51 protein-coding genes (1 of these 51 only partly in view) are annotated in these 56,520 nt (G+C 64.8%); 34 read left to right on the top strand and 17 right to left on the bottom strand.

All coding sequences use genetic code 11. The features are described 5' to 3' along the window. Window positions 1–482, top strand: partial view of a uroporphyrinogen-III C-methyltransferase gene (gene cobA, locus KLP42_RS11645; protein ID WP_215566867.1) — the 3' portion only. Its footprint begins 310 nt before the window's first position; only the last 482 of its 792 coding nucleotides appear in the window; the start codon falls outside the window, past its left edge; it ends in the stop codon at window positions 480–482. Continuing rightward, a complete protein-coding gene (locus KLP42_RS11640) occupies window positions 479–1,795 on the top strand; it encodes a cobyrinic acid a,c-diamide synthase CobB (protein WP_215566865.1) in 1,317 nt (438 codons plus the stop codon). Before cobA ends, KLP42_RS11640 begins: the two co-directional genes overlap by 4 nt. 3 nt (window positions 1,796–1,798) lie before the next feature. Here the strand turns inward: KLP42_RS11640 and pbpC are convergent, their stop codons facing one another. Both pbpC and KLP42_RS11630 read right to left on the bottom strand, forming a co-directional pair. After that, the gene (pbpC, locus tag KLP42_RS11635; RefSeq protein ID WP_215566863.1) at window positions 1,799–3,883 is read right to left on the bottom strand and encodes a penicillin-binding protein 1C; all 2,085 of its coding nucleotides are present in this window, start codon (window positions 3,881–3,883) and stop codon (window positions 1,799–1,801) included. A gap of 6 nt (window positions 3,884–3,889) precedes the next feature. Then, window positions 3,890–9,346 carry an alpha-2-macroglobulin family protein gene (locus KLP42_RS11630; protein WP_215567161.1) on the bottom strand — a complete coding sequence of 1,819 codons (5,457 nt, stop codon included), beginning with the start codon at window positions 9,344–9,346 and terminating at the stop codon, window positions 3,890–3,892. Between the two features lie 154 nt (window positions 9,347–9,500). Here KLP42_RS11630 and KLP42_RS11625 point away from each other — a divergent pair, with 154 nt between their 5' ends. Next, a complete protein-coding gene (locus KLP42_RS11625; protein WP_215566861.1) occupies window positions 9,501–9,881 on the top strand; it encodes a winged helix-turn-helix domain-containing protein in 381 nt (126 codons plus the stop codon). 23 nt (window positions 9,882–9,904) lie between these two features. Here the strand turns inward: KLP42_RS11625 and KLP42_RS11620 are convergent, their stop codons facing one another. From KLP42_RS11620 to modA, 4 genes are all read right to left on the bottom strand, one after another. Beyond that, window positions 9,905–10,387 carry a DUF1003 domain-containing protein gene (locus KLP42_RS11620; protein ID WP_215566859.1) on the bottom strand — a complete coding sequence of 161 codons (483 nt, stop codon included), beginning with the start codon at window positions 10,385–10,387 and terminating at the stop codon, window positions 9,905–9,907. Between the two features lie 259 nt (window positions 10,388–10,646). After that, complete coding sequence (gene modC / locus KLP42_RS11615) at window positions 10,647–11,711, bottom strand: molybdenum ABC transporter ATP-binding protein (protein ID WP_215566857.1); 1,065 nt, start codon at window positions 11,709–11,711, stop codon at window positions 10,647–10,649. Beyond that, window positions 11,708–12,406 (bottom strand): molybdate ABC transporter permease subunit, encoded by a 699-nt coding sequence (modB, locus tag KLP42_RS11610; protein WP_215566855.1) that lies wholly within the window; start codon window positions 12,404–12,406, stop codon window positions 11,708–11,710. The genes modC and modB overlap by 4 nt, the downstream gene beginning before the upstream one ends. Window positions 12,407–12,465: 59 nt before the next feature. Further along, window positions 12,466–13,254 (bottom strand): molybdate ABC transporter substrate-binding protein, encoded by a 789-nt coding sequence (gene modA / locus KLP42_RS11605; protein WP_215566853.1) that lies wholly within the window; start codon window positions 13,252–13,254, stop codon window positions 12,466–12,468. A 197-nt stretch (window positions 13,255–13,451) separates the two neighbouring features. Between modA and KLP42_RS11600 the strand changes: the two genes are divergently transcribed. Further along, complete coding sequence (locus KLP42_RS11600; protein WP_215566851.1) at window positions 13,452–14,117, top strand: sulfite oxidase-like oxidoreductase; 666 nt, start codon at window positions 13,452–13,454, stop codon at window positions 14,115–14,117. Here the strand turns inward: KLP42_RS11600 and KLP42_RS11595 are convergent. Together KLP42_RS11595 and KLP42_RS11590 are read right to left on the bottom strand one after the other, a co-directional pair. Further along, window positions 14,102–15,415, bottom strand: a complete 1,314-nt coding sequence (locus KLP42_RS11595; protein WP_215566849.1) for a cytochrome P450 — start codon at window positions 15,413–15,415, stop codon at window positions 14,102–14,104. The two genes, KLP42_RS11600 and KLP42_RS11595, sit on opposite strands and share 16 nt — an antisense overlap. A 131-nt stretch (window positions 15,416–15,546) precedes the next feature. Further along, entirely contained in the window at window positions 15,547–16,344 is a 798-nt protein-coding gene (locus tag KLP42_RS11590) for an NAD-dependent epimerase/dehydratase family protein (protein WP_215566847.1), read from the bottom strand. 166 nt (window positions 16,345–16,510) lie between these two features. Here KLP42_RS11590 and KLP42_RS11585 point away from each other — a divergent pair, with 166 nt between their 5' ends. The 7 genes from KLP42_RS11585 (at window position 16,511) to KLP42_RS11555 (ending at window position 23,192) form a co-directional block, all read left to right on the top strand. Next, window positions 16,511–17,263 carry a FadR/GntR family transcriptional regulator gene (locus KLP42_RS11585; RefSeq protein ID WP_215566844.1) on the top strand — a complete coding sequence of 251 codons (753 nt, stop codon included), beginning with the start codon at window positions 16,511–16,513 and terminating at the stop codon, window positions 17,261–17,263. Between the two features lie 70 nt (window positions 17,264–17,333). Further along, window positions 17,334–18,242 (top strand): 5-dehydro-4-deoxyglucarate dehydratase, encoded by a 909-nt coding sequence (kdgD, locus tag KLP42_RS11580; RefSeq protein ID WP_215566842.1) that lies wholly within the window; start codon window positions 17,334–17,336, stop codon window positions 18,240–18,242. 13 nt (window positions 18,243–18,255) lie between these two features. Then, a complete protein-coding gene (locus KLP42_RS11575; protein ID WP_215566840.1) occupies window positions 18,256–19,392 on the top strand; it encodes a mandelate racemase/muconate lactonizing enzyme family protein in 1,137 nt (378 codons plus the stop codon). Beyond that, window positions 19,392–20,273, top strand: coding sequence for an amidohydrolase family protein (locus tag KLP42_RS11570; RefSeq protein ID WP_215566838.1), 882 nt, complete (start codon window positions 19,392–19,394; stop codon window positions 20,271–20,273). Before KLP42_RS11575 ends, KLP42_RS11570 begins: the two co-directional genes overlap by 1 nt. 51 nt (window positions 20,274–20,324) lie before the next feature. Beyond that, complete coding sequence (locus KLP42_RS11565; RefSeq protein ID WP_215566836.1) at window positions 20,325–21,302, top strand: TRAP transporter substrate-binding protein; 978 nt, start codon at window positions 20,325–20,327, stop codon at window positions 21,300–21,302. An 85-nt stretch (window positions 21,303–21,387) separates the two neighbouring features. Then, window positions 21,388–21,912 (top strand): TRAP transporter small permease, encoded by a 525-nt coding sequence (locus KLP42_RS11560; RefSeq protein ID WP_215566834.1) that lies wholly within the window; start codon window positions 21,388–21,390, stop codon window positions 21,910–21,912. Further along, window positions 21,912–23,192: a TRAP transporter large permease gene (locus KLP42_RS11555; RefSeq protein WP_215566832.1), complete on the top strand. Its 1,281-nt coding sequence runs from the start codon at window positions 21,912–21,914 to the stop codon at window positions 23,190–23,192. The genes KLP42_RS11560 and KLP42_RS11555 overlap by 1 nt, the downstream gene beginning before the upstream one ends. Window positions 23,193–23,265: 73 nt before the next feature. On the opposite strand, the gene KLP42_RS11550 is transcribed toward KLP42_RS11555, so the two are convergent. From KLP42_RS11550 to KLP42_RS11535, 4 genes are all read right to left on the bottom strand, one after another. After that, complete coding sequence (locus KLP42_RS11550) at window positions 23,266–25,440, bottom strand: TonB-dependent siderophore receptor (RefSeq protein ID WP_215566830.1); 2,175 nt, start codon at window positions 25,438–25,440, stop codon at window positions 23,266–23,268. Between the two features lie 151 nt (window positions 25,441–25,591). Beyond that, window positions 25,592–26,473, bottom strand: coding sequence for an AraC family transcriptional regulator (locus tag KLP42_RS11545; RefSeq protein WP_215566828.1), 882 nt, complete (start codon window positions 26,471–26,473; stop codon window positions 25,592–25,594). A gap of 150 nt (window positions 26,474–26,623) precedes the next feature. After that, the gene (locus KLP42_RS11540) at window positions 26,624–27,052 is read right to left on the bottom strand and encodes an RbsD/FucU family protein (protein WP_215566826.1); all 429 of its coding nucleotides are present in this window, start codon (window positions 27,050–27,052) and stop codon (window positions 26,624–26,626) included. After that, a complete protein-coding gene (locus KLP42_RS11535; protein ID WP_215566824.1) occupies window positions 27,052–28,281 on the bottom strand; it encodes an ROK family transcriptional regulator in 1,230 nt (409 codons plus the stop codon). The genes KLP42_RS11540 and KLP42_RS11535 overlap by 1 nt, the downstream gene beginning before the upstream one ends. Window positions 28,282–28,485: 204 nt before the next feature. Here KLP42_RS11535 and KLP42_RS11530 point away from each other — a divergent pair, with 204 nt between their 5' ends. The 9 genes from KLP42_RS11530 (at window position 28,486) to KLP42_RS11490 (ending at window position 37,817) form a co-directional block, all read left to right on the top strand. After that, complete coding sequence (locus tag KLP42_RS11530; RefSeq protein ID WP_215566823.1) at window positions 28,486–29,511, top strand: sugar ABC transporter substrate-binding protein; 1,026 nt, start codon at window positions 28,486–28,488, stop codon at window positions 29,509–29,511. A gap of 185 nt (window positions 29,512–29,696) precedes the next feature. Continuing rightward, a complete protein-coding gene (locus tag KLP42_RS11525; protein ID WP_215566822.1) occupies window positions 29,697–30,779 on the top strand; it encodes an ABC transporter permease in 1,083 nt (360 codons plus the stop codon). After that, window positions 30,779–31,555, top strand: a complete 777-nt coding sequence (locus KLP42_RS11520; RefSeq protein WP_215566821.1) for an ATP-binding cassette domain-containing protein — start codon at window positions 30,779–30,781, stop codon at window positions 31,553–31,555. Before KLP42_RS11525 ends, KLP42_RS11520 begins: the two co-directional genes overlap by 1 nt. 277 nt (window positions 31,556–31,832) lie before the next feature. Further along, complete coding sequence (locus KLP42_RS11515) at window positions 31,833–33,686, top strand: ABC transporter ATP-binding protein (RefSeq protein ID WP_502941296.1); 1,854 nt, start codon at window positions 31,833–31,835, stop codon at window positions 33,684–33,686. An 11-nt stretch (window positions 33,687–33,697) separates the two neighbouring features. Further along, window positions 33,698–35,593 carry an ABC transporter ATP-binding protein gene (locus tag KLP42_RS11510; RefSeq protein ID WP_215566819.1) on the top strand — a complete coding sequence of 632 codons (1,896 nt, stop codon included), beginning with the start codon at window positions 33,698–33,700 and terminating at the stop codon, window positions 35,591–35,593. Window positions 35,594–35,656: 63 nt separating this feature from the next. After that, window positions 35,657–35,836: a hypothetical protein gene (locus KLP42_RS11505; protein ID WP_215566818.1), complete on the top strand. Its 180-nt coding sequence runs from the start codon at window positions 35,657–35,659 to the stop codon at window positions 35,834–35,836. An 89-nt stretch (window positions 35,837–35,925) separates the two neighbouring features. Continuing rightward, the gene (locus KLP42_RS11500) at window positions 35,926–36,318 is read left to right on the top strand and encodes a group II truncated hemoglobin (RefSeq protein WP_215566817.1); all 393 of its coding nucleotides are present in this window, start codon (window positions 35,926–35,928) and stop codon (window positions 36,316–36,318) included. A gap of 2 nt (window positions 36,319–36,320) precedes the next feature. After that, on the top strand, window positions 36,321–36,692 hold the full coding sequence (locus tag KLP42_RS11495; protein WP_502941295.1) for a DUF423 domain-containing protein: 372 nt from the start codon (window positions 36,321–36,323) through the stop codon (window positions 36,690–36,692). A 144-nt stretch (window positions 36,693–36,836) separates the two neighbouring features. Continuing rightward, the gene (locus KLP42_RS11490; RefSeq protein WP_215566815.1) at window positions 36,837–37,817 is read left to right on the top strand and encodes a sensor histidine kinase; all 981 of its coding nucleotides are present in this window, start codon (window positions 36,837–36,839) and stop codon (window positions 37,815–37,817) included. Window positions 37,818–37,864: 47 nt separating this feature from the next. On the opposite strand, the gene KLP42_RS11485 is transcribed toward KLP42_RS11490, so the two are convergent. Continuing rightward, window positions 37,865–38,509, bottom strand: coding sequence for a TetR/AcrR family transcriptional regulator (locus KLP42_RS11485; protein WP_215566814.1), 645 nt, complete (start codon window positions 38,507–38,509; stop codon window positions 37,865–37,867). Between the two features lie 204 nt (window positions 38,510–38,713). Between KLP42_RS11485 and KLP42_RS11480 the strand changes: the two genes are divergently transcribed. Both KLP42_RS11480 and KLP42_RS11475 read left to right on the top strand, forming a co-directional pair. Beyond that, the gene (locus KLP42_RS11480; protein ID WP_215566813.1) at window positions 38,714–39,997 is read left to right on the top strand and encodes an MFS transporter; all 1,284 of its coding nucleotides are present in this window, start codon (window positions 38,714–38,716) and stop codon (window positions 39,995–39,997) included. Window positions 39,998–40,075: 78 nt separating this feature from the next. Next, complete coding sequence (locus tag KLP42_RS11475) at window positions 40,076–42,547, top strand: glycoside hydrolase family 3 C-terminal domain-containing protein (RefSeq protein ID WP_215566812.1); 2,472 nt, start codon at window positions 40,076–40,078, stop codon at window positions 42,545–42,547. A gap of 85 nt (window positions 42,548–42,632) precedes the next feature. Here the strand turns inward: KLP42_RS11475 and KLP42_RS11470 are convergent, their stop codons facing one another. Further along, entirely contained in the window at window positions 42,633–43,046 is a 414-nt protein-coding gene (locus tag KLP42_RS11470; RefSeq protein WP_252192941.1) for an HP1242/YdcH family protein, read from the bottom strand. Here KLP42_RS11470 and KLP42_RS11465 point away from each other — a divergent pair. After that, complete coding sequence (locus tag KLP42_RS11465; protein WP_353844870.1) at window positions 42,996–43,886, top strand: hydrogen peroxide-inducible genes activator; 891 nt, start codon at window positions 42,996–42,998, stop codon at window positions 43,884–43,886. The two genes, KLP42_RS11470 and KLP42_RS11465, sit on opposite strands and share 51 nt — an antisense overlap. A 90-nt stretch (window positions 43,887–43,976) precedes the next feature. On the opposite strand, the gene KLP42_RS11460 is transcribed toward KLP42_RS11465, so the two are convergent. Continuing rightward, window positions 43,977–45,428: an aldehyde dehydrogenase gene (locus KLP42_RS11460; RefSeq protein ID WP_215566809.1), complete on the bottom strand. Its 1,452-nt coding sequence runs from the start codon at window positions 45,426–45,428 to the stop codon at window positions 43,977–43,979. A gap of 326 nt (window positions 45,429–45,754) precedes the next feature. On the opposite strand from KLP42_RS11460, the gene KLP42_RS11455 reads away from it, so the two are divergent. From KLP42_RS11455 to kduD, 5 genes are all read left to right on the top strand, one after another. Further along, window positions 45,755–46,669, top strand: coding sequence for a helix-turn-helix domain-containing protein (locus KLP42_RS11455; protein ID WP_215566808.1), 915 nt, complete (start codon window positions 45,755–45,757; stop codon window positions 46,667–46,669). Between the two features lie 85 nt (window positions 46,670–46,754). Next, complete coding sequence (locus KLP42_RS11450; RefSeq protein WP_215566807.1) at window positions 46,755–47,738, top strand: alpha/beta hydrolase family protein; 984 nt, start codon at window positions 46,755–46,757, stop codon at window positions 47,736–47,738. A 94-nt stretch (window positions 47,739–47,832) separates the two neighbouring features. Continuing rightward, window positions 47,833–48,492 (top strand): GntR family transcriptional regulator, encoded by a 660-nt coding sequence (locus KLP42_RS11445; protein WP_353844869.1) that lies wholly within the window; start codon window positions 47,833–47,835, stop codon window positions 48,490–48,492. 27 nt (window positions 48,493–48,519) lie between these two features. After that, entirely contained in the window at window positions 48,520–49,368 is an 849-nt protein-coding gene (gene kduI, locus KLP42_RS11440; RefSeq protein WP_215566805.1) for a 5-dehydro-4-deoxy-D-glucuronate isomerase, read from the top strand. Window positions 49,369–49,380: 12 nt separating this feature from the next. Beyond that, window positions 49,381–50,133 carry a 2-dehydro-3-deoxy-D-gluconate 5-dehydrogenase KduD gene (gene kduD, locus KLP42_RS11435; protein ID WP_215566804.1) on the top strand — a complete coding sequence of 251 codons (753 nt, stop codon included), beginning with the start codon at window positions 49,381–49,383 and terminating at the stop codon, window positions 50,131–50,133. Window positions 50,134–50,210: 77 nt separating this feature from the next. Here kduD and KLP42_RS11430 read toward each other — a convergent pair whose 3' ends face one another. Beyond that, window positions 50,211–50,753: an invasion associated locus B family protein gene (locus KLP42_RS11430; RefSeq protein ID WP_215566803.1), complete on the bottom strand. Its 543-nt coding sequence runs from the start codon at window positions 50,751–50,753 to the stop codon at window positions 50,211–50,213. A gap of 165 nt (window positions 50,754–50,918) precedes the next feature. Then, a complete protein-coding gene (locus KLP42_RS11425; protein WP_215566802.1) occupies window positions 50,919–51,143 on the bottom strand; it encodes a hypothetical protein in 225 nt (74 codons plus the stop codon). Window positions 51,144–51,602: 459 nt separating this feature from the next. On the opposite strand from KLP42_RS11425, the gene KLP42_RS11420 reads away from it, so the two are divergent. The 6 genes from KLP42_RS11420 to KLP42_RS11395 form a co-directional block, all read left to right on the top strand. Continuing rightward, window positions 51,603–52,202 carry an SCO family protein gene (locus KLP42_RS11420; protein ID WP_215566801.1) on the top strand — a complete coding sequence of 200 codons (600 nt, stop codon included), beginning with the start codon at window positions 51,603–51,605 and terminating at the stop codon, window positions 52,200–52,202. 346 nt (window positions 52,203–52,548) lie between these two features. Beyond that, window positions 52,549–53,598 (top strand): phosphate ABC transporter substrate-binding protein PstS, encoded by a 1,050-nt coding sequence (gene pstS / locus KLP42_RS11415; protein ID WP_252192954.1) that lies wholly within the window; start codon window positions 52,549–52,551, stop codon window positions 53,596–53,598. Between the two features lie 91 nt (window positions 53,599–53,689). Continuing rightward, a complete protein-coding gene (gene pstC, locus KLP42_RS11410; RefSeq protein ID WP_215566799.1) occupies window positions 53,690–54,667 on the top strand; it encodes a phosphate ABC transporter permease subunit PstC in 978 nt (325 codons plus the stop codon). Between the two features lie 5 nt (window positions 54,668–54,672). Beyond that, window positions 54,673–55,518 (top strand): phosphate ABC transporter permease PstA, encoded by an 846-nt coding sequence (gene pstA, locus KLP42_RS11405; RefSeq protein ID WP_215566798.1) that lies wholly within the window; start codon window positions 54,673–54,675, stop codon window positions 55,516–55,518. A 3-nt stretch (window positions 55,519–55,521) separates the two neighbouring features. Beyond that, on the top strand, window positions 55,522–56,316 hold the full coding sequence (pstB, locus tag KLP42_RS11400; RefSeq protein ID WP_215566797.1) for a phosphate ABC transporter ATP-binding protein PstB: 795 nt from the start codon (window positions 55,522–55,524) through the stop codon (window positions 56,314–56,316). 32 nt (window positions 56,317–56,348) lie between these two features. Next, the coding region (locus KLP42_RS11395; RefSeq protein WP_286675467.1) for a PhoU domain-containing protein at window positions 56,349–56,520 on the top strand (172 nt) is incomplete at its 3' end.

The raw sequence follows: 56,520 nt of genomic DNA, 5'->3' as shown, positions 1-56,520 counted from the left end.
GTGATCCCTTCATCTTCGGCCGAGGCGGCGAGGAAGCGGAAGCGCTTGCAAACGCCGGCATCCCGTTCCGTATCCTGCCCGGCATGACTTCTTCACTGGCAGCCCTTGCCTCCACTCGCATTCCGGCCACCATGCGCGGTTTGAGCAAGGCGATCACGCTGGCAACCGGCCATGCCGCCGGCGAAGCGGACGATCTCGATTGGGCCGCGCTGGCGAGCACCGGGGAACCGATCGTCGTTTATATGGGCCTGAAGAACCTCGCCACCATCACAAGGCTGCTGATCGAGGGTGGTCGTGCGGCGGAAACGCCGGCGGCGATCATCATGGCGGCAACCACGAAAGAGGAACGGCTGATGACGGCGACGCTCGGCACGCTTGCCACGGAAGCCGAACGGCAGGGTTTTGCCGCTCCTGCCCTCATCATCATCGGCGAGATCGTGCGCATGCGCGGGCTGCTCGTCCCACAGGAGGCGGCCGGATGACAAAAGCTCTGATCATCGGCGCGCCGCGCTCCGGCTCTGGCAAGACCAGCGTCACCATCGGCCTCTTACGCGCGTTCGCCCGACGAGGAATGAAGGTGCGCGGCATCAAGTCCGGCCCGGATTACATCGATCCCGGCTTTCATCACGCCGCCACCGGCATCGAGGGCCTGAACCTCGACAGCTGGGCCATGCAGCCGGACCTGGTCCAGCATCTTCTGGCCGAAGCGGCGGATGGCACAGATCTGCTCATCATCGAAAGCGCCATGGGCCTGTTCGATGGGATTTCGGGCGGCGAGGGCCGCACCGGATCGGCGGCCGATCTGTCCCGGCTGCTTGGCATTCCGGTGCTGCTGGTGCTCGACGTCTCCGGCCAGAGCCAGACGGCAGCCGCGGTCGCGGTCGGTTTCCGGCATTATGATCCGGCCGTCCGCATGGCGGGCGTCGTGCTGAACCGCGCCGGCAGCGAACGGCATGTGCGGCTGTCGAAGGCGGCGATCGAAGCGGCAGGCCTGGACGTTGTCGGCGCCGTCCTGCGCAATGGCGAACTGTCATTGCCAGAACGGCATCTGGGCCTGGTGCAGGCGAGCGAACATCCGGCGATCCAAAACCATATCGACCGTCTGGCCGATGTAATGGAGACCTCGCTGGATCTCGATGCCATCCTCTCGCTGGCAACGGAGATTGCGCCGCAGGCGGGCTCGACGGCAGCCCATCTGCCGCCACCCGGCCAGCGCATCGCCATTGCCTCCGATGCCGCCTTCACCTTCCTTTATCCGCATCTCGGCCGCCACTGGCGCTCGATGGGGGCCGAACTCGTGCCCTTTTCGCCGCTCGCCAACGAGGCACCGCCAAACGCCTGCGATGCCTGCTGGCTTCCCGGCGGTTACCCGGAACTGTTTGCCGCAACACTTGCCGCCGCAGACCGTTTCCGCAACGGCTTGGCCCGGTTTGCCGAAGCGCGGCCGGTGCATGGCGAGTGCGGCGGTTACATGGTGCTGGGCGAAAGCCTGGAGGATGCCGAGGGGAACCGCCATGCGATGACCGGTCTTCTCTCGCATTCCACCAGTTTCGCCACCCGCAAGATGAATCTCGGTTATCGCCAGGCCCGGCTCCTCTCCGACGGGTCGATGGGCAGAACAGGCGACGTGATCCGCGGCCACGAATTCCATTACGCGCGGGTGACGGATGCGGGCCATGACGAGGCCTTTGCCGAAATTGCCGATGGCACCGGCACGCCGATCGGCCGATCCGGCGGCAGGCGCGGCCTCGTCACCGGGACGTTCTTCCATGCCATTGCCCGCGTCACCGGCTGAACCTCACTCGACGAAGACCCGGACGGTCGCCGCCCGCCCCACGGCATCGATCACCGTCAGCGTCGAATAACCGGCGCCATCCGGCACCCATTCGGAAATGCGTTTGCGGGAGAGATCCGGCAGAGGTTTGCCATTGGCAAGCCAGCGGAAGGGCGCGCGCCCGCCCTGCAGTTTCAGCACCAGCGGCGAGATCTCCGCGCCGGCGCGCGCGCCGAGATCCACCCGCGCCCCTTCCGGCGGATAGACGATCTGTGGCGCCGGTTCACGCGTCGATGAACGCACCAGACCAGTCGAGGTGACGGCATAACGCCGCTGGCCGATCGGCAGGTCGGAAAGTGCCAGCCGCTGCGCACCGGGCGGTGCAGAGGGGTGCGGGCTGACAGCCACGCCGGAGCGGGAAAAGGCCTCGAACAGGATGGGTGCCGCCGTGCCATAACCGGTGATGCCCGGCACCGCGCCATTGTCCGGCCGGCCGACCCAGACACCGAGGACATAGCGTCCGTCATAGCCAACCGACCAGGCATCGCGATAGCCATAGCTCGTGCCGGTCTTGTAGGCGATGCCGAGCTTGCGCGCGCCCTGCGGCGGCAGCACATCGGAGAGCACATCCGTGACGTTCCAGACGGCGACGGGATCGAGCAGCGGCTGTGCCGGCTCGCGGCTCGGCATCTCGTGCACGCCATCCCCCAGCAGCACCGGCCAGCCCTGATTGGCAAGGCCCGCGTAAAGCTGCACAAGATCCTTCAGCGTCAGCCCCACCCCGCCAAGCCCGATCGCCAGACCCGGCGCCTCGCCGGCCGGGAGAAGGGGTTTCACCTCCGCGCGGCGGAAACGCACCAGCAGCTTCGCGGGACCGACGCCCTCCAGCAACCGGACCGCCGGCACATTCAGCGACAATTGCAGCGCCTGCCGGACGCTCACATCGCCCTGATAACTCATGTCGAAATTGCGCGGGCGGTAACCGGAGAAATCGGATGGCCGATCCTCGATAATGGTCTCCTGCGCCACCAGCCCATCCTCGAAGGCAAGGCCGTAGATGAAGGGTTTCAGCGTCGAACCGGGCGAGCGTGGCACCCGCGTCATGTCGATCCAGCCGGAGCGGGTGGCATCGAAATAGTCAGCCGACCCGACTGCGCCGACGATTTCACCGGTGGCGGAATCCGCCATGATCATCGCCAGCGATGTTTTCGGCGGCAGGCTGGACACGACCGATGTGGCGACCGATTCCAGCCCTTCCTGGATCGGCTTTCGGAGCGTTGTTACATGCCGGATGTCAGTGGGCGCCTTGCGCAACGCGGCTTCTGCCAGATGGGCGGCGAGTGCGGGCAATTGCCGCCGCTCCCGCGGCACGGAAACGAGCGCCGCCCGCTCCACCTCGCCTTCGCCCACCGCCGCAGACACCTGTTCGCGGCTCAGCACCCGCTGCCGGGCCGCGCGTGCCACCTCGGGAAAACGATCCGGCCGCCGGGCTTCCGGCGATTGTGGCAGGGCGACCAGCAGTGCCGCCTCCGCCACCGAGAGCCGTTTCGGTTCCTTGCCGAAATAAGCAAGACTTGCCGCCCTGACTCCTTCCAGATTGCCGCCATAGGGCGCCAGCGTCAGGTAGAGATCGAGGATTTCCGCCTTTGATAGCCGCCGCTCGATCTGCAGGGCACGCGCCATCTGTTTCAGTTTGGCCAGAACCGAGCGGCTGTCGCGCGGTTCGATCAGCCGCGCCACCTGCATGGAGAGCGTCGAGGCGCCGGAGACGATCCGGCCATGGGTTACGAACTGATAGGCCGCCCGCAACACCGCCTGCGGATCAACCCCGTTATGCACATAAAAGCGTCGGTCTTCGTAGGCGATCAGCATCCGCAGGAATTGCGGATCGACATCGGCGGCACCGGTCTTCAGCCGCCAGAACCCATCCTTCGTGGCAAAGGCGCGCAGCAATCGCCCCTCCGCATCGAAGACCTCTGCAGAGACCTGAGAGGCCAGTGCCAGAGGCGGCGGAAAGGCCCGGTCGGCGGCATCAAGGGCAAACAAACCGGCGGTTGCAAGGATCGCCACGCCGCCAAGCCCGATCAGCCCTTTCAGCCAGATCCGCATCGCCCCTTACTGCGCCTCGCGCACCTGCATGCGCCCGGTCGCCGTGCGGGCCGACAATTGCGGGCGATACATGTCCTCCACGTAAGCCGCCGGATGGTCATAGGTACCAGGGGTCACCGCCCGCACGACATAAGCGAAGGAGAATTCGCGATTGTCGCCGGCATTACGGTCGAAGGCCGCCACGAACCGGTCGTTGCGGAATTCCGTATGCGCCGCCTGCACCTCGCCAATCCATTCGAAGTTGGAGAGTTCGGCACTGTTGACGAGGTTCGGGTTGTCGATCTCGAAACCGGCCGGCAGAAGATCCTGAACCAGAATGCGCGAGGCCCAGTCATTGCTTTCGTTGATCGTCAGCACCACCACGTAGCGCTCGTTCTGCTGAACCTCGCTGACGCTGACTTCCTCGCCGTCCATCGTGTAATAGGCACGCGTGATGGCAAAACCGTCGCCGCCAGCGGCAAGCGGTGTCGTGGGCGCCGCAACCGTGGTCACCACCGCGGAAACGGGATCATTCGAACGGTTCGTCAGCGTCACCGGTTTCTGCAACAGGGCATCGCCCGTCATGCGGCTCGCATAACGGCCGGCCTGCGGCGCACCGTTCACCTCCACCTTCAGGCTCTCATCCCCCTGCTGCAGCGCGCGCGCCGCGAGCAGCATCCAGGCCTGTTCCTGCGTGCTCGTATATTTCTTGTTGCGCCACGCCTTCGCCACCACCGGCGAGAGCTGCGGCACGATCGCCGGCACCGGCCGGCTTTCGGCGGCAAGCGCCAGCACCGCCGCCCCATCGCGCAGCAGCGAACCATAATCAGACCGCGACAGGCTGACCGGCTGCACCACCGATTGCTCGGTCATCTGCAGCGCCGCGTTGAACACCGTCTTGGAACGCTGGGCATCACCATACAGCGCCAGCGCTGCGCCGAGATGGGCCTTGGACAGCGGCGTCGGGAAGTCTGAGAGCATCGTATCGGCATAATAGCGCAGATCGCTGATCGAGGCCTTGCGGTTGCGCGCCAGAACGTAGAGCGCATAGGCGATCTGGCTGCCCTGATCCTGCACGTTGACATCATAGGCAAGCGCGTTCTGCAGATTGTTCAGCGCCTGCACCAGCGCCTGTTCCGGCACGTCATACCCTTGCTCGCGGGCGCGCGTCAGGAAGTCGGAGACATAGGCATCGAGCCACTTGTCGCCATAACCCGGACTCCAAAGGCCGAAACTGCCGGAGGAGGACTGGTAAGACAGCACACGATAGATCGCATCCTGGACACGCTTCTTGATCTCAGCGTCATCGGCGAGCCCATTCTCCTTCGAAAGCTGCGACAGATAAAGCAGCGGCAGAGCGCGGCTCGTCGTCTGCTCGGCGCAGCCATACGGGTACCGGTCGAGTGCCATCAAAAGCGCCGGCACATCGAAATCGGCAGCACGGGTCACGCTGAGGGCAACGGAAGCACCCGCAAGCTGCGCATCCGCGAGAAGATTGCCATCCACCGTCAGGCTCTGGCCCGGTGCCAGCGCGATCACGCGCCGTTCGGTCACCGGCAGAACGGCGGGACGAACCGGAACGTAGAGCACCTGCTCCATCGCGGAGAGCCCGTTGCCGGCAAGCGTCAGGGTCACCTCGCCATCACCGGTCCGCATGCCCTTCAGCGGCAGGCGCAGGCTCTGTTTACCGCCCGCCTCCAGCCGGATGGTGCGGCTTGCGCGCGCCGCATCGGTGGCGATCATCGCATTGGTGGCAATGTTCAGCTGGTAATCGCCCGCCGGCGCATCGGTATTGGCAATGTCAAGGCGAAGGCTCGCTTCATCGCCGGGCGCCAGGAAACGCGGCAGGCTGGCGGTCAGCACCACCGGATCGCGGATCACCACATCCTTCGTGCCATGGCCGACACCGCTTTTGCTCCAGGCAACCGCCATCACACGCGCCGTGCCGTTGAACTGCGGAATATCGAAGGAGACCTGCGCCTTGCCGGTAGCATCCAGCTTGACGATGCCGGAGAAGAAGGCGACGAGCTTTTCCTTGGGCGGGCTGCCCTGCAGCGCAGCACTGCCGCCATCGCCGCCGGTGCGAAGCCGCCCGGTGGCTCCCAACGAGCCGTCGATCAGGCGGCCATAGATATCGCGGATTTCCAGGCCTAAGCGCCGCTGGCCAAAATACCAGTTGTCCGGCGCCGGCGGTTCGTAGCGGGTGAGGTTCAGGATGCCGACATCCACGGCGGCAACCGTCACATAGGCCTCTTCACCAATCCCGGCGCCGGCCACCTGCACCTCGATGGGAAGCGGCTTTCGCGGCAAGGTCTTGTCCGGCGCCGTCAGCGATACCGTCAGATCACGGGTCTCAGGATCGACCTTCAGCCAGCTAATGCCGATCGCCCGCATCGGCATGCGGCTTTCCTGCGCATTGCCGGGTCGATAGAGCGTCGCCGTGACATAGGCCCCGGCACCGAAGGCTTCCGTCACCGGGATCGACACTTCGCCGCCTTTTTCGCCGATTGCAACGTTCTGCACGGAGATCAGCGTCTCGGCACCACTCGTCACCATCAGCTGGCCGGCATAACGCGACGAGACTTTGAGCTTCGCCGTCTCGCCCACCGTGTAGCTCGGTTTGTCGAGCGCGACTTCCAGCGCATCCGGCGTCTCGGTGGAACTTGCGGTGACGAACCAGCCGGCATCGAACTCCACGCTGCTAGCCGGGCCATCGGCGGAGGCCGTCTCCACCTCCAGCCGGTAGCGGCCCCATTGGACCGGCACGGAAACGCGCCCGCCATTGGCGGCATCGGCAGACACCTTGCCATCCGCCACCTGGCGGGTGCGGTTGACGGCCTCGTAGCGCCAGGAACTGCCCTCGCGATACCACTGGTAATCCCGTTCGATCTTCACGAGTTTCCAGCGCAGATCGCCGGCTGCCTTGCGGGCACCGTCATCGCCGATCATGATCACGTTGAAATTGGCGACCGCATTTTCGGCCAGATCGCCGGAAAATTCGGGCTTGATGCCGATCCGGTCGCCATCGGCGCGCACCGGCAGTGTCAGTTTGCGCTCCACGGCACGCCCGCCGCCTTCCTTCAGGCGCACCACGATATCGGCATCCGTCAGCTGCGTCGTATAGGCAAGTTCGGTCAGGCCGGCATCGAAGCTTGTCTTGCCCTCCTCGTCCAGCACCCCGAGATCCTCGAGCGGCAGGCGCTCCGCTTCGCTCGCCTCCTCATCCGCAAGGCCGAAGAAGTAACCCTTGTAGGCCTCGCGCTCGCGGGTGTGGCGCAGAACGATCTCGCCCTCCAGCGAAAGACCGGCCGCCGGGGCGCCGTAGAGATAACGTCCATTGACGCTGACCGGCACCTCTTCGCCCAGCACGATCTCGCTGACGCTGCCGATGAGATCGAATTCGATGCGGTCCGGCACGAAATCGTCGATCAGGAACCGCTTTTCCGCAATCGGCGTGCCCTTGGGATCGGTAAACACCTGCAGCGTCCAGGTGCCGCGCATCGCGGTTGCCAGCGTCGGCAAGTCGACGGCATAACCGCCGAGCGTGCCACTGCCGGTCATGCGCCGATCCTCCACGCCGTCCGGGCGCAGGAAAACGAAGGTCAGCGGCAGCGTGTCGATCGCCTGAGCTTCGGTATCACGCGCCAACAGCGCCGCATGAACCGTCTCACCCGGACGATAGATCCCGCGTTCCGTCCAGGCGTAGACATCGATCGCGCCCGGCGCCGGCCGACCTGTCACGCCGCGGTCGGAGAGGTCGAAGCCGGCGCGCGTCATGTCGAGGAAGACGAAATCCGCACCGTCCTTCGATGCCATCAGCACCGCCGGCACCGTGGCGGCCGTTCCGCGGATGAGCCCGGCGCTGAAGGTGGCACGGCCATCCGCATCGGTCCTGGCGGTGCCCAGCACCTCGTTGTTTCTGGCGAGCAGTTGCAGATCGACACCGGCAGCCGGCTGCGCAGTTGCCAGCGAGCGGACAAAGACATGCAGGCCGTCCGTGCCGGCATAGGTGGAGAGGCCGAGATCGGACACGACGAACCACTGCGTCGCCTGATCGTCCCATTCGTTGGGTGCAACGGTACCGGCGGTTGCCGTCAGCACGTAAACGCCGGGCTTGCGCTCCGGCAGCGCCTCGTCGACGGGAAAGCTCGTCACCACGTCCTTGTTGACATCCTGGGCAATGTCGATCGAGCCCTGCCAGACCAGTTCGCCATTTTCCTCGCGGATGCGATCGGCGCCATAGCCGCTCATCTGCGTCAGGAACTGCGAGTTTGCGAGCAGCGGCGCAATGTTGCGGTCGCCGATCCGGTAGAGTTTCAGGTTGGCGCTGGTGGTGTTGACGGAAACGAGCGGAATGCCGCGGCGCGCCGTGGATGGCAGAACGAAACTGTCACCGGTAAAGCGCACCGAGGGGGCGCGATCCTTGACATAGAGGTCGAGATCGACGGCTGCCTGCAGCTCCTCGCCGATGGAGGAGGGCAGGCCGCGCCGCAGCGACAGCCTGTAGCGGGCGCCATGAGCGAGGCCCTCCACGCAGATCTGCTGGCCCTTGGCCTCCACCGCCTTCGGTGCCGCACCGTTCAGCGTCACGAACTGCGCATAATCCGTGCCGAAGGTCTGCAGCTTCTCGGAAAACTGCACGCAGGCGCGCGGGCTTGCCGCATCCGCATCGATGGAATGGTCCACCACGCGAAAGCCCCAGCGGGCCTTCAGATCATTGTAGCGGGCCTGCACGCTGCGCGCGGCGACGAGATCGAGACTTTCCTTCAGCGCGTCTATCGCGGCACGGTGGTTTTCCTGTGCTTCGAAGGCAAGCCCCATCAGCGCCAGCGCCTCGGCCCGGACCGCGGCAGTGCGCGACAGATCATAGGCATTGATGGCGGCAAGCAGGGTCTTGCCTGTCATGTCAGCATCGCCGCGCACCGTTGCCGCGCCGCGCGCCATTTCCAGCCACAGGCCGGCATCGTCCGGCGCGATCGACAGGGCGGCAGCAAGAGCCGCCAGCGCGGCCGGCGCGTCGCCATTCACCAGTTCCAGCTGGGCGAGAGCCTTCAGGCTTTCCAGCCCCTGACCTGCAAGGTCCGCCGGCATCTCGATCCCGTTGGAGAGATCATCCGCCTGTTTGCCGAGCGCGGCGGAGACGAAGGGCAGGCGCGGCGGCGCTCCGAGATCCGGCTCCGCCGAAGCGGTAACCAGCCGGCCGGCCACGGCGCCGGCAAAGCTGTTGATCTGGCCGTAATCGGATTTGAGGAAGCACCATTTCGCCTTCACGTTATAGGTGAAGGCGCGGCAGGTCCGGTCATCAAGGCAAGCCTTCTCGCACTGATCGATCCCGACATTCTTCACCGTGCGCAGATCGAAGCCCGGATAGTCGCTGTCCTCGCTCCGCTCGATGCTCCGTTCGACCGGTGCGGCCGTCGCCGCTTGCCCAAGCGGCAGAACCGAGAGCAAAAGGGATAGCCCAAGCCATACGCGTCTCGACATCATGTCCCCCCGGAAGCTGGCGATCGGATGGGCGGAGTCTTGTTGAGTTAGAACTTGCTTGTCAATGCGGGCGACCGCGCTCTGCCCGATTCCGATGGATTCGGCAGAGCCCGCTTGCTAATTCCGGTGCGGGGCGAAAATGGGAGCGCACGACATGCCGGAGAACGAAACGACCGCCATCCGGCCGGTGATTCGGCTGGATTTTCCGCCCGGGGACCGGCTCGGGCGCGGCAAGATCGAGCTGCTGGAACATATTCGCGAGACCGGTTCAATTTCGGCCGCCGGACGCGCCATGGACATGTCCTATCGTCGCGCCTGGCTTCTGGTCGATGCGCTGAACGGCATGTTCGAGGCGCCCGCCGTCGAGCGGCAGCGCGGCGGAAAACAGGGCGGGGGTGCGCAACTGACGCCATTCGGCGAGGATCTTGTCGCTCGCTTCCGCCAGATGGAGCGCCGGGCCGCGCAAGCCATGCAGGATGACCTGGCATGGCTTGCCGCCAGACGCCGGACGCCGGAAGACGGCATGCCGGAGTAAGCCGGCATGCCGTCTTCCGCAGGTCAGTTGACGGCCTCGGCCCCGTCGACCAGATCCTCGTTGCCGGCCAGCTGCAGGCGCAGCAGCATGGCGATGTCGCTGGTCAGCGCATCCACCTTGGCATGCAGGGTGGCGATCTCGGCTTCGGAGCGCAGGTTGGTTTCGTAATCCAGCCGGGCAGCCAGCCGATCCTTGGCAGCCTGCCGGTTCTGGCTCATCATGATGATCGGAGCCTGAAGGGCTGCAAGCATCGACAGCATCAGGTTCAGGAAGATGAACGGGAACGGGTCGAAGGCATTGGCAGCCAGCACCACCGTGTTCAGGATCGCCCAGGCAACCAGGAAGACGGTGAAGCCGATGATGAAGCTCCAGGAGCCCCCAACAACGGCAATGCGGTCGGCAAGCCGGTCGCCGAAGGTCAGGCGTTCGGCGAAGATTTCATTCGGATCCTTGCGCACGGCGGTGCGGCGCAGCTGATCGGCAAAAAAGCGGATGGTTGCGTTCATGGCTCACCTCCTTCGAGCGACCGGCCGTCTGCGGCCTGTCGCGAGGGAGCCGAAGAGAAGATCAGCTCAGCGCGGCAGCCACAAACGGCACGGTCAATCGACTATGGTCGTTGCTTGGCATGATCCCCTCGGGGGTCGGTTTCAGGAAAGTGCACACGAACGTGCGCCCGCTTGAGGTAATCCTGCGGCGCGGCTCCGTCAAATGGAAAATTCGGGCCATGTTGCGCCGCACCATGCCGGCCGGGTCACATTTCTGCGATCAGCGATCCAGTGCCACCGTCTTGACGATGGCATGCACCGCAAGGCCCGGTAGCAGGCCCAACCGGCGGACGGAAAGTTCGGTGATGCGGGCATGGACGATGTCTGCGCCGCAGCGGATCGCCACGTCCACCGCCCCCGCCTCCCGCGGCGAAAGCGCCGCCACCTGCCCTTGCAGAATGTTGAGCGCGCTGATGCCGTTCGGCCTCTCGGTGGCCACCAGAACATCCCGCGCCGGAATGTGGACCCGCACGCGCTGCCCCTCGACAAGGTGCCCGCGCGGCACCACCAGGGAGACGGCAGAGAGCGCGATGGTTGCCAGTTCGCTGTCCCGGTCGATCCGGCAAACGGTTCCGGCAAGCACGCTGCCCGCATCCCGCGTCACCGTCTCCGGCAGGGCGCCCAGCATCTCGCCGGGGCTGCCGATCCCGTCCACCCGCCCGTTGCCCATCACCACCACCCGGTCCGCCAGCCGGGCCACCTCGGCAACCGAATGGCTGACATAGAGGATGGGCAGGTCCAGCTCGTCGCGAAGCCGTTCCAGATGGGGCAGGATCTCCGCCTTGCGCGCTTCGTCCAGCGCCGAAAGCGGCTCGTCCATCAGAAGCATGCGCGGGCTCGACATCAGGGCGCGGCCGATCGAGACGCGCTGCTTTTCGCCGCCGGACAGGTTGCCGGGCCGCCGGTCCAGCAGGTGGCCTATGCCGAGCATGTCGAGAATGCGTGCGGCATCGCCGCGGCGTTCGGCGCGGCGGCAAAGCCAGCGACCGTAATCGAGGTTCTGGCGAACGCTGAGATGCGGAAACAGCCGCGGCTCCTGGAAGACATAGCCGAAGCGCCGGCGATGCGCCGCAACATCGATGCCGCCTGCGGTATCGATCAGCACGGCGCCATCGAAGACGATGCGGCCCCGCTCCGGTCGCACCAGGCCGCCGACGATGCGCAGCACCGAGGTCTTTCCCGATCCAGACGGACCGAACAATGCCGTCACCCCGCCTTCGGAGGCGAAGGCGAGGTCGAGAGCAAAATCGCCCTGCCGATGGCGGATCTCGACCGAAAGCGTCATGCCCGCACCTTTCCCGCCACCAGTCGCGCCAGCCATTCGGAGGCAAGCAGCGCCGCCATGGAAAGGGCCACGGCAATCAGCGCCAGCCGCAGCGCCCCTGCATCGCCACCCGGCACCTGGGTGAAGGTGTAGATCGCGGCCGACAGCGTCTGGGTCTCGCCCGGAATGTTGGAAACGAAGGTGATGGTCGCGCCGAATTCGCCCATGGCCTTGGCGAAGGCGAGGATCATGCCGGCAATCACGCCGGGCAGCATCAGCGGCAGGGTTACCGTCAGGAAGATAATGGGCGGCGAGGCGCCGAGCGTGGCGGCCGCCTCTTCCAGCCTGGCATCCACCGCCTCGATGGAAAGGCGGATCGAGCGCACCATCAGCGGAAAGCCCATCACGGCGCAGGCCAGCGCCGCTCCCGTCCAGCGGAAGGAGAGCACGATGCCGAATGCCTGGTCGAGAAAGGCACCGATCGGCCCGCGCCGCCCGAACAGGATCAGCAGCACGTAGCCGGTCACCACCGGCGGCAGGATCAGCGGCAGGTGCACGAGGCCGTTCAGCAGCGTCTTGCCCCAGAAGCGGCCGCGCGCCAGCAGATAGGCAACGAACAGGCCAAAGGGCAGGCTGGCCAGCGTGGCAACGCTCGCCACCCGCAGGCTGAGTTCGATTGCCGTCCACTCCTCGGCAGTCAGGGACCATTCACTCAAGATCGACACCACACTCCGCCTTGTGGGGCGCCCGCAACAGCCCCCTTACCTTCACAAGCCTACTTCAGAACCGTAAACCCCTGCGACTGGAAATAGGACGCGGCGGCGGGCGATTTCAAATAGGCCAGATAGGCGGCAGCGGCTGCGCTGGTTCTGCCCGCGAGAAGGGCGACGGGATAGATGATCGGCGGATGGCTGTCCTGCGGGAAGGTGCCGACGACGGACACGCCCGGATCGGCGGCGGCATCGGTGGCATAGACGATGCCATAGGGCGCCTCGCCGCGCGACACCAGCGCAAGCGCCGCCCGCACGTTCTCCGCGCCCGCGACCTGCGAGGCGACGCTGTCCCATACGCCGAGCTTCTGCAGCGCCGCCTTGCCATACTTGCCGGCCGGCACGCTGTCGACGGCGCCCATCGCAAGCCGTCCCTCGCCCAGGAGCCCCTTGAGATCGAAGCCGGGACGAATATCGACCGGCCTTGCCTCTCCCCTTGTCGCCACCAGAACGATGCGGTTGCCGAGCAGGTCGCTGCGGCTGTCGGCGCGGATCAGGTTCTTGCCGGCCAGATAGTTCATCCAGTCCTCGTCGGCCGAGATGAACAGATCGGCCGGCGCGCCAGCCTCCACCTGCCGGGCAAGGGCGGAACTGGCCGCATAGGAGACGGCGATATCCACCCCCTTGTCCCTGGCATAGGCGGCATTGGCCGCATCGAGCGCCGTCTTCATGCTGGCGGCGGCAAAGACGGTAACCCTGTCGGCTGCCATGGCAACGCCCGACCCCAGCGCCGGGGAAAACGCAAGAGCGGCGAGAGCGGCGGCGAGCCCCAGGCAATGGCGGCGGATGAACATGAAACCTCCCGGACAATCGACATATCTCGACAAACATATCGCCTTGGGCGCAAATGGCCAGCGTTATATCTGCAGAAATACATTGCGGATGTTTGACCACGGCTTGCTTGACGAAAGCCAGGTCACACCCACCTAATGGTCAGCCGGCGCAAGACGCCTTCCGCGACGCCAGCCCCTGACCGAGGACAGGACCGACCATGACGGACACGCCTTCCGAACCCGAAGACAGCAAGCTGACCAGCACCAAGCGGAAATGGGCGGCCGAGGGCCGTTTCCTCACCGGCCGCATCAGCCGGCCGGAGACCGACCGCCTGCCGCCCGGCCAGCATCTGGTCCGGAACTGGCCGGTGCTCGACCTCGGGCAGCAGCCGCAGATTTCCGAACAGCAATGGCGGCTTGATGTGCGCGGCGCCGTCGAGAATGCGCTGACGCTCGACTGGAAGGGCTTTCTTGCCCTGCCGCAGAGCCAGAACATCTCCGACATCCACTGCGTGACCACCTGGTCGCGTTATGACAACCGCTGGCAGGGCGTGCTGGTGCGCGACCTTCTCGACCTCGTGCATCCGATGCCGGAGGCCGATGCGGTGATGCTGACCAGCTTCGACGGCTATACCACCAACCTGCTGCTTGAGGATTTCGCCGCCGAGGATGCGATCCTTGCCACCCACTGGGAGGGCCAGCCGATCAGCCGCGAGCATGGCGGCCCCATGCGTCTCGTCCTGCCGCATCTCTATTTCTGGAAGAGCGCCAAGTGGCTGACGCGCATCGAGTTCACCCGACAGGACCGGCCCGGCTTCTGGGAGAAGAACGGCTATCACATGCGCGGCGACCCCTGGCGCGAACAGCGCTATTCGGATGACTGAGCAGCCGCCCGGGCGGTGATCGACAGCGACAGCCGATAGTGATCGAGCGTGCCCTGGAGGCGGTGCGGATCAAGGCGCACGGAAAGATCCGCAGGCTGCCCCTCGGCCAGCAGCGCGGCCGCCACCATGGCGGCAAGCTGCGGCACGAGGCTGTGGGCGGGGCACAGCCCGGCGCCGGCGCTGAAGGGGATGAGACCCCTGGCCGGCACGGCATCGCCGGCCAGCCACAGGTCCGGCTGCAGCACATGCGGCTGTGGAATGCGCAGTTCGTCGCGCAGGAAAAAGGGCGCATAGATCATGATGCCGATGCCGGCCGGCACGATCTCGTCGCCCCAGAGCACGTCCTCGCCCGTCTCGCGCAGGATGGCCGGCACCGTCGGCCACAGACGGAGCGATTCGAGAAGGCAGCGGCGGGCGAAATCGCCGGCGCGATCCGGGTTGGCGGCTTCGTCGCTGAGGCGCTGCCGATGCTGCGGATAGGCAGCAAGCAGCGCCAGCATGCGAAAGGTTGCCATGCCGGCGGAATCGAAGGCGAACAGCCACTGGGCGATCTGGCTTGCCCTCTCCTCTCCCTCCGGCATCCGTGCCGCCAGCGCCTGCGCATCGGCGCTGTCCGCCAGATGCGCGATGCGGGCGAGCAGACGCGCCCGCCCCACCCTGTCCTTCGGCATCAGATAGGACCAGTTCGCCCGGCCGCGCAGGCGGTTGAGCAGCGGCTGCAGCCCCTCGTCGCCGGCCGCCGCATCGCCGAACACCACGCGCCGCACCAGGCGAAACCAGGCGGTTGCGAAGCGCGGCCAGTCCCAGCGCCCGCGGCCCCTCTCGGCCTGCCGGGTAACGAACTCATCGTCAACGATGGCGCGGAAGCGGTCGGCGCAAGGATGGACCGTATCACGCGGACAGAGCGCCACCTCATGCAGCGGGCGCAGCCTGCGGCGCTCTTCCGGCGTCGAGATCAGCACGTTGCCCGGCTCGAAATGCTGAAGGGCAGCGGCCTTTTCCACGCTGCGCGTGGCAAAGGGAACCGGCGTATCCAGCAGCACGCGCTCGACATCGGCGGCATCGAGCAGCAGAAGCTGGGGCCGCAGCGGAAAGCCGAGACGCAGCGCCGCGCCGCCATAGCGACGACGAAGCGCATGCATGGTTTCGATCGCCTTTTCATCCAGCGCGAAGCGTGCGGCCGCCCGTTCGGCAAGCGGCCTGCGGATGACGGCTCCCTTGGCAACGGTCGGCACGATGATTCTCGCGGCAGCACGCAAGGCGTCCGCACCGCTGGCGGTTCTGATGGCATGGGCCATGCGATCCCTTTCTCGCCGCCCCGGCGGGTGATGCCCGGGCGATGCCCCGGCGGCTGAGGCTCAACCACCGGCAGGGGATCTGGTTCCAATCGGACGACATGCGCAGGCAGGCAATGCCTTGCCCCGCCGGCTCAGTCCTCGCCGAAGATCGGATCGTTGACGAAATTGCCGCCCTGGTAGACATGAAGCGCGGCCTTCGGATCCGGCTTGCCGAGGGCGGCATCGATCTCGGCGCGGTAGATTTCCGCATTGTCCTGCGGCTTCCAGCCGAGATAGGCGGCGTGGGAATTGTCCCACCACTTCGAATCATTGTCGGAAATGCCCCAGATCACCGGGCAGCCGAGCATCGGGGCGCGGAAGGCGCAGGCAATCAGCTGTGCGAAATCGCGATAGGACATCCAGCTGGACAGCATGCGGTGGTTCGTCGGCTTTTCCATGCAGCTGCCGATACGCACCAGCGCCGTTTCCTGGCCGAATTTTTCGAAGTACATGCGGGCCAGCGCTTCGCCGAAGCATTTGGAGACGCCATAGAGCCCGTCCGGCCGCAGGGGGGCGGTCACATCGATATGCTGGTCCTGCCGGTAGAAGCCGACGGTGTGGTTGGAACTGGCAAAGATGATGCGGGGCTGGCCATGGGCACGCGCCGCCTCGTAGAGATTGTAGAGGCCGAGCAGATTGGCGTTCATGATCTTGGAAAACTTGTCTTCCACCGACACGCCGCCCAGATGCACGATGCCGTCGCAGCCTTCGACCAGGCGATGGACAGCCGCCGCATCGCCGAGATCGCAGCGAACCAGTTCCTCGTTCGGCTGCGCCGTGCCGAGATCGCTGATGTCGGAGAGGCGAAGAATTTCGGCATGCGATGCCAGGCGCGAGCGCATGGCGCGGCCCAGCGCGCCGGCTGCGCCGGTAATCAACAGTCTTTTCAAGGGATCCTCCATGCAGGCCGGCGAAAAGCGGGACTCGTCTCGCCACCAGGTAAATTCATCATACATGTTGGCAGGCGGGCGTCAACACGGTACAGCTAGCTGTAACGGCGGGACGACACCGGCATCGACGGGACCGGTGCGGCACAGAGACAGGAAGGGGACAGACATGACGATCGCCACCAAAGACAGACCGGGGGGCGGCTCGATGACCTTGGCAGCGCGGCTGAGCGACACCTTGCGGCAGGCCATCGGCGCGGGCCAGTTCCCGCCGGGCAGCAAGCTGCCGAGCGAGGCGCAGCTCGGCGAAACGCACGGGGTGAGCCGCACCGTGGTGCGCGAGGCGATCGCGGCGCTGAGGGCCGACCGGCTGGTGGAGGCGCGTCAGGGCGCCGGCGTCTTCGTGCTCGATCCGCCGGCACCGCTTGCCCCGGCCCCGTTTTCCGTCGACAACATCGACCATGCGCGCGTCTCTTCGGTCATCGAGTTCCTCGAATTGCGTACCGCCGTCGAGGTGGAGGCAGCCGGCCTTGCCGCCATACGCCGCTCGCCCGCCCAGGAAGAGGTGATCTTCGACTGTCACTATGCCGTGCGTGCCTGCCTGGAAGCGGGAAAGCCCACCAGCGAGGCGGATTTTGCCCTGCATCTGGCCATCGCCGAGGCAACGAACAATTCCCGCTTCCGCGATTTTCTCGCGATGATCGGCAAGAGCGTCATTCCCCGCGCGGCCCTGCGCAACGAGGAAAGCGAAGAGGATCAGGCCGCCTATATCAAGCTGATCATGGAAGAGCACAACGCCATCATCGCGGCGATTTCCGCCGGAAACGAGGAGGCCGCACGCGAGGCCATGCGCCGGCATCTGCGCGGCAGCCAGTCGCGCTACCGGGCGCTGCTGCGCGAGCAGCGGCAATTTGTAAGATAAGTTGTTGACACTTGTATGGCGAATATATACCACAAGCAGCGGAGGAAGCCTCTAAAAAGGAAGTGAGACTATGACGCCAGAAGAGATCAAGGCGGCGCTCGGCGCTGGCCTTCTGTCCTTTCCCGTGACCCATTTCGATGGTGAAGGCCAGTTTCAGCCGGAAAGCTATCGTCGCCATGTCGAATGGCTGTCGGGTTTCGAAGCGCCCGTTCTGTTTGCGGCCGGCGGCACCGGCGAGTTCTTCGCGCTGTCGCCTGATGAAATTCCAGGCATCGTCAGGGCTGCCAAGGAAGCGGCCGGCAAGACCGCCATCGTGTCCGGCTGCGGTTTCGGCAGCCATGTCGGTGTCGAACTGGCAAAGTCGGTCGAAAAGGCCGGCGCCGACGGCATCCTGCTTCTGCCGCATTATCTGATCGATGCACCGCAGGAAGGCCTCTACCAGCACGTCAAGAAGATCTGCCAGTCGGTCGGCATCGGCGTCATGGTCTACAATCGCGACAATTCCGTTCTCTCCGTCGATACGCTGAAGCGCCTGTGCGACGAGTGCCCGAACCTGATCGGCTTCAAGGACGGCACCGGCGATATCGGCGGCGTGCGCCAGATCACCGCCACCATGGGCGACCGCCTGATGTATCTCGGCGGCATGCCGACGGCGGAACTGTTTGCCGAAGCCTATCTGGGTGCCGGCTTCACCACCTATTCCTCGGCCGTGTTCAACTTCGTACCGGGCCTTGCGGTGGAATTCTACAAGGCACTGCGTGCCGGCGAGCGGGCGCACTGCGAAAAGATCCTCAAGGATTTCTTCTATCCGTTCATGGCCATCCGCAACCGCCGCAAGGGCTATGCGGTCGCCGCCATCAAGGCGGGCGTGCGCCTGCAGGGCTTCGATGCCGGCAAGGTTCGCCCGCCGCTCGACGACCTGACGCGCGAGGAGGAGGGCATGCTGCTCGACCTCATCGGCCCCTGGAAGCGCGGCTGAGGGTGATGGCACGATGAAGATCACCGCAGTCCGCACGCATCTTCTGGAACACCGGCTCGACGTCGCCTTCGAAAGCGCCTCGATGCGCTTCGATCGCCGCGCCCATGTTCTGGTGGAGATCGAGTGTGACGACGGCACGGTCGGCTGGGGCGAATGCCTCGGCCCGGCCCGGCCCAATGCCGCCGTCGTCGCCGCCTATGCCAACTGGCTGATCGGCGAGAACCCGCTCGAAAACGAGAAGATCTGGGCAAGGCTCTACAATGCGCTGCGCGACCAGGGACAGCGCGGGCTGGCGGTGACGGCGCTTTCGGGCATCGACATCGCGCTGTGGGACATCAAGGGCAAGCATTTCGGCGTGCCCGTCTCGATCCTGCTCGGCGGCCGCTTCCGCGAAAGCGTGAAGGCCTATGCCACCGGCAGCTTCAAGCGCGACGGCGTCGACCGGGTGGAAGACAATGCCACCGACGTTGCCCGTTACTGGAAGGAAGGCTTCCACGCCACCAAGATCAAGATCGGCTTCGGCGTGGAGGAAGACCTGCGCGTGGTGCGCGCCGCCCGCGAGGCGGTGGGGCCCGAGATGCGCATCATGGTCGATGCCAATCACGGTTACGATGCCGTCGAAGCGATCCGCTTCGGCCAGGCGGCCGCCGAACTGGATCTCGACTGGTTCGAGGAACCGGTGGTGCCGGAACAGCTTGCGGCCTATCGCGAGGTGCGAGCCCGCCAGCCGATCCCGGTGGCCGGCGGCGAAACCTGGCATTCCCGCTGGGGCATGCGCGAGCCGATCGAGAGCCGCTGCGTCGACATCCTGCAGCCGGATCTCGCCGGCGTCGGCGGCTTCACCGAAGCCAAGCGCGTTGCCGATCTCGCAGCACTCCACGGCGTGCGTGTCGTGCCGCACGTCTGGGGAACGGCGGTGCACATTGCAGCCGCGCTGCAGTTCATGGCGGCCATGGTGCCAAGCCCGGTGCGCGTCAATCCGATTGAGCCGATCCTCGAATTCGACCGCACCCACAATCCCTTCCGGCAGGCGATCGTCAAAACGCCGATCGAGCACGTCAACGGCGTGGTGACGATCCCGAACGGGCCGGGTCTCGGCATCGAGATCAACCGCGAGGCGCTTGCCGAATTCCGGATGGGAGACGCCTGATGCTGGTGCGCCGGCTTTCCGGGAACAAGCCGGGGATCGCCCTGCCGAAAGGCAGCGTCGATACGCAGATGCACATGTATCTGCCGGGCTTTCCCGCCCTTCCCGGCGGGCCGGGCCTGCCGGCCGGCGACCTGCCGACCCCGCGCCAGTACCGCCAGCTGATGGACTGGATCGGCATCGACCGGGTCGTCATCACCCAGGGCAATGCCCAGCAGCGGGACAATTCCAACATCGTCGCCTGCCTGAGGGAGATGGGCGGCGTGGCGCGCGGCGTGGCCGCCGTCGGCCCCGACGTGAGCGACAGCGAACTCGACTGGCTGGCCGATGCCGGCGTCGTCGGCCTCAGGATCATGGATCTGCCGGGCGGCGCGATCGGCCTGTCGGCGCTGGAGGAACTCGACGCCATCGCCCTTTCGCGCGGCTTCATGCTGGCGATCCAGTTCGATGGCAGCAACATTACCGAGCACGAGCCGCGCCTGGCCCGGCTGAAATCGCGCTGGGTCTTCGATCACCACGGCAAGTTCTTCTGCGGCGTGACGCCCGACAGCGCGCAGGTCGCGGCCACCCGCCGGCTGATCGATGGCGGCAATTGCTGGTTCAAGTTCGCCGGCGTCTATGAAAGCTCCAAAAGCGGCGGCCCGGATTACGAGGATGTCGCAGCCGTTGCCCGGACGATTGCGGCGCATGCGCCGGAACGCATCGTCTGGGGCACCAACTGGCCGCACAACCTTGCCCGCGAGCAGAAGGACTATCCCGACGATGCGGCGCTGACCGATACGGTTCTCGGCTGGCTGCCGGACGAGACGGCGCTTCACCTGGCGCTCGTCCGCAATCCGGAAGCGCTCTTCGGCTTTCCGGCCTGGCCGGATTCCGTCGCATAGACCCCCGCGCCGTGGCAGGGGGCTGCGGCGCAAAACCACCTGGAGGAGATCATGAAACTCAAGAGCATTCTCGGCATGGCCATCGGCCTGGCCATGGGCACCGCCATGACGGCCACGGCGCAGGAAGTGACCCTTCGCTCCGCCGATATCCACCCGGATGGCTATCCGACCGTCGAGGCGGTGAAATACATGGGAGAGCTCGTCTCCCAGCGCACCAATGGCCGCATCAAGATCCAGGTCATGAACAATTCCGTTCTCGGCAGCGAGAAGGATACCATCGAGCAGACCCGCTTCGGCGTCATCGACCTCAACCGCGTCAACACGGCGCCGTTCAACAACCTCGTCAAGGAAACCGTCGTTCTCGGCCTGCCCTTCCTGTTCCGCTCGACCGAGCACATGCACAAGGTGGTGGATGGCCCGATCGGCGACGAGATTCTGAAGGCTTTCGAGCCGAACGGCCTTGTCGGCCTTGCCTTCTACGATTCCGGTGCGCGCAACTTCTACACGACGAAAAAGCCGATCGAGAAACTGGCCGATCTGAAAGGCATGAAGATCCGCGTGCAGCAATCCGATCTGTGGATCGCGATGATGCAGGCTTTCGGGGCCAACCCGACGCCGATGCCGTTCGGCGAAGTCTATTCTTCGCTCGAAACGGGTGTCGTCGACGGTGCGGAGAACAACTGGCCTTCCTACGAATCCTCGCGCCATTTCGAAGTCGCCAAAAACTATTCGCTGACCGAACATTCGCTGACGCCGGAAGTGCTGGTCATGTCGAAGATGAGCTGGGACAAGCTGAAGCCGGAGGATCAGAAGATCGTTCGCGAAGCGGCCAAGGAGTCCGTCGGCAAGATGCGTGAGCTTTGGCAGGCCCGCGAAAAGGCTTCCGAAGAGAAGGTTCGCGCGTCCGGCGTGAAGGTCATCACGGTCAGCAAGGAAGAGTTCGCCAACGCCATGAAGCCGGTCTACGACAAGTTCGTGACCGATCCGAAGATGAAAGATCTGGTCGCCAAGATCCAGGCTGTGAAATAACCCGAATGTCATCCGGGCCGGTTCTCCTGACAGGGAACCGGCCTTTTTCATGCGCTGCGACGGCGCGCAGAAGGATCAGGGGAACATGAAAACCATCATTCACGGCATCAGGCCCATTCTGGGCATTATCAGCCGCCTTGCACTTTATCTTGCCGGAACCGGCATCGTCTGCATGACGCTCATTGTCGGCTGGCAGGTCTTTGCCCGCTACGTGCTGAACGACACGCCAAGCTGGTCGGAGCCCTTGTCACTCTTTCTCATGTCCTGGTTCATCCTGCTGGGGGCCGCCGTCGGCGTGCGCGAAAGCGGGCATCTGGGCCTCGACATCGTCCGCTATGCCATGCCCAAGCCGGTTCAGCGCGGCATGGATATGCTCAGCATGGCGCTGGTCGCCATCTTCGGCGGTTTCATGGCCTATTACGGCATCATGCTGGCGCGCGGCACCTGGACGGCCACCATTCCCGTGCTGGGCTGGCCGGGTGGCGTCGATTTCTTCCCGCTGATGACCGGCGGCACCATGATTGCAATTTTCGCGCTCGAGCGCCTGGCCGATATCATCCTCGACGAGGAAGAAGCCGTGGCGCATGCCGACCCGGTTGAGGTGGTCTGATGGCCTATACGATACTCTTCGGCTCCTTCGTCTTCCTGATGTCCATCGGCATGCCGATTGCCTTCTGCCTTGGCATCGCCTCGCTGGTCACCGTGCTTTATATCGGGCTTCCGCCCATCGTCGTTTTCCAGCAGCTGAATTCCGGCATGAACGTGTTTGCCATGATGGCGATCCCCTTCTTCATCTTTGCCGGGGACCTGATGGTGCGCGGCGGCATTGCCGCACGCCTCATCCGCTTTGCGGCGGGGCTGGTCGGCCATCTGCGCGGCGGTCTGGGGCAGGTCAATATCGTGGCATCCACGCTGTTCGGCGGCATTTCCGGTTCTGCCGTGGCCGATGCCTCCGCCGTGGGCGGTCTCATGGTGCCGCAGATGGCGGCGCGCGGCTATGATCGCGGCTATGCGGTCAACGTCACGGTCAATGCGGCGATCATCGCCCTGATGATCCCGCCTTCGCATAATATGATCCTCTATTCCATCGCGGCTGGCGGCAATGTCTCGGTGGCGGATCTGTTCACGGCAGGTATCGTTCCCGGCATGCTGCTTGCGGCAGCGCTGATGGTCACGGCCTATATCGTGGCACGCCGCCGCGGCTATCCATCGGAACCCTTTCCCGGCTTTGCCAACCTGCTGATCTACCTGCTGTCCGCCATTCCGGGCATTCTCCTGATCGGCATCATTTTTGGCGGCGTACGCTCCGGCATCTTCACGGCAACGGAAAGCTCCTGCATCGCGGTGCTCTATGCCTTCCTCGTCGCCATGCTGGTGTATCGGGAACTGAACTGGCATGGCTTTGTCGAGGCGGTGCTGGGGGCGGTGCGCACCACGGCCATGGTGCTGCTGGTCATCGGCACGGCTGCGGCCTTTGCCTGGCTCATGGCATTCTTGCAGGTTCAAACGCTGATGATCGGCGCGATCCGCGCCATCTCCGACGATCCGATCATCGTGCTGCTGGTCATCAATATCCTGCTGCTGCTGCTCGGCACCTTCATGGACATGGCGCCGCTTGTCATCATCTCCACGCCGGTTCTGTTGCCGGTGGTGAAGGCTTTTGGCGTCGATCCGGTGCATTTCGGCGTCGTGATGATCCTCAATGCCGGCATCGGGCTGAACACGCCGCCGGTTGGAACCGTGCTTTTCGTGGGCTGCGCGGTGGGCGGTATCACCATCCGCGAGGCCATGCGCACCATCTGGCCCTTCTTCGGGGCCAGCATCGCGGTGCTGATGCTCGTCACCTACATTCCGGCGCTCTCGCTCTGGCTGCCGAGCCTGTTCCGCTGAGGCTTGCGGCCTGCTCACACAAAGGGCCGGTGGATCGCTCCACCGGCCCTTTGTGCATTCCGGATTTCCACCCTTACCAGCTCTTGCTCAGCTTGAAGGTCACGGTGCGCGCATCGCCATAACCGCAGGTGGAGGCACCGGCGCAGCCGCTGACATAGACCTTGTCGAACAGGTTGGTGACGTTGATAGAACCTTCCCAGCCATTCTTCTTGTAGCGTATCGCGGCATCGAAGACGGTCGCATCCGGCACCTTCAGCGTGTTTTCGCGGTCGGCCCAGCTTTCGCCGCGATACCGGACGCCGCCGCCGATGCTCAAGCCTTCGAGCGCCGGAACCGGCACCGCATAATCCACCCAGAGCGAGGCCTGCACCTCAGGCACCAGATAGGGGCTTTTGCCGACATAGGCGGCAACGATATCCTTCTTCACCTCGAGGTCGGTATAGGTGAAGGAGCCGAGCAGTTTCCAGTTGTCGCTGAGGTCTACCTTGCCTTCCAGCTCCACGCCGCGCGATTCGACCTCGCCGATCTGGCTGGAGAGGAAGGTGCCGGGATCCGTCACCACCACATTGCGCTTGGTGAGATGGAACAGCGAGGCGGTAAACAGGCCGTCGATGAAGCCCGGCTCGTATTTCACGCCGACTTCGTACTGTTCGCCCTCTTCCGGCTTGTTGTCGGGCGTGCTGCTGACGGCGACCACCGGGTTGAAGAAGCTGGACACGCTGGCATAGGGGGTCAGGCCATTGGAAAATTCATAGGCGAGACCGGCTCGGCCGCTGAGAGCATTCTTCGAATAGTCGTAGGTGAAGTCCTGCGTCGGCGCCCAGTAGGTCGGGCCGTTATGCGTGGAGGTGTCCACGTGGTCGTAGCGACCGTTCAGCGTCACCAGCCAACCGCCGCCGAAGCGGATCTGATCCTGCGCATAGACGCCGATCTGCTTCTGGGTGATCAGCTGATTGCTGTAGGAATTGTTGGCGGGTTGGGCCTCGCCATAGACCGGATCGGTGGCGCTGATCGGATTGATCGTCGTTGCGGCCTGATCGTTGGACAGCTGGTAGTACTTGTAGTCGAGGCCCAGCAGCAGGCTGTGCTCCAGCGCCCCGGTCTCGAAGGTGCCCTCCAGCCGGTTGTCGATCAGGAAGGTGTTGACCTTGGAGGTTTGCTCGAAGCCGATGCGGTTCAACTGCAACGTGCCGATATCATACCAGCCGTAGAGATAGGGCGCATTCTCGTGCTTGTAGAGATGGCCGTAGCGGGCGTTCTGCGAAACCTTCCAGCCATTGTCGAAAGTATGTTCGACCTCGTAGCCGACCATTTCCTGATTGTAGACGCCGGTATCGACATCCGGCTCGCCGTAGAAGGCATCGCGCGGAATGCGGAAGCCCTGGGTGCTCGAGGTGTCGACGGTCCCTTGATAGGGAAAGAAGCCGCCGCCCACATGCACCTGATCGAGCGCTGCAAACGAACCCCAGAGGGTAAGCTTCGTTGCCTCGTCCGGCGAGATTGTCACTTGCGGCATGATGAAGCCGCGCAGGTCGTGCGAGAAATCGGAATAATTGTCGCCGCCGGCGATCTTGCCGGTCAGACGGTAGGTCATGATATCGCTGGAACCCACCTTGTCGGAAAGATCGAAGCCGAAGAAGGCATTGCCATTGGTGTTGATGCCGATCTCGGTCTCGTAGAGCGGTTCGTCGGTCGGCCGCTTGCGCACGAGGTTCACCATGCCGCCGGCATTGGCCCCGCCATAGAGAACCGAGGCCGGTCCCTTCAGCACCTCGATCCGCTCCAGCATGTAAGGATCGGTCTGGAAGCCGCCGAAGCCATAGGTGTAAAGGTTCAGGCCGTCATAGAAGACGCCGGTCTGCGTGGCATCGAAGCCGCGAATATACACCCAGTCCGTATCGGCATCCGCGCCGAAAGGCGCGGCCAGAACACCTGCCGTATAGGCCAGCGCCTCATCCACCTTGTTGGTGATGCCACGATCGTTCAATTCGTCGCGTCCGACAACCGAAACGGATTGCGGAATGGCGGACAGATCGGTGGCGGTCTTCGCGCCGGTTGCGGATTTCTTTGCCACATAGCCCTGCACCGGGCCATTGGCATCGCCGCCTTCCGCCGTCTGGCCCTGAACCAGAACCGGATCCAGTTCGATCGCCGGTTCGGCCAAGGCAGGCAGGGCGGCCAGCAGTCCGCCTATTGCAATTCCAGCCACAAGCGCCTTGCGGCGTCCCCTGTTCACTCTTGCATTCATTGTCGCGCCCCACCAGTCAAAGAGGTTGTTGCAACCCACTCATAAGATGAGCGCCTAACTCAAATTAAATGTCGAGGCTTGCCCGGACCGCAGAAAATTGAAGATTCTTGGGCAAAGATGGCCCGCAGCCGGTTCTGATCCCGCTCGGGGATCAGCTGTGTGCTTTTCGCCACCGTGCGGGGGTGGTTCCGACATATTGCCGGAAGACGCGGGTGAAATGCGCCTGATCCGCGAAGCCGGTCTCCACCGCAATCGCATTGAGGGGATGCGCCTGCCCCTTCAGCATGGCCTTTGCCCGCTCCAGCCTTTCGCGCATCTGCCACTGGTGCGGCGCAATTCCCGTCGATGCCTTGAAGGAATGGGAGAATTGCGAGGCGGAGAGGCCGGTCAGTTCGGCCAGTTCGTCGAGCCGCACGGTGCGCAGGCAATGTGCCTCCAGATAATCCGTGGCGCGGCGCAATTGCCAGGGCGCCAGCGCGCTGCGCCTGCGCAGCTCCGTCTTTTCCACGTTCAGCACGGAGATGATGAGCGACAGCGCCAGCCCGTCGCCGTAAAGATCGTGCAAAGGCTGCGGGTTCAGGCATTCGGCGGCAATCAGCCGGGCGAGAGCCATGGCCCTTTCATCGAAGAAGGTGAGCTTCGGATCGTCCAGCCGGCGCGGATCGAGATCGTCCATCAGCCGGTTGCGGATCGTCTCGGCGTCGAAGTGAATGTCGAGGTGCCGGATGGTGCGGATATCGGTAATATCCACCCACAGATCCATGCCCGCCGGAACATAGGAGATCGGCGTGGCATCGGCATTCTGCACCTCGCCACGGGCGCGGGCGGCCTTGCGCACGACCTGCCGGCCGCTGCCCTGCATGTCGAGAAGGATGAAGAGGCGCGGATCGCGGGCGGTATAGTGGCCGCCGGCATAGGGCGCGCATTCGACGTCCCAGACATCGGCGACCATGCCGTTCCAGGAGCGGCGGGCAACGCCCTTGCCGAGGGTAAAGCCCTCGATGCTGTTGGACATCCGGGGTTGGAAGGTCATCGGCGCGGCTTCTGCAAAAGAAGAGTTTCTTACTCCTCTATCAGACTTGCCCTATCCTTGCAATTTTGCGGATCGCGCTGCCTTCTGGCCCGCGTCCCGACCGGAGGCGCCGCTGCCGGTCCGCCAGATGCAGCAGCGCCTCCCTCTTCCTCATGGATAGATGACGCCCTTGCGCAGGATGACATTGCCGTAGAGCCTCGGCTCGCTGGTCTGCACCACGGTATGCGCCGCCCTGACCCGCGGATAGAAATCGGGGCCGAGCAGCGGCACCACCGGCTGCTTCGGCTCGTGCCGCCGGCAGCAGGCGATGATGTCCTGATGCACCGGATCGAGCGCATCGCGATCCTTGCCGACGGTGGAACGGAAGATCGCCGCCTCAACGAAATCGTCGATGGGCATCACCGACAGGATTGCATCGAGCACCGGGATCAGCCCGTGGCCGTCCAGACGCACGAGGCGGCGGGCATGCTCCAGCCCCGGATAGTTTCCGTCCACGATGGCGATTTCGTCGCCGTGCCCCATGGCCCTCAGGGTGGCCAGAAGATCGGGACTGAGAATGGGGTCGATGCCCTTCAGCATTAGGCAAGCTCCTTGAACAAGACACTCTGGTCGGTGAGGTAGCGGGCAAAGATCGGCAGGCTCGCCCCGCCGATGGCCCGCGCCTGGGCGCCGACCACGCCCTCGATGATGTCGGGAATGATGACGCCCTGCAGGTCGAGCCTGGCGACCGCCTCGACCGTGGCGGTGACGATGCGCCGCCGCACCCAGGGCGGAAAGCCGCCGTCGATGACGGCCGCGCCGAAATCGATGACGGAGGCGGCAGCCACGATGGCCTGTGCCAGTGCAGCCCCGGTATCGCGGATCCAGATCTCCAGCGGCTCGCCGAAATCCACCCATTCGTCGGCCGAATACCAGAGCGGCTGCGGATCGATGCCGCGCTCGTGCAGCAGCTTTTCCAGCACAAAGATCGAGGCGATGTCGAGCAGCTGCCGGTTCTCGCCCTGCGGGCCGCGCACCGGCAGCGGCCCCAGCGCGCCGGCCGTTCCGGTGCGCCCGGAATAGACTTCCGAATTGAGAACGATGCCGCCGCCGATGAACGAACCGATGAAGAAATAGACGAAATCCGGATAGGAGGGACCGACGCCGAAGACGAGTTCCGCGCCGCAGGCGCTGGTCGCGTCGTTCTGCAGGTAGACGGCATGGCGCACCCGCGCCGAAATCTCCGCACTGAGGTCGAAACCGCGCCAGGCATCCATGGCGCCCGGCGGCGCGCCCACTTCCTCGGCCCAGTTCCACAGCTCGAAAGGGGCGGCAATGCCGATGCCGGCGATGCGCGAGCGCTGGTCCTCGTTCATCTGTCCCTCCAGCCGGTCTATGCCGGAGGTGATGATGTCGAGGATCTGCTCCGGTTTCGGATAGGCATAGGTCTGGCGCACCTGGCGACGAATGCGGCCGACGAAATCCATCAGCACCACGTCGGCGCTGCGGCGGCCGATCTTGACGCCGAAGGAGAAGACCGCATCCGGATTGAGCCGCATCGGCACCGAGGGCTGGCCCACCCTGCCACGCACCGGCTCGCCGCGCAGAAGCAGCCCGTCCTTTTCCAGCGCCCGCATGATGACCGATACCGTCTGGGCGGAAAGCCCGCTGGCACGGGTGATGTCGGCCTTCGACAGCGAGCCGCGCAGCCGCACCAGCGACAGCACCAGCCGCTCGTTGTGGGCGCGCACCCGCACCTGATTCGATCCGCCGGCCAGAATGACGGCAGGGTTCTGTGGCCCCGTGGGCTGATTTCCGTGGATAGTCATGGCTACCCCTCCCTAAGGCGCCCCGTCTCCTCGCACAAGAAATTAGCAGCGTCGATTAATAATTCAACCGGAATTAATTATTGACAGCATCCCATTTTTTGATCTTAATGCCTCCCGTAAAGGCACGGACGACTTGGAGGAGGCGTCTGGTCACTCGAACCGGTCCGTTGCCTGGCCAAGTGCTTTCACCCTGGGAGGAGCCCTATGAAGAAAACTGTTCTGTCCGCCGCCTTTGCCACGTTCGCCATGGGCGTCGTGTTTGCCGCACCGGCATCGGCCGCCGGCGTATCGGCCTGCCTGATCACCAAGACCGACACCAATCCCTTCTTCGTCAAGATGAAGGAAGGCGCCACCGCCAAGGCCAAGGAACTCGGCGTCACCCTGAAGGCCTATGCCGGCAAGACGGATGGTGATTCGGAAAGCCAGGTCGCGGCCATCGAGACCTGCATCGCTGACGGCGCCAAGGGTATCCTGCTTACCGCCTCCGACACCAAGGGCATCGTCCCGGCCGTGGCCGAAGCGCGCAAGGCCGGCATCCTGGTCATCGCGCTGGACACGCCGCTTGATCCGATCGACGCTGCCGATGCGACCTTCGCCACCGACAACCTGCTCGCCGGCAAGCTGATCGGCCAGTGGGCTGCCGCCACCCTCGGCGACAAGGCCAAGAGCGCCAAGGTTGCCTTCCTCGACCTGACGCCGGCCCAGCCGTCCGTCGACGTCATGCGCGACCAGGGCTTCATGATCGGCTTCGGCATCGATCCGAAGGACCCGAACAAGATCGGCGACGAGAGCGATCCGCGCATCGTCGGCCACGACGTGACCAACGGCAACGAGGAAGGCGGCCGCACCGCCATGGAAAACCTCCTGCAGAAGGATCCGGGCATCAACGTGGTCCACACGATCAACGAACCGGCGGCCGCCGGTGCCTATGAGGCCCTCAAGGCCGTTGGCAAGGAAAAGGACGTCCTGATCGTATCGGTCGACGGCGGTTGCCCGGGCGTCAAGAACGTCAAGGAAGGCATCATCGGCGCCACCTCGCAGCAGTATCCGCTGCTGATGGCCGCCCTCGGCGTGGAAGCGATCAAGAAGTTTGCCGACACCGGCGAGAAGCCGAAGCCGACCGCAGGCAAGAACTTCTTCGACACGGGCGTTGCCCTCGTCACGGACAAGCCGGCCAAGGGCGTGCCCTCGATCGACACCAAGGAAGGCACGGCCAAGTGCTGGGGCTGATGCCCGGTGCCTGAATTTTTCGAATGCGAAGGGCGGCGTCTGCCGCCCTTCTGCCAAGCCACCCGCGACAGCGCCGGTCTGGCCGCATCCCGATTGGAATTGTCAATTTCATCGCCGGCAATGATGGGACATGGAACCCTGGCCGGCCCTCGCATCCTCGAGTGAGGAAAAAGGGAGGAAAATCAATGAGCGAGCCGCAAGCCGCACCCAAGCCCCACCTGGAATACGAGAGCGTGCTTTCGAAAAGTTCCACGCAGATCGCCCAGTTCGACACCAACGACAAGACGCCGCTGCAGAAGTTCCAGCACTTCCTGCATTCGAGCCCGGCCGCCGTACCGCTCATCGTGCTTCTTCTGTCGATCGCCATCTTCGGCTCGATTCTCGGCACCAAGTTCTTCTCGGCCTTCTCGCTGACCCTGATCCTGCAGCAGGTGGCGATCACCGGCATCATCGGCGCGGCCCAGACGCTGATCATCCTGACCGCCGGCATCGACCTGTCGGTCGGCGCCATCATGGTCCTCTCCTCGGTCATCATGGGCCAGTTCGCCGTCAACTATGGCGTGCCCGCCCCGCTTGCGGTGCTGTGCGGCTTTGCCGTCGGGGCGCTGTGCGGCTATATCAACGGCATCCTGGTTGCCCGCGTTAAGCTGCCGCCCTTCATCGTGACGCTCGGCATGTGGCAGATCGTGCTGGCCTCCAACTTCCTGTATTCGGCCAACGAGACCATCCGCTCGCAGGACCTTCAGGACAAGGCACCGCTGCTGCAGTTCTTCGGCGAAAACATCCGCATTGGCGGCGCCGTGTTCACCTATGGCGTCATCGCTCTGGTTCTGCTGGTGCTGGCGCTGTGGTATGTGCTGAACCGCACCGCCTGGGGCCGCCATCTCTACGCCGTCGGTGACGATCCGGATGCAGCAGAACTTGCCGGCGTCAACGTCAAGGGCATGCTGATCTCCGTCTATACCCTCTCCGGCGTCATCTGTGCGCTCGGCGGCTGGGCGCTCATCGGCCGCATCGGCTCCGTTTCGCCGACCGCCGGCCAGTTCGCCAACATCGAATCGATCACCGCCGTCGTGATCGGCGGCCTGTCGCTCTTCGGTGGCCGCGGCTCCATCCTCGGCATGCTGTTCGGCGCCCTGATCGTCGGCGTCTTCCAGCTCGGCCTGCGCCTCATCGGCACCGATCCGCAGTGGACCTACATGCTGATCGGCCTTCTCATCATCGCCGCCGTTGCAATCGACCAGTGGATCAGAAAGGTAGCAGGCTAATGGCACAGGAACCCATCCTCTCCGCCCGCGGTCTCATCAAGCGCTATGGCAAGGTGACGGCGCTCGACCGTGCCGACTTCGACCTCTATCCCGGCGAAATCCTGGCCGTGATCGGCGACAACGGCGCGGGCAAGTCCTCGCTGATCAAGGCGATCTCCGGCGCCGTGACGCCGGACGAAGGCGAGATCACGCTGGAAGGCAGGACCGTCCACTTCCGTTCGCCGATCGAGGCCCGCAAGGCCGGCATCGAGACCGTCTACCAGAACCTCGCCTTGTCGCCGGCGCTCTCCATCGCCGACAACATGTTCCTCGGCCGCGAGATCCGCAAGCCGGGCGTGCTCGGCAAGGTGTTCCGCTCGCTCGACCGCGCCGCGATGGAAAAATTCGCCCGCGAGAAACTGTCCGAGCTCGGCCTCATGACGATCCAGAACATCAACCAGGCGGTTGAAACCCTCTCGGGTGGCCAGCGCCAGGGCGTGGCCGTGGCCCGCGCCGCCGCCTTCGGCTCCAAGGTCATCATCCTCGACGAACCGACCGCCGCACTCGGCGTCAAGGAAAGCCGGCGCGTGCTGGAACTGATCCTCGACGTGCGCTCGCGCGGCATCCCGATCGTGCTCATCTCGCACAACATGCCGCATGTGTTCGAAGTGGCCGACCGCATCCACATCCACCGTCTCGGCCGGCGCCTGACGGTCATCAATCCGAAGGACTATTCGATGTCCGACGCGGTTGCCTTCATGACCGGGGCAAAGTCTCCGGAACCCCTGGCCGCCTGATCGAGGCGCGCCCGGAACCTTGGGTCGCGCCGCTTGACGGACGCGGCGCGACCCCTTTCCCGGCCACCGGCCGGCCTCTCCGGTCCGTTCCACGGCGCATGACGCAACGGCGTTCACCTTCCTGCCGTCGCTTTTGATATTTGTGAAAAGATATCGCTTCCGATTCCACCAGAATCGGGTTCCAATGTCCTTCCCTTCGGGCTGCATCCGCCTAAATCTCACCGGGAAAATCGCTCCCTGGATCACCGCCAGGGCGTCCTGCATTGGAATGACGACCGTGACACCCCAAGCTTCGAGCGGCGCCGCACAGGCGGCTGCTTCCCTTGCCCATGTCAAAGCCGCCGGCTGGGGCAAGGGCCTTTCGATCCTCACCCGCATCACCGTGATGGCCTTCCGGCATCCCTGGCAATCGGGAGCCGCCATCGGCGCCACCTTCATCGCCTCGGCCTTCCAGCTGATGATCCCGCGCCTGCTCGGCGAGGCGATCGACGAGGCGCAGGGGGTCGGCGCGGGCGGCACGGCCGGGGTTGCCGCACAGGATGCGCTGCTTGCCACGGCACTGCTGCTGCTCGGCGCCAGCGTGCTGCGCGGCCTGTTCACCATGGTGCAGAACTATTACAGCGAGGCGGTCGGCCATCATATCGGCTACGAGCTCAGGCTTGCCTGCTACGAGAAGATCCAGCGTCTGTCGTTCAGCTTCCATGACAGCATGCATTCCGGCGACCTCATCACCATCGGCCTTCTGGATCTGGAAGGCGTGCGGATGTATTTCTCCACCGCGCTGGTCCGGATGATCTTCCTTTCGGTGCTGATCGGCATCGGCGCCTATCTGCTCATCTCCACCGATGTGCTGCTCGGGCTTCTGGCGCTCAGCTTCGTGCCCTTCGTCGGCTGGCGTTCCTCCGTCACGCAGCTGAGGCTGCGCTCCACCTGGCTCGACCTGCAGGAACGGCTGCAGGTGCTGACGCGGGTCATGGAGGAAAATCTCGGTGGCATCCGCGTCGTGCGGGCCTTCGCCGCCCAGACCCACGAAATGGAGAAGTTCGAGGCGGCCTCGCTCAACGCGCTGACGCTTGCCCATCAGCGCGTCGGCATCCGTGTTGCCAATACCAGCGCAATGACACTGTCCTTCTTCGCCGCCATGGGCCTGGTGCTGTGGGTCGGCGGCACCAAGGTGACGGCCGGCGAGATGACCGTCGGCACGCTCGCCTCCTTCCTCACCTTCATGACCATCCTGCAGATGCCGGTGCGCCAGCTCGGCCTGATGGTCAATGCCTTTGCCCGCGCCTCCACCTGCGGCGCGCGCCTGTTCGGCCTTCTCGATCTCGACATCGCCATCAAGGACAAGCCGAAGGCGCCGGCACTGGTGGTGCGCGAAGGCACGCTGCGTTTCGAAAATGTCGGCTTTGCCTATCCTGCCGCCCCGGACAACCGCGTGCTGGACGGCATCAGCTTCGAGGCGCGCCGCGGCGAAACCATCGGCCTCGTCGGCCCGCCGGGCAGTGGCAAGTCGACGATTGCCCACCTGATCCCGCGCTTCTACGAGGTGGGCCAGGGCCGCATCACCATCGACGGGCAGGATATCCGCGATGTCACGCTGCAATCGCTGCGCCGTTCGGTGGTCGTCGTGCCGCAGGACAGCTTCCTGTTCACCACCACGATCGAGAACAACATCGCCTATGGCGACCCATGGGCGCGCGAAAACCAGATTGCCCGGGCCAGCGAAAGCGCGCAATTGCACAATTACGTGCTCGGCCTGCCATCGAGCTACGGCACGGTGGTCGGCGAGCGCGGCGTGTCGCTCTCCGGCGGCCAGCGCCAGCGGCTCACCATCGCGCGCGCGGTCATGCTGAAGCCCGCAATCATGGTGTTCGATGATTCGACCGCCGCCATCGACGCGGCCACCGAGCAGCGCATCCGCAGCGCCATGCGCCGCAACGCCTCCGAGCGGGTGACGCTGATTGTCGCCCACCGGCTCGGCTCGCTGATGCATGCCGACCGCATTCTCTTCGTGGAGAACGGCCGGATCGTGGAAGAGGGAACGCATCAGCAGCTGCTGGCACTGGGTGGACGCTACAAGGCGCTGCATGACCTGCAGGTTCGCCCGGGCGACGACGCGCTGGCCGGCTGAGGGAGGACGACATGGCCGAGGAAATGGAAACCGAACGCGCCGACGTGCGCGAGGATGGCCGCCGCCCGCCGCGCGCGGTGGTGGGCTCGCACCGCATCGAGGAGGAAATCTTCGGCAAGGTGTTCGACCGCAACATCATTGCCCGCATCTGGGATTTCGTGCGCCCCTACAAGAGGAAGGTCGCACTTGCCGTGGTGGCCGTGCTGGTGTTCACCGCCATGCAGCTCGCCATTCCGCTGATCATCCGCCACGCGATCGACAACGGCATGCAGCCGGGCGGCGACCACACCGCGCTTCTTGCCGCCATCATCGCCTTCGGCGTGGCGATCCTCGTCAATTTCGCCGCAAGCTATGCCCAGGAAATGCTGGTCGGCAATGTGGCAGAAGACGTGCTGTTCGATATCCGCCGCGCCATGTTCCACCACCTGCAGCGCGTCTCGCTGTCCTTCATGGACAAGACGGAGGTGGGCCGGCTGATGTCGCGCCTGCAGGGCGACGTCAATTCCATGCAGGAATTCCTCGAGACCTCGGTTCTCTCGGTCGGCGACATCACGCTGCTGATCGGCATCGTGGTGGTGATGCTCTATCTGGATTTCTACCTCGGCCTGCTCACCCTCTCCGCCCTGCCGATTCTCTTCATCGTGCGGCTGTTCTGGCTGCCGGTGGCACGCAAATCCTTCATGGCAGCGCATGAATCCAATTCTGTGGCAAGCGGCGCGCTGGCGGAAGCCATCCATGGCGTGCGCGCCGTGCAGGGCATGGATCGCCAGGCGGTCAACTTCACCCTGTTCGACGACAAGGCCCGCACCAACCTCAACAACCATCTGCATGCCGCCCGCCTCGCCCAGGTGATGGTGCCGATCGTCGACACGCTGACCGGGATTGCCATGGCGCTCGTCATCGTCGTCGGCGGCGCGCGCGTCCTCAACCAGGCGCTCGATGTCGGCGTGATGGTGGCCTTCCTCTTCTACATCCAGCGTTTCTTCGACCCGATCCGCTCGCTCACCCTGCAATATTCGGTGATGCAACGCGCCATGGCCTCCGGCCAGCGCCTGACCGACGTGCTCGACGTGCGCGTCGAGATCGAGGACAAGCCGGATGCCAGGGTGCTCTCGCCGGACATGGACGGCTCGGTGGAATTCCGCAACGTGGTGTTCGGCTACAATCCGAAGCACCCCGTGCTGAAGAATGTCAGCTTCCGGGTCAATCCGGGCGAGACGGTGGCGCTGGTCGGGCCGACGGGTTCGGGCAAGTCCAGCTGCATGTCGCTGATCCACCGCTTCTACGAGGTGCAGCAGGGCGCGGTGCTGGTCGGCGGCCACGACGTGCGCGACCTGACGCAGGAATCGCTCGGCCGGCAGATCGCCATGGTGCTGCAGGAACCCTTCCTGTTCACCGGCACCGTGTTCGAGAACATCCGCTACCACAAGACCGAGGCCACCCGCGAGCAGGTGATCGATGCGGCCAAGGCCGTCGGCGCCCATGACTTCATCATGCGCATGCCCGAAGGCTATGACAGCCAGCTTGGCCAGCGCGGCGGCAATCTCTCGCTCGGCCAGCGCCAACTGCTGAGCTTCGCCCGGGCGCTGGTGGCCGATGCAAAGATCCTTGTGCTCGACGAGGCCACCGCCAACATCGACAGCTATACGGAGATGCTGATCCAGAAGGCGCTGGTCAAGCTGCTGCAGGGCCGCACCGGCCTCGTCATCGCCCACCGGCTGGCGACCATCCGCGAGGCGGACCGCATCATCGTGCTGCAGAACGGCGAGCTGATCGAAAGCGGCAACCATGCCGAACTGATGCGCAACGACCGGCTCTATGCCCGCCTCTACAACCTCAATTACGCTTCCTTCGACGACATTCCGGAGGATGTCATCGACAAGGCGGCCGTCGCCAGCGCCACCTGAGCCTGCTGCGGAACCATCGCCCCTTCCCTCCGTTTCCCTGGCGACAACCCGAAGGAGACAGCGATGACCGTAAACAGCAAGCCAGAACGTGCAGTCGGCGAGGAACAGGCGCCCGAAACCCGCCGCCAGGGCACCATTCCCGCCGGACCGGACGCCCGCTCGAAGGTCGATCCGGACAAGACGCCCGGCACCGGTGCCCTGCCGCCGACCGATGCCCGCGAGATCGATCCGGGCTCGGAATAGACGCTCGCCGCCCGCTGCGGCGCCTTGACCGCTTGCGGCAAGGCGCCGGCCCGTCTAGACCCTCGGATGAGGCAGAACGGAACGGGACCATGAGCGGCGAGACCATTACGCTGTATGAAGCGATCGGCGGAGATCAGACCGTGCGGGCCCTGACCCGCCGGTTCTACGAGTTGATGGACAGCCTGCCGGAGGCCGCGCGCTGCCGCGCCATCCATCCGCCGGATCTCTCCGGCAGCGAAGCCAAGCTTTACGACTACCTCACCGGCTATCTCGGCGGCCCGCCCGTCTATGTGGAGAAATACGGCCATCCGCGCCTGCGCGCCCGCCATTTCTCCGCCCCGATCGGTGTGGCGGAACGCGACGAATGGCTGCTGTGCTTCCGGCGCGCGATGGAAGAGACCATCGAGAATCCGAAGCTGCGCGACATCATCTGGGCCCCCGTCGAGCGGCTTGCCCAGCACATGCAGAACCGGGAGGAATGAGCATGCGCCGCCTCGACAGCCTTCGCCCGCTTGTCCTGATGCTGTCCGGCTTCCTCGGGGCAAGTGGCGTGGTGCTGGCCGCCGCCGCCAGCCATGGCGGGGACTCGCGCCTGCTCGGCTCGGCCTCCACCATGTGCCTCGCCCATGCGCCGGTGCTGCTTGCCCTGTTTCTCGGTGACCGCGCAATCAGGACCGCAACGCTTTCGGCCCTGGTACTGGGCGCCGGCACGGTACTTTTCGCCGCCGATCTCGTCGTCCGGCATCTTGGTGCCGCCGGCCTGTTTCCCATGGCTGCCCCGAGCGGCGGCATGCTGATGATCCTTGGCTGGCTGAGCGTCGCCGCCGGCGCCTTCCTTCGCACAAAAGGCGAATAGGCGTGCCGCAGGGCAATCCTGCCTTGCGTCAGCCTCGGGGCACGCAAACCATGCTAGTGGCTGTTGCCATTGCGCGTCCGGCGCGCGTTTCCGGGCTAGGAATTTCGAAACGTTCGAATATTCTGGCGCCGTTCGGAGATGAGGATGGCCCAGATCAAGATCCAGGTGGGGGACTCCTGGTGGATGCTGCTGATACCGCGCAGACGGCCGTCGCTGCTTGTCGGCCAGCTGATCGCGCTCGGATGCGCGGCGGTGGCGGTCGGGCTGTGGTTTCTGCTGCGCTCCGTCCTGCTCGGCGCGCCCTTCATCACCTTCTTCCCCTTCATCGTGGTGGCCACCGCCTGGGGCGGGCGTGCCGGGGGCATCGCGCTGATGACCTGCGGCGTGGTCTTCGCCACCACTGTATGGCTGAGCATCCGGCCGGTCAGCCTGCCGAGCGCTCTCATATCCTCAACCGTGTTCACGCTGTTCGGCGCGCTTACCGTCGGCATCATCCATGCCATGCAGGTTCTGGTGGCCGCACTTGAAAGAGCCGAGCAGCAGGCCGAAGTGCTGGCGCGCGAGATGCGGCACCGGGTCGGCAACATCATGCAGCTGGTCCAGGCGATTGCCCAGATGACGGCGCGCTCCTGCAGCGATCTCAGCGAATTCATGCCGCGTTTCGAGGGGCGCATGCGGGCGCTGTCGGAGGCGCATCGCATGTCGTCCGGCCAGAATGCCATGCCGAACGATCTGGAAACGATGCTGCGCATCCTGCTTTCCGCCTACGATCCGGAACGCCTGCGCCTCATTGGCCCCGCCTGCAGCCTGGATGGCGATACCGCGCCGCGCGTGGCACTGGTGATCCACGAACTGGCGACCAATGCGGCAAAATATGGCGCACTTTCCGTGCCGCATGGCGCCGTGCGCATCGAATGGCATCTGCTGCCCGCGACGCTGGAACTTGTCTGGCGCGAGGAAGGCGGCCCGCCCGTCAGCCCGCCAACCCGCAAGGGATTCGGCTCGCGCCTGATCGCGGCAAGCCTTGCCCCGGGCGGCGGCGCCGCCGACCTGCACTTCGATCCGGAGGGGCTGCGCTGCACGCTGCGCCTGCCGCGCCCCGTGGCAGGCCCGGCGAAGGGCTGAGCCTATGAGGTCATCGAAGTCGACGCGACGCCCGGCCGGATGCCGATCTATCGCGCGGCGATATCGCCGGCGAGGCGATCCACATAGGCACGGAATATCGCCACCATGTCGACCTCGTCCGGCGCTCTCAGCCACAGCATCTGCAGACCGTCCATCATGGAAATCAGCTCGGCGGCCAGCGCCTCGGCATCCACGTCCGGACGGATTTCGCCGCTCTCGATGCCCCGCCGCAGGGTCTGCGACAGGCTGAGGCTTACGCTGCGCGCGCGGCTGCCGAACCAGCCGGCAGCCGGATGATCCCGCGTCAGGCTTTCCGCATTGAGGATGGCGAAGGCGCGCACCACGCCTGGAATCTGCGTATTGGCCTGCACGATGTCGATCAGGGCGGCCAGCAGGGCGCGCCAGGAAAGCTCCGGTCCGCCCAGCGCCTTCACATTCTCCAGATCGCGCCGTTCCAGGATGGCCAGAAGCAGATCCACCTTGGTCGGGAAATAGTGGATGAGCCCCGGCAGCGACAGACCGACCTCCAGCGCAATCGCCGCGAATGAGGCGTTCTGATAGCCGTCATCGGCGAACTGCCGCATCGCGGCCTGCAGGATCTGTTCGCGCCGCTCCTCTCCCTTGGGCGACTTGCGCCGTTTCGGCGATGCCGCCTGTCCGGCCTTCTGCCGGTTGTTGCCCGTGCCGTCCATTCGGCTTTCCTCACTCGCTCACTGCTCTTTTATTCGGAATTCTGCAAACGGCAACAGGAGCGAAAACCAGTGGCACCTGCGTCATTTGCCTTATCGCATTCCTGCGCCTGTGACCGCATGCCCGGTTGACTCTTCAAAAATACCGAGTACGCGGTAGGTTTAACAGCTATCACTGTGCGTGACAGCGTCGTGGAGGAAAATTTCATGTCCCTTTCGCATACGCATGGGCTTGCTCCGGCAGGCGCGGCCCCGTCCACCGGTGAGGAGGTCAGCCTCACCTTCATCGTCGGCTATGCACTGGCGAGCCTCGGCTTCTACGTGGCGGTGATGACCCCCGTCGCCATGACGCTGGCGATCCGGGTCAATGCCATCGATCCAGCCGGCAAGGGAGCAAGCCTCGGTGCCATCCTCGGACTTGGCGCCCTCTTTGCCCTCTTCGCCAATCCGGTATTCGGCCAGCTCTCCGACCGCACGCGCAGCCGCTTCGGCCGTCGCAAGCCCTGGATGATCGGCGGCGTGCTGGCGGGAAGCCTGGCCCAGCTGCTGATCGCCTATTCCTCCAGCCTCGTCGTCATCGGCATTGCCTGGTGCCTCGTCCAGGCCGCCTACAATGCCATGCTGGCAGCCCTCGTCGCCGTGGTCGCCGATCAGGTGCCGGAGCGGCAGCGCGGGCTGGTCTCGGCGCTGGCCGGCATGTCCGTCTATGTCGCCCTTTTGCTCGGCAGCGCCATCATCGCGCTGACCGGAACCGACGGCACCACCATGTTCCTGCTGCCGACCGCGATCGGCCTCGTTGCCGTCGGCGGCTTCTGCCTCGTGCTGAAGGATCGCCCGACGGATCGCGACACGCGCCCGCAGGCACCGCTTCTGCCTGAGCTTGCCGGCAGCTTCTGGGTCAACCCGCTGAAGCATCCGGATTTCGGCTATGCCTGGCTCAGCCGCTTCCTCGTCTTCTTCGGCTTCGCGGTGCTGACCTCCTATCAGGTCTATTACCTGATGGACCACCTGAAGGTTCCGGAACAGCGGATCGGCGACATCATGTTCGTCTCGACGCTGATCACCACCATCTTCGTCGTCGGCTCCTCCTTCGTTTCCGGCTATCTCTCCGATCGCCTCGGACGTCGCAAGGCCTTCGTGCTGGCGGCTGCCATGACCTATGCGCTCGGCATCGCCATCATCATTCTCGCCGGCAGCCTCACCGTCTTCTATGCCGGCGTCGCCGTCGCCTCGATCGGCTTCGGCGTCTACATGGCGGTGGATCAGGCGCTGGTGGTGGATGTGCTGCCGGACCGCGAAACCCACGCGGCGAAGAATCTCGGCGTGCTGAACATCGCCAATGCCGTGCCACAGTCGATCGCGCCGGCCGTGGCACCCCTTCTGCTGTCGATCGGCACCGCGGGCGACAACTATGGCGCGCTCTATGCCGCGGCCGCCATCAGCGCCTTCCTCGGCGCGCTGGCAATCGCCCCGGTGCGCGGCGTGCGCTGAAGCCCGTCCCCCGTTCCAGCCCCGGCGGCGGGATCGATGCCGCCGGACCAGAGCCCCCTTTTACCCCCGGAGGAATGCATGATTGACGATCTTCTGAACACGATGACGCTTGAAGAGCAGGTATCGCTGCTGGCCGGCGCCGATTTCTGGACGACCGTGCCGGTGGAGCGGCTCGGCGTGCCGAAGATCAAGGTCTCGGACGGGCCGAACGGCGCGCGCGGCGCGGGCTCGCTGGTCGGCGGCGTGAAGGCCGCCTGCTTTCCGGTGGCCATCGCGCTTGGCGCCAGCTGGAACCCGGCGCTTGTGGAACGAATGGGCGTGGCGCTCGCCGGCCAGGCGAAAAGCAAGGGCGCCTCGGTGCTGCTGGCACCGACCGTCAACATCCATCGCTCCGGGCTGAACGGCCGCAATTTCGAATGCTATTCCGAAGACCCGCTGCTGACGGCCGAACTCGCGGTTGCCTATATCCAGGGCGTGCAGTCTCAGGGTGTCGCCGCCACCATCAAACACTTCGCCGGCAATGAATCGGAGATCGAGCGGCAGACCATGTCGTCGGACATCGACGAGCGCTCGCTCAGGGAAATCTATCTGCTGCCCTTCGAAAAGGCAGTAAAGAAGGCCCGCGTCATGGCCGTGATGTCCTCCTACAACCGGCTGAACGGCACCTATGCCAGCGAGCATCCCTGGCTGCTGACCGAGGTTCTGCGACACGACTGGGGGTTTGACGGCATCGTGATGTCGGACTGGTTCGGCTCGCATTCCACCGCCGAGACCGTCAATGCCGGCCTCGATCTCGAAATGCCGGGCCCGACCCGCGATCGCGGCGAAAAACTGGTCCAGGCGGTGAAGGACGGCAGGGTTGCGCCCGAGACGGTGCGCGAGGCCGCCCGCCGCATCCTGACGCTGCTTCAGCGTGTCGGCGCCTTCGAACAGGCGCGGGACCTCTCCGAACACGCGCTGGACCTGCCGGAAGACAGGGCGCTGATCCGCCGCCTCGGGGCCGAAGGGGCCGTGCTCCTGAAGAATGACGGAATCCTGCCGCTGAAAAAGACCTCGCTCGAGCAGATTGCCGTGATCGGGCCGAATGCGGCAGACGCGCGGGTGATGGGCGGCGGCAGCGCCCAGATCAATGCGCATTACCGGGTCTCGCCGCTGGAGGGCATCCGTGCGGCACTGTCGAATGCCAACAGCATCCGCCACGCCGCCGGCTGCAGCAACAATCGCCTGACCCGCGTCTTTGCCGGCGAACTGACGGTCGACTATTTTGCCGGAACGCAATGCCAGGGCACGCCACTCGTCACCGAAAAGAGCGAAAAGGGAGAGTTCTTCTGGTTCGACCTGCCGCACCCCGCGCTGAAGCTCGACGATTTCTCCGTCCGCATCACCGCCAGCTTCCGCGCCGAGGAAAGCGGCGAGCATGTGTTCGGCATGACCAATGCCGGCCTTGCCCGGCTTTATCTCGATGGCGAACTGGTGGTGAACGGCGATGACGGCTGGACGCGCGGCGAAAACTATTTCGGCACCGCCAATACCGAACTTCGCGCGCCCGTGACGCTGGAAGCCGGCCGCAGCTATCGGCTGACGGTGGAGTATCTCTCGCCGCCACCGAAGGAAGAAGGCATCACCATCACCGCCATCCGCTTCGGTCTGGAAAGGCCGCTGGGCGACCAGGCCATCGCGGAAGCCGTCGCGGAGGCCGCCGGTTGCGATGTCGCCATTCTCTTCGTCGGGCGCGATGGCGAATGGGATACCGAAGGGCTCGACCTGCCCGACATGCGCCTGCCCGGCCGTCAGGAGGAACTGATCGAACAGGTGGCCGCCGCCAATCCCAACACCGTTGTGGTGCTGCAGACAGGCGGCCCGGTGGAAATGCCCTGGCTCGACCGGGTGCGCGGCGTGCTGCAGGTCTGGTATCCGGGGCAGGAGCTTGGCCATGCGGTGGCCGATCTGCTGTTCGGCGATGCGGAGCCCGGCGGCCGCCTGCCGCAGACCTTCCCGAAGCGGCTTGCCGACAATTCGGCGATCACCGGTGATCCGGCCGTCTATCCCGGCAAGGACGGCCATGTGCGCTATGCGGAAGGCGTGTTCGTCGGCTATCGCCATCACGACAGCCGCGGCGTGGAACCGCTCTTCCCCTTCGGCTTCGGGCTCGGCTACACCCGTTTTGCCTGGGGCGAGGCACGCGCATCCGCCGATGAAATGGGTGCCGACGGCATCACCGTTGAGGTCGATCTCACCAATATCGGCGAACGGCGGGGATCCGACGTCGTGCAGCTTTACGTGAAGCCGCTCACATCGGGGGTCGAACGACCGGAAAAGGAGCTGCGCGCCTTCGCCAAGCTGGAGCTTGAGGCCGGAGAGACCGGCACGGCAAGGCTGACCGTGACATCCCGCGACCTCAGCTATTTCGACGTGGAGGCACGGGCATTTCGCTCGGAGGCCGGCGATTACGAACTGCTGATTGCCGCAAGCGCCACCGATATCCGCGGCCGCATCGCAATCCGCAACCCGGTCGAATGGCTGGGTGCGGCCTCCGACCGCAGCATCTGAGCCGGACCAAAAAGGGGCGAGACGGTCTGCCCGTCTCGCCCGCAAGCACAGGCCAAGCGTTACGGCGCACTGCCTGCGCAAGCTGTCAGGGAAGGGAGAAACCCGGGGCCACCCGGCGACGACGCACAACCACCAGCGGTTTTCCCAGGCGTCCTGCCCGTTCCAGAAACTCGATCTGCTCGCGGATGCGAAGCCTGATCTTCTTCAGCGCCATGATGCGCAGGCCATCCGGTCTCACCGCGCGCTGTTCATGATCGATCTTGTTGTCAATGACGGAATGCCGCGCTTTGAGGGCTTTCAGCAGGGGGTTCATCGGTTGCGTCTCCTTTCTGACAGGTAGACTATGAATGAGCACGGCCGATAGCTCCAATTGATTGACAATATCGGTTCGATAGTCAAAATCTATCGCATGCCCTTTCGCCCGACCCATCGACAGCTGGAATATCTCGTGGCACTGGAGGCTACCGGCCATTTCGGCCGCGCGGCCGAACTGTGCCATGTCTCGCAACCGACACTCTCGGTGCAGATCGCCCTACTGGAGAAGCAGCTGGGCGTCAGCCTGGTGGAACGCACGCCGGGCGCGATTGCTCTTTCGGCCGTTGGCGAGGAAATCGCGGCCGCAGCAAAGACCGTGCTGGCCACGCTGGATGAGATCGTCACCCTGGCCTCGGCCGGACGTGACAATCTCGGGGCGCTGATCCGGCTCGGCACAGTGCCCACCTTCGGCCCCTATTTCCTGCCGCGTTTCCTGCCGCAACTGCACCGGCTCTATCCGTCGCTGCGCATGCATGTGCGCGAGGAGCGACCGCTCCTCCTGGAGGAACAGGTGCGCACGGGCGCGATCGACTGTGCGCTCGGCCAGCGCCCGCAGGACGAGGAAGCATTTCTGTTCGAGGAGGTCTGCGTCGAGCAGATCTTTCTCGGCGTGGCCGGCAATCATCCGCTGGCGGATCGCGATTTCGTGGAACTGAAGGATCTGAAGGGCGAATCGCTGCTGACGCTCGGGCGCGGCCACCGGCTGCTGGAAAATGTCCGGGAGCTCGCCGTTCTCTCCGGCGCCACCATGGCGGAGAATTACGAGGGCACCAGCCTCGATGCACTGCGCCAGATGGTCTCGATCGAGATGGGCCTGTCGCTGTTTCCGGAATTTTATGCCCGTTCCGAGATCATGGCCGATCGCGGTCTCGCGCTGCTGACCATCCGTGACTGGCCGGCCCGGCGCGAGATCGGCTTCTTCTGGCGTCGCAGCAGCGCCCGCAGCCCGCATTTCCGCCAGTTGGCAATGCTTGCCCGCAAGACGGCCGCCGATCATCTGGCCGCACGGGCCGCCAGGCCCTGATCGGTCCTCTCGCAGGAAACGCCCGTCAAACGGAAAAAGGCGGCCGCAGAACGCGACCGCCTTCATCGTCAGGCAGCGGGAAGTTCCCGATCAGATCGGATAATGCAGGTGGCCGTCCTGGATGGTGATCCAGCGCAGTTCGGTGAACTCGTTGATGCCGGCCTTGCCGCCGAAGCGGCCATAGCCGGAGGCCTTGGTGCCGCCGAACGGCATCTGCGCCTCGTCATGCACGGTCGGGCCGTTGATGTGGCAAATACCGGATTCGATGCGGCGGGCAACCGCCATCGCCCGGTTGACATCCCTGCCGAACACGGCGGCCGAGAGGCCGTATTCCGTGTCGTTGGCGACCCGCACCGCCTCGTCGACCGAGCCGACGCGCACAATGCTGGCGACCGGGCCGAAGCTTTCCTCACCATAGATGCGCATGGCGGGCGTCACGCGGTCGAGCAGGATCGCATCGACGATCGTGCCCTCGATGCGGCCGCCGGCCACCTGCACGGCGCCCTTGGACACGGCATCGCGCACCAGTTGATCAAGGCGCTGCGCGGCATGTGCATCGACGACGGAGCCGAGCGGCGTGTCGCCCTTGCCGGGATCGCCGGCCGTGAGCGTGGCGACCTTGGCGGCAAGGGCGGCAACGAACTGGTCGGCGATCCTGTCATCGACGATGATACGCTCGGTCGACATGCAGATCTGGCCCTGGTTCATGTAGGCACCGAAGGCAGCGGCCGCGACGGCCTCGTCAAGATCGGCATCGTCCAGCACCACGAAGGGCGCCTTGCCGCCGAGTTCGAGCAGCGCCGGCTTCAGGTGACGGCCAGCGGTCTCCGCAATGATGCGGCCGACGCGGGTCGAACCGGTGAAGTTGACGCGGCGGACCGCCGGATGGGCGATCAGCGCTTCCACGATCTCGCCGGCATCTTCCGGCGCGTTGGAAATGGCGTTCAGAACGCCTTCCGGCAGGCCTGCCTCATGCAGGGCGTCGACGATGAGGCGATGGGTGCGCGGGCAGATTTCCGAGGTCTTCAGCACGACCGTGTTGCCGCAGGCAAGCGGCAGGGCGATGGAGCGCACGCCCAGAATGATCGGCGCATTCCACGGCGCCATGGACAGGATCACGCCGGCCGGCTGGCGCACCGCCATGGCCATGGTGCCCGGACGGTTGGAGGGGATCACCTCGCCGGTGATCTGCGTGGTCATGGCGGCAGCCTCGCGCAGCATGTCGGCAGCCAGCATCACGTTGAACATCGCCCAGCCGGCGGTCGCGCCGGTTTCGGCGGCCATGGCGGCCACGAAGTCCGGCGCCTTGGCCTGCAGGCTGTCGGCAGCCGCCATCAGCACCTTGCGGCGCGTGGCGGGATTGGTGGCGGACCAGGCCGGAAAGGCCTTGGCGGCGGCATTGGCGGCAGCGCGCGCATCCTCCACGGAGGCCGCGGCCACCTTGGTCGCCACCTCGCCGGAAATGGGGTTCAGGCGCTGGAAGCTGCGGCCATCGATGGCCTCCACTTCCGCATTGTTGATCTTGAAGCCGAGAACGGTCATCGTTTTTTCCTCTTGCTCTTCCCGAAACTCTGTTGCCCGATCCATCATGCACGAGGGCCCGGCCCCCGGCTGCGCAGCGCGCCGGCAAAGCCCGATTGCTCGATTGCAAAGGTCCGGCCCGAAGGGCGGACAGGCGCAATCTCAATATTTGGTCTCGTTCATGATGGCCTCCCAAAAACCCTGTCCGGGTTCTCGATCGTTCCGCGCGGGCATTCTCCTCCTCGCACCGTGCGCTCCGACGACGCAACAGTAGCGCCGCGCACCGGTCGACCAAATAGACAATTACAGGAGAAACTTGTACTTTTCACGGGAAGCGGAGAGATGCCATGCCCGACATCCTGAGAAAGGCCCTGCAGACGCCGACTGGCGAGACACGGCCGGCCACCTCCACCGACGCTCAGCTGTTCGGCGGCGCGCTGTCGCGCACCGAATGGAGCCTGCGGGGCCACCGCAACCGACTCTTCGTGCTGTGTGCCGGCAGCGGGCAGATCCGGCTCTCGCGCCGCGCCCAGCCGCTCACCCAGCCGCTCACCGGGCCATGCCTGCTGTGGCTGCCGGCGGGCGAACAGGGCATGCTCGCCGTCGAGGCGGGCGGCGATGGCGGCGCGCTTGCCATTCCGGACCAGGTCCTCGGCGCGGCCATGCCGACCGGTGCGACCTATGCCCCGGTGCGCGATGCCATCTCCCGCCCCATTCTCGGCATGCGCCTGGCGCTTGCCGCCGCCCGCCGGCTCACCGCCACCATCGGCATCATGGCCGAAGAGACGGCCGCCGCCGGTCTTCCCGGCAGCGACGAGGCGGTGCGTCATCATCTGGCGCTGGTGCTGATCGGCCTGTGGCGGCTGGCGGCACCGGTTCCGGCCCAGCCGCGCCCCTCGCCGCGCATCATTGTTCGCAGTTTCGTGCAACTGGTGGATGCTCATATGCGCGAGCACTGGACCGTGCCGGATTATGCCGAGGCGCTCGGCGTGACGGCGGACCGACTGAACACCGCCGTGCGCCGTGCGACGGGCCGTACGCCGGCGGAATTCATCCACAACCGGCTTGCCGCCGAGGCCGCCATCCTGCTCGACGGCTCGCCGCTGCAGATCGCCGAGATCGCCGATGCGCTGGGTTTCCGCGATGCCGCCTATTTCAGCCGCTTCTTCAAGCGGGTGGCCGGTCTTTCGCCGCGCGCCTATCGCGAGGGCCTGTCGCAGCGGCGCGTGCTGGCCGAAACGAGCTACGCCGCCTGGCCCTGAGCCTCATCCTCCGGCGGAGTTGAACCAAGGACGGACTTGGCGACCCCTGGCGCTTCGCCTAGGTTTTCCTGCGGGAGGATGGGCAATGGCACAGTCAGACGCAGGCAGGCAGGCAGCATCGCCGCGGCAAAAGGCAGCGCACGACGCCGGCCGCCCCGTCCGCTTCCCGGCAACCGACGGCTATCCGCTCGGCGGCTTCGTCTGGCGGGCCGAGGCCGGCAAGACCGGTGCAGAAAAGCGCCCCGTCGTCGTCATCACCTCCGCCACCTCGGTGCGCTGCCGCTACTATGCCCGCTTCGCCGCCTATCTTTTCGAGCACGGGTTCGACGTGCTGACCTATGATTATCGGGGCATCGACCAGTCCCGCCCCGCCCGCCTGCGGGGCTTTGCCGCCGACTGGGCGGACTGGGGCGAGAAGGATTGCGAGGGTGCATTGCGTTTTGCCGCAGAGCACTTCGGCCCACGCCCGATTTCGATCGTCGCCCATTCGATCGGCGGCTTCGCGTTCGGTCTTGCCCCCTCCGCGCAGGGCGTGACACGCATCTTCACCGTCGGCGCGCAATATGCCCACTGGCGCGATTATGCAGCGCGTCCGAAGTATCGCATGCTCTGGAAATACCATGTGGTGATGCCGCTGATGACCGCCGTCTTCGGCTATTTCCCCGCCAGGCGGCTTGGCTGGATGGAAGACACGCCGGCCGGCGTCGCCCGTGACTGGAGCCGCATGCGGGCGCGCTTCGAGGACACCATCCGTCCCGGCCGCCGGATCGACGGACACCGCGAGGCGGATCTGCTGAAGGAGCACATGGCCGGCATCACCGCACCGATCCTCGCCGTCAGCCTGTCGGATGATCCGCATGGCACGATACCGGCGGTGGAGCGGCTTCTCGCCTATTTCACCGGCAGCGAGCGCTCCCACCTGCATCTTCACCCCGGCGATATCGGCCATGCCGCCATCGGCCATTTCGCCTTCTTCCATGATCGCTTCCGCGACACGCTGTGGCCACTGGCGCTCGCCTGGCTGCGCGACGGCACGGTGCCTGAAGCTTTCCGCCACCGTCTTCTCTGATCCCGCAATGCTCTGCCGCCATCCGGCAGGGGGACGGTTGCACATCACTGTATGACATTGTATGGAAGTGTACACGCAGACGAGGGAGGTCCGGGTGGCATCGGAAAGCATGGCCCACAAGGTGGAGCGACAGTTGCGGGGCGACATCCTGACGCTCGCCCTGCCGCCAGGTGCGCGCATTTCCGAGCAGGAGATCGGCGAGCGCTACGGCTCCTCCCGCCAGCCGGGCCGCGAGGCGCTGATCGCACTCGCCAAGAGCCGGCTGGTGGAGATCCTGCCGCAGCGGGGTGCGGTGGTGGCGAAGATTTCCGTCGCCAAGCTGATGCAGGCCGCCTTCATCCGCGAGACCATCGAGACGGCCGTGGTGCGCGCCGCCTGCAACGCCTTTCACTTCCATGCCCGCACGCGGCTTGCCGATTGCCTGAAGGAGCAGGAGCGGGCAGCCGGAGCAGGAGACCGGGCCGAATTTCGCCGTTACGACGATCTCTTTCACAAGACACTGGCCGAAGGCGCCGGTCTGCCCATGGCCTGGAGCGTGGTGGAAGATCTCAAGGCGCATATCGACCGGGCCTGCTGCCTGTCACTGCATGCGCCGGACACGCTGACCAAGCTGATGGCCGAGCACCAGTCGATCGTCGCGGCGATCGATGCCCGCGACGAGGCGGCCGCCATTGCCGCCATGACCACGCATCTGTCCGAACTGCTGCACGACCTGCCCCGGCTGGAAGCGCAGCATCCGGATCTCTTCGAATAGACGAAGCCCAAGGGAGTTGGAACAACCATGACGACCACGATCCAGACGCGCCATGCAGTGCATTACACCCAGTCCGAAAAGATGACCGGCGCCGAGCTGCGCGACACCTTCATGATCGAGCGGCTGTTTGCCGCCGGCGAAATCCATGCGGCCTATACCCATTACGACCGCATGCTGGTTGCCGGCGCCATGCCCACCACCACCCCGCTTGCGGTCGGCGCCGATCTCGCCAAGACCGTCGGCACCGATTACCTGCTGGAGCGCCGCGAGCTGGGACTCATCAATATAGGTGGCAAGGGCAAGGTGGTGGCCGACGGCACGACCTATGAACTGGACTTCCAGGACGCTCTCTATCTCGGAATGGGCACGCGCGAGATCGCCTTCGAAAGCGAAGACAGCGCCAACCCGGCCAAGTTCTACATCAACAGCGCGCCGGCGCATGCCAGCTTCCCCTCGCGCATCGTCACCAAGGCCGATGCCATCGAGAACCATCTGGGCGACCAGCTGACCTGCAACAAGCGCAAGCTCTACCAGTACATCCACCCGAAGGTGCTGCCCACCTGCCAGCTGCTGATGGGCCTGACGCGTCTGGAACCGGGCAGCGTGTGGAACACCATGCCCGCCCATCTGCATGACCGCCGCATGGAAGCCTATCTCTATTTCGAGATTCCGGAAGATGCCTTCGTCGTGCACCTGATGGGCCGCCCGGAGGCCACCGGCCACCTCATCCTGCGCAGCGAGCAGGCCGTCCTGTCGCCGCCGTGGTCCATCCATTGCGGCTCCGGCACCGCCTCCTATGCCTTCATCTGGAGCATGGCCGGCGACAACCAGTCCTTCACCGACATGGACTTCGTGCCCATGAAGGACCTCAAGTAAGGATTGCCGGCCATGACTCTCTTCGATCTCACCGGAAAGCGCGCGCTGGTCACCGGCGCCCGCACCGGCCTCGGCCAGGGGCTGGCGCTGGCGCTGGCCCGCGCCGGCGCCGATATCATCGCCCTCGGCTCCCGCCCGATGCCGGATACTGAAGCCAAGGTGAAGGCGCTCGGCCGCGGCTTCGAGGAGGTGGTCTACGACCTGACCGATCCTTCGGGCCTCGACGCCGTGGTGGAGGATCTCACGTCGCACGGCGCCATCGACATCCTCGTCAACAATGCCGGCCAGATCCGTCGCGCCGACTTCACGGAGTTTTCCGAAACGGACTGGGACGACATCATGAATATCAACCTGAAGAGCACCTTCGTGCTCTCGCAGGGCGTGGTGCGTCACATGCTGGACAAGGGCATTGCCGGGCGCATCGTCAACATCGCCTCGCTGCTCTCCTTCCAGGGCGGCATCCGGGTCGCCTCCTACACCGCAAGCAAGCATGCGGTGGCGGGGCTCACCAAACTGATGGCCAACGAACTGGCCGCCAGGGGCATCACCGTCAACGCAATCGCGCCGGGTTACATGGACACCGACAACACGGAGGCGCTGCGCAATGATCCGAACCGCAGCCGCTCGATCCTCGAGCGCATTCCGGTCGGCCGCTGGGGCGCGCCCTCGGACCTTGACACGGCAGTGCTGTTCTTCGCCTCGCCCGCCAGCAGCTACGTAACCGGCCAGGTTCTGGCGGTGGATGGCGGCTGGCTCGCCCGCTGAGGCAGCTTCCTTCAGCCAAGCGGGGCCGGGCATACTTCGGAAAAGCCCGGCCTCACGTTTTCAGGACAATCTCCGGGCTAGGGCGCCAGTTGCGTGGCCCGCGCCAGCGCCTCGGAGAAACCCTTGAGGGAAAGGCGCATGGGCAGGGCTTCGCCACTCGCCAGCGTCAGCGCCTCGATCTTCAGCGCCGGCGCCTCCTTCATGGCGTTGACCAGCGCCTGATCGAACCTGACCGGAACGATGCAGCCATCCGGCACGCAGGTGGAGAAGGCAAAGCGCTGCACCGGCGCGGCATCGCTGGTGGAAAGACCGGCGCCATCGGCGAGCTTCAGTCCGAAGGGCAGCAGCAGTGCGCCATCAATACGCCCACCGGCACGCGGACGCAGTTCTGCGGCCAGCATGGGTCGGCCCGTCGCACTATCGCTCTGTTCCTGGCGCAACACGCAACCGACGACGCCATTCTGCGCCCGACAGGCCACGATCCAGTCCTCGAAGGTTTCGACCAGCGACCCCACACCGCCGGGCAGTTGCGCCGCACCGGCACTGCCGGGCGACGAGGAGAGGGAAAGCGCCAGCACCATGCACGCGAATGCACGCGTTCCGGCGGCACCCATCCCCATCGAATTCCATTTCCGCATGCGACACCGCACGATTTCTGCTGCGACCATGCCCCATCGCAAGCAGGACGGGGCCGCCCGCGAGTTCGCACAACGGAAGAACGGCTTCAAGCGGAATCGGAACGGAAGATCATTCGCCCCCAGCCAGGCGGCGCGGGCGACAGGCCGTCAGCGATTGTCGTTGGCAGCCACCGGGCGCCGTTCGATCTTGCCGACCACCATCTCGATCATTTCCTCGCTGAGGTCGAATCCGTGGCGATGGCCTTCGGCAATGAACAGGTCCATGAAGGTCTTGATGTCGGGGGCGCTGGCCAGCTGCGACATGGTCAGCGGGTCACGCCGAACGGCACCGTAGAGCTCGATGACCGAATTCGAAGTGGTGTTGACTGCCATGTGACCCTCCCCAAGATGTCCTAGGCTGTGATACAGCGCTATACTTATTGCCCTGATATTGCACAGGCCCACGGCAACAGGCAAGGCGATAGAGTGAAGGGTAAGATATTGTATTGATCAGGCGAGAAGACGGTAAACATGATTTTTTATCGGAAATGCGACTGCGACAATCAACGGCTTTCGCTCCCCTTTCCCTGTATTCTATAAAACTTTCCTTTGTCGGTCTCCATTCGACTTTACTGCCGCAGGACCATGCAGGATGCGTGGCGATGCTTGTCTTGCGCCTGCGGCAAAACGACCTCCCGGCTGACGCAGGTTTGAACGGAAAAGCGATACCCGCCGGCGCGGCGAGCGTATATGGAAGGGCACATCGCCCGGAATGCAGACGCAGGCCCCGCAAGCAGCTGCGCAGCAACCGGGGACAGGATCGCGAAACGTCAGCAGGAAGGAGCCCGCCGGATGACCCATGCCCCCATGCGCATTGCGGCTCTCACATTCGCCGGAATCTTCGTCGCCATTCTCGTCGGCATCATGGTGTGGGTTTCCGCCGACAGCGCGAAGGCACGGCCCGGCCCCTTCGAAGCCCGCTTCTCGCTGGTGGACGACCGCGGCAACCCGGTCGACCAGAGCCTCTTCCACAAGGGCCCGTCGCTCGTCTATTTCGGCTATACCCACTGCCCGGAAATCTGCCCGACCACACTGTTCGAGGTGGCCGGCTGGCTGAACCAGCTGGGCCCGGAAGGCAAGGCGCTCAACGCCTATTTCTTCACCATCGACCCGCAGCGCGATACGCCGCAGGTCATGCACAGCTATGTCACCTCCATCACCGACCGCATCACCGGCGTGACCGGCGACGAGAAGGAAATGCGCAAGGTTCTGGACGGCTGGATGATCTATGCCGCCCGCAGCTACGGCGATGACAGCGACTATCACATGAGCCACACGACCTCGCTGCTGCTGATCGGCGCCGATGGACGCCTGAAGGGCATGATCCCCTACGGCACCGACGACGATACGGCCCTCGACAAGATCCGCTCCACCCTGCTGAAACACGGCTGACGAGCCGGCCCGGCATCCACATTGCTCCATCACCGCGCGAGGCATCGACGCCCCGCACGCTGCCGTCGCTTGCCTTCAATGGCAGGAGGCGTAAATTTCCTTATGCCGCTGCGGGCGCGAAATTTCCAGAAGTAAAAAATTACAATTTGTCCATACAATATTGCGCATCAGAAGAATTACCAAGGATTGAATGAACGAAAACGGATACAACAACCCATAATTTCAAGTTGTTTTCCGCCTCTTTCTTGCCTCAATATTGTCATGCAAGCTTCATTCAGCGGGTCTAAGCCGCATTTTGTCGCTGAAGCGGCATCTTGCACTCTGAACAAGAGAGACCCCTATGAATATGCTCCTTCGCAAGTTAGCGCTGACCACCGCGCTGATCGCAGCTGTTCCGTTCGTCACTGCAGCTCAGGCGGCAGACATTTCCGGCGCCGGTGCTACCTTCCCCTACCCCATCTACGCAAAGTGGGCAGATGCCTACAAGAAGGAGACGGGCATCGGCATGAACTACCAGTCCATCGGCTCCGGTGGCGGCATCAAGCAGATCAAGGCCAAGACGGTTACCTTCGGCGCCTCCGACGCGCCGCTGAAGGGTGACGAACTGAAGGAAGTCGGCCTTGCACAGTTCCCGATGGTCATGGGCGGCATCGTGCCGGTGATCAACCTCAAGGACATGAAGCCGGGCGAAATCGTCCTCGACGGCAAGACGCTCGCCGACATCTTCATGGGCAAGATCACCAAGTGGGACGACGAAGCCATCAAGAAGCTGAACCCGAAGCTGAAGCTGCCGTCGAAGGCCATCGCCGTCGTGCATCGCTCGGACGGTTCGGGCACCACCTACAACTTCAGCTACTATCTTGCTGACGTTTCGAGCGACTGGAAGGACAAGGTCGGCGTCAACACGGCGCTCGAATGGCCGGTCGGCATCGGCGCCAAGGGCAATGAAGGCGTCGCCAACAACGTGGCCCAGACCGACGGCGCCATCGGCTATGTCGAATATGCCTATGCCAAGCAGAACAAGCTGACCTATGCCGACATGATCAACAAGGACGGCAAGAAGGTCGCCCCGACAGCCGAGGCCTTCTCTGCGGCTGCCGCCAATGCCGACTGGTCCTCGCAGCCGGGTTACGGCGTGATCCTCGCCAACCAGCCGGGCGCCGCCTCCTGGCCGATGACCGCCGCCACCTGGATCCTCGTCTACAAGCAGCCGGAAGACGCCGCCGCCACGGCCGACGCCCTGAAATTCTTCGCCTGGTCCTATGCCCATGGCGACAAGATGGCTGCCGAGCTCGACTACGTTCCGATGCCCGACAAGGTCGTCAAGAGCGTCGAAGCCATGTGGCAGAAGGATGTGACCGGCAAGGACGGCAAGCCGGTCTTCGTCGCCAAGTAAGCACCGCCGCCGCAACAGCCGGGAAGGGACGCAAGGCCGATTTGCGCCCCTTCCCGCCCCCTTCCTTCCGCCGGATGACGGAGACCAGCCCATGAATGTTGCAGGCGCGGAGCGGCAGGACAGCCGCCGCGAACGGATCGTGCGGCAATTCGCGCTGACCGACTTGATCTTCCGCGAGGTGTCGCGCGCCGCCGCGATCCTGGTGCTGGCGCTGCTCGGCGGCGTGGCTCTGTCGCTGGCGCTCGGCTCCTGGCCGGCCCTCTCCACCTTCGGAACCAGCTTCCTGGTAACGGAAAGCTGGAACCCGGTGACGGAGAAGTTCGGGGCGCTGGCGCCGATCTATGGCACGCTGGTCACCTCTGCCATCGCCATCCTGCTTGCCGTGCCGATCGGCATCGGCATCGCCGTGTTCCTCACCGAGCTCTGCCCGCGGGCGCTGCGCCGGCCGATCGGCATTGCCATCGAGCTTCTGGCCGGCATTCCCAGCATCATCTACGGCATCTGGGGCCTGTTCGTCTTCGCTCCCTTCCTGCAGAAAACCTTGCAGCCCTTCGTCATCGACGCCTTTGCCGACATCCCGGTTCTCTCCAGCCTGTTTGCCGGCCCGCCCTATGGCATCGGCATGCTCACCTCGGCGCTGATCCTCACCATCATGGTGCTGCCCTTCATCACCTCCATCACCAAGGATGTGTTCGATACGGTGCCGTCGATCCTCAAGGAATCGGCCTATGGCATTGGCTGCACCACCTGGGAGGTGATCCGCCACATCGTCATTCCCTATACGCGGGTCGGCATCATGGGCGGCGTCATGCTCGGGCTCGGGCGGGCGCTCGGCGAAACCATGGCCGTCACCTTCGTCATCGGCAATGCCCACCGCATCAACGCCTCGCTGTTTGCGCCGGGCACGACGATTTCCGCCACTATCGCCAACGAATTCACCGAGGCGGACGGCAAGCTTTACACCTCGTCGCTGATCGCACTCGGCCTCATCCTGTTCTTCATCACCTTCATCATCCTGGCGGCGGCGCGCTTCATGCTGATGCGCATCGACCGGAAGGCGGGAGCCTGATCTTCATGTCATCCGTCACCTACCCACGCCGCAAGCTCACCAACAGCATCATGATGGGGCTCTGCATCCTGGCGGCCGGCATCGGCATCGCCTGGCTCGCCCTCATTCTGGGCGCGCTCCTCTACAAGGGGATCGCAGGCCTCTCGGCCAGCGTGTTCACCGAGATGACGCCGCCACCCGGCGAAGCAGGCGGCCTGCTGAACGCCATTGCCGGCAGCCTGGCCATGTCTGTCATCGCCATGCTGGTCGGAACCCCGATCGGCATCCTGGCCGGCACCTACATGGCCGAATACGGCCGCTTCAGCCGTCTCACGCTGCTGGTACGCTTCATCAACGACATCCTCCTGTCCGCTCCCTCGATCGTGGTCGGCCTGTTCGTCTACGAGATGCTGGTGGTGCCGATGGGGCATTTTTCCGCCGTCGCCGGCTCCTTCGCGCTTGCCGTTCTGGTCATTCCGGTCGTGGTGCGCACCACCGAGGACATGCTGAACCTGGTGCCCAATGCGCTGCGCGAGGCCGGTACCGCGATTGGCGCGCCGCGCTGGATCGTCATCCGCTCGGTCGCCTATCGCGCCGCCTCGTCCGGCATCGTCACCGGGATCCTGCTCGCCATCGCCCGCATTTCCGGCGAAACGGCGCCGCTGCTGTTCACGGCGCTCAACAACCAGTTCTGGAGCAGCAATCTGAATGCTCCGATGGCCAGCCTGCCGGTCACCATCTTCCAGTTCGCGCTCAGCCCCTATGAGGAATGGCAGCAACTGGCCTGGACCGGCGCCCTCATCATCACGCTCACTGTTCTTGGCCTCAGCATCGTGGCCCGCAGCCTCACCGGACGCAAGGAGGATCGATAAGTCATGATATCCGCCGAGAAACCCGCCCCGCAGACGACGGCCAGCCCCGCCAAGATCGAGATAAGGAACCTGAATTTCTATTACGGCGAGACCAAAGCGCTGAAAAGCATCAACATGACGCTGCCGGAACGCTCGGTCACCGCCTTTATCGGCCCGTCCGGCTGCGGCAAGTCCACGCTGCTGCGGGTGCTGAACCGCATCTACGAGCTTTATCCGCGGCAGCGCGCCGAGGGCGAGGTACTGGTCGACGGCAAGAACATCCTCGACCGCTCGCAGGACCTCAACATGCTGCGCACCAAAGTCGGCATGGTGTTCCAGAAGCCGACGCCGTTTCCGATGTCGATCTACGAGAACATCGCCTTCGGCATCCGGCTCTACGAGACCCTGTCCAGAAGCGAGATCGATGAGCGGGTGGAGGCGGCGCTGCGCCGCGCGGCACTCTGGAACGAGGTGAAGGACAAGCTGAATGCCAGCGGCCTCAGCCTGTCCGGCGGCCAGCAGCAGCGCCTGTGCATCGCCCGCACCGTCGCGGTGAAGCCGGAAATCATCCTGCTCGACGAGCCAGCCTCGGCGCTCGACCCGCTCTCGACCGCCAAGATCGAGGAACTGATCGACGAACTGCGCGCCGACTACACCATCGTCATCGTCACCCACAACATGCAGCAGGCCGCCCGCGTCTCGCGCCAGACCGCCTTCATGTATCTCGGCGAACTCGTGGAATTCGACGACACCTCGAAGATCTTCACCTCGCCGCAGCAGAAGCGCACGCAGGACTATGTCACCGGCCGCTTCGGCTGACCGAAGCCGCCATTGCCAGGAAAGGGAATGCCATGCCCTCCACCCATATTCTGTCGGCCTTCGACGAAGACCTGAAGTACCTGAACCGCCGGATTTCCGAGATGGGCGGCCTTGCCGAGGAGATGTGCGGCAACGCCGTTCGGGCCCTGGTGAATTCGGATGCGGCGCTGGCGCAGAAGATCATCTCGGATGACGTGATCCTCG

The organism is Rhizobium sp. CSW-27 (assembly GCF_018760785.1).
Classification (GTDB): domain Bacteria; phylum Pseudomonadota; class Alphaproteobacteria; order Rhizobiales; family Rhizobiaceae; genus Neorhizobium.
This window is presented reverse-complemented; position numbering and strand designations above follow the sequence as displayed.

What these genes read in the sequence shown, in the direction of transcription:
- KLP42_RS11640 (WP_215566865.1), top strand. Translation starts at nt 479, where the DNA reads ATGACAAAAGCTCTGATCATCGGCGCGCCGCGCTCCGGCTCTGGCAAG.
- pbpC (WP_215566863.1), bottom strand. Translation starts at nt 3,883, where the DNA reads ATGCGGATCTGGCTGAAAGGGCTGATCGGGCTTGGCGGCGTGGCGATC.
- KLP42_RS11630 (WP_215567161.1), bottom strand. Translation starts at nt 9,346, where the DNA reads ATGTCGAGACGCGTATGGCTTGGGCTATCCCTTTTGCTCTCGGTTCTG.
- KLP42_RS11625 (WP_215566861.1), top strand. Translation starts at nt 9,501, where the DNA reads ATGCCGGAGAACGAAACGACCGCCATCCGGCCGGTGATTCGGCTGGAT.
- KLP42_RS11620 (WP_215566859.1), bottom strand. Translation starts at nt 10,387, where the DNA reads ATGAACGCAACCATCCGCTTTTTTGCCGATCAGCTGCGCCGCACCGCC.
- modC (WP_215566857.1), bottom strand. Translation starts at nt 11,711, where the DNA reads ATGACGCTTTCGGTCGAGATCCGCCATCGGCAGGGCGATTTTGCTCTC.
- modA (WP_215566853.1), bottom strand. Translation starts at nt 13,254, where the DNA reads ATGTTCATCCGCCGCCATTGCCTGGGGCTCGCCGCCGCTCTCGCCGCT.
- KLP42_RS11600 (WP_215566851.1), top strand. Translation starts at nt 13,452, where the DNA reads ATGACGGACACGCCTTCCGAACCCGAAGACAGCAAGCTGACCAGCACC.
- KLP42_RS11595 (WP_215566849.1), bottom strand. Translation starts at nt 15,415, where the DNA reads ATGGCCCATGCCATCAGAACCGCCAGCGGTGCGGACGCCTTGCGTGCT.
- KLP42_RS11585 (WP_215566844.1), top strand. Translation starts at nt 16,511, where the DNA reads ATGACGATCGCCACCAAAGACAGACCGGGGGGCGGCTCGATGACCTTG.
- kdgD (WP_215566842.1), top strand. Translation starts at nt 17,334, where the DNA reads ATGACGCCAGAAGAGATCAAGGCGGCGCTCGGCGCTGGCCTTCTGTCC.
- KLP42_RS11575 (WP_215566840.1), top strand. Translation starts at nt 18,256, where the DNA reads ATGAAGATCACCGCAGTCCGCACGCATCTTCTGGAACACCGGCTCGAC.
- KLP42_RS11570 (WP_215566838.1), top strand. Translation starts at nt 19,392, where the DNA reads ATGCTGGTGCGCCGGCTTTCCGGGAACAAGCCGGGGATCGCCCTGCCG.
- KLP42_RS11565 (WP_215566836.1), top strand. Translation starts at nt 20,325, where the DNA reads ATGAAACTCAAGAGCATTCTCGGCATGGCCATCGGCCTGGCCATGGGC.
- KLP42_RS11560 (WP_215566834.1), top strand. Translation starts at nt 21,388, where the DNA reads ATGAAAACCATCATTCACGGCATCAGGCCCATTCTGGGCATTATCAGC.
- KLP42_RS11555 (WP_215566832.1), top strand. Translation starts at nt 21,912, where the DNA reads ATGGCCTATACGATACTCTTCGGCTCCTTCGTCTTCCTGATGTCCATC.
- KLP42_RS11550 (WP_215566830.1), bottom strand. Translation starts at nt 25,440, where the DNA reads ATGAATGCAAGAGTGAACAGGGGACGCCGCAAGGCGCTTGTGGCTGGA.
- KLP42_RS11545 (WP_215566828.1), bottom strand. Translation starts at nt 26,473, where the DNA reads ATGACCTTCCAACCCCGGATGTCCAACAGCATCGAGGGCTTTACCCTC.
- KLP42_RS11540 (WP_215566826.1), bottom strand. Translation starts at nt 27,052, where the DNA reads ATGCTGAAGGGCATCGACCCCATTCTCAGTCCCGATCTTCTGGCCACC.
- KLP42_RS11535 (WP_215566824.1), bottom strand. Translation starts at nt 28,281, where the DNA reads ATGACTATCCACGGAAATCAGCCCACGGGGCCACAGAACCCTGCCGTC.
- KLP42_RS11530 (WP_215566823.1), top strand. Translation starts at nt 28,486, where the DNA reads ATGAAGAAAACTGTTCTGTCCGCCGCCTTTGCCACGTTCGCCATGGGC.
- KLP42_RS11525 (WP_215566822.1), top strand. Translation starts at nt 29,697, where the DNA reads ATGAGCGAGCCGCAAGCCGCACCCAAGCCCCACCTGGAATACGAGAGC.
- KLP42_RS11520 (WP_215566821.1), top strand. Translation starts at nt 30,779, where the DNA reads ATGGCACAGGAACCCATCCTCTCCGCCCGCGGTCTCATCAAGCGCTAT.
- KLP42_RS11510 (WP_215566819.1), top strand. Translation starts at nt 33,698, where the DNA reads ATGGCCGAGGAAATGGAAACCGAACGCGCCGACGTGCGCGAGGATGGC.
- KLP42_RS11505 (WP_215566818.1), top strand. Translation starts at nt 35,657, where the DNA reads ATGACCGTAAACAGCAAGCCAGAACGTGCAGTCGGCGAGGAACAGGCG.
- KLP42_RS11500 (WP_215566817.1), top strand. Translation starts at nt 35,926, where the DNA reads ATGAGCGGCGAGACCATTACGCTGTATGAAGCGATCGGCGGAGATCAG.
- KLP42_RS11495 (WP_502941295.1), top strand. Translation starts at nt 36,321, where the DNA reads ATGCGCCGCCTCGACAGCCTTCGCCCGCTTGTCCTGATGCTGTCCGGC.
- KLP42_RS11490 (WP_215566815.1), top strand. Translation starts at nt 36,837, where the DNA reads ATGGCCCAGATCAAGATCCAGGTGGGGGACTCCTGGTGGATGCTGCTG.
- KLP42_RS11485 (WP_215566814.1), bottom strand. Translation starts at nt 38,509, where the DNA reads ATGGACGGCACGGGCAACAACCGGCAGAAGGCCGGACAGGCGGCATCG.
- KLP42_RS11480 (WP_215566813.1), top strand. Translation starts at nt 38,714, where the DNA reads ATGTCCCTTTCGCATACGCATGGGCTTGCTCCGGCAGGCGCGGCCCCG.
- KLP42_RS11475 (WP_215566812.1), top strand. Translation starts at nt 40,076, where the DNA reads ATGATTGACGATCTTCTGAACACGATGACGCTTGAAGAGCAGGTATCG.
- KLP42_RS11470 (WP_252192941.1), bottom strand. Translation starts at nt 43,046, where the DNA reads ATGGCACAGTTCGGCCGCGCGGCCGAAATGGCCGGTAGCCTCCAGTGC.
- KLP42_RS11460 (WP_215566809.1), bottom strand. Translation starts at nt 45,428, where the DNA reads ATGACCGTTCTCGGCTTCAAGATCAACAATGCGGAAGTGGAGGCCATC.
- KLP42_RS11455 (WP_215566808.1), top strand. Translation starts at nt 45,755, where the DNA reads ATGCCCGACATCCTGAGAAAGGCCCTGCAGACGCCGACTGGCGAGACA.
- KLP42_RS11450 (WP_215566807.1), top strand. Translation starts at nt 46,755, where the DNA reads ATGGCACAGTCAGACGCAGGCAGGCAGGCAGCATCGCCGCGGCAAAAG.
- kduI (WP_215566805.1), top strand. Translation starts at nt 48,520, where the DNA reads ATGACGACCACGATCCAGACGCGCCATGCAGTGCATTACACCCAGTCC.
- kduD (WP_215566804.1), top strand. Translation starts at nt 49,381, where the DNA reads ATGACTCTCTTCGATCTCACCGGAAAGCGCGCGCTGGTCACCGGCGCC.
- KLP42_RS11430 (WP_215566803.1), bottom strand. Translation starts at nt 50,753, where the DNA reads ATGGGGATGGGTGCCGCCGGAACGCGTGCATTCGCGTGCATGGTGCTG.
- KLP42_RS11425 (WP_215566802.1), bottom strand. Translation starts at nt 51,143, where the DNA reads ATGGCAGTCAACACCACTTCGAATTCGGTCATCGAGCTCTACGGTGCC.
- KLP42_RS11420 (WP_215566801.1), top strand. Translation starts at nt 51,603, where the DNA reads ATGACCCATGCCCCCATGCGCATTGCGGCTCTCACATTCGCCGGAATC.
- pstS (WP_252192954.1), top strand. Translation starts at nt 52,549, where the DNA reads ATGCTCCTTCGCAAGTTAGCGCTGACCACCGCGCTGATCGCAGCTGTT.
- pstC (WP_215566799.1), top strand. Translation starts at nt 53,690, where the DNA reads ATGAATGTTGCAGGCGCGGAGCGGCAGGACAGCCGCCGCGAACGGATC.
- pstA (WP_215566798.1), top strand. Translation starts at nt 54,673, where the DNA reads ATGTCATCCGTCACCTACCCACGCCGCAAGCTCACCAACAGCATCATG.
- pstB (WP_215566797.1), top strand. Translation starts at nt 55,522, where the DNA reads ATGATATCCGCCGAGAAACCCGCCCCGCAGACGACGGCCAGCCCCGCC.